The 57,671-nt window shown below is 70.0% G+C and carries 53 protein-coding genes (1 of these 53 cut by a window edge); 13 read left to right on the top strand and 40 right to left on the bottom strand.

The features are described 5' to 3' along the window. The 4 genes from RWS82_RS01255 to RWS82_RS01240 form a co-directional block, all read right to left on the bottom strand. Positions 1-2,298 carry the 5' portion of a UvrD-helicase domain-containing protein gene (locus RWS82_RS01255; RefSeq protein ID WP_314646045.1) on the bottom strand. 159 nt of this gene lie to the left of the window's left edge, so the window shows 2,298 of its 2,457 coding nt (coding positions 1-2,298); its start codon is at positions 2,296-2,298; the stop codon falls past the left edge of the window. A gap of 93 nt (positions 2,299-2,391) precedes the next feature. Continuing rightward, positions 2,392-3,405, bottom strand: a complete 1,014-nt coding sequence (locus RWS82_RS01250; protein WP_314646043.1) for an ABC transporter permease — start codon at positions 3,403-3,405, stop codon at positions 2,392-2,394. Continuing rightward, on the bottom strand, positions 3,402-4,364 hold the full coding sequence (locus RWS82_RS01245) for an ABC transporter ATP-binding protein (RefSeq protein WP_314646041.1): 963 nt from the start codon (positions 4,362-4,364) through the stop codon (positions 3,402-3,404). Before RWS82_RS01245 ends, RWS82_RS01250 begins: the two co-directional genes overlap by 4 nt. 13 nt (positions 4,365-4,377) lie before the next feature. Next, positions 4,378-5,376 (bottom strand): glycerophosphodiester phosphodiesterase family protein, encoded by a 999-nt coding sequence (locus tag RWS82_RS01240; protein ID WP_314646038.1) that lies wholly within the window; start codon positions 5,374-5,376, stop codon positions 4,378-4,380. A 90-nt stretch (positions 5,377-5,466) separates the two neighbouring features. On the opposite strand from RWS82_RS01240, the gene RWS82_RS01235 reads away from it, so the two are divergent. Both RWS82_RS01235 and RWS82_RS01230 read left to right on the top strand, forming a co-directional pair. After that, positions 5,467-6,378: a Bax inhibitor-1/YccA family protein gene (locus RWS82_RS01235; protein ID WP_314646036.1), complete on the top strand. Its 912-nt coding sequence runs from the start codon at positions 5,467-5,469 to the stop codon at positions 6,376-6,378. Between the two features lie 154 nt (positions 6,379-6,532). After that, positions 6,533-6,805, top strand: a complete 273-nt coding sequence (locus RWS82_RS01230; protein ID WP_314646034.1) for a GlsB/YeaQ/YmgE family stress response membrane protein — start codon at positions 6,533-6,535, stop codon at positions 6,803-6,805. Positions 6,806-7,022: 217 nt separating this feature from the next. Here the strand turns inward: RWS82_RS01230 and RWS82_RS01225 are convergent, their stop codons facing one another. The 6 genes from RWS82_RS01225 to RWS82_RS01200 all read right to left on the bottom strand — a co-directional run bounded on the left by RWS82_RS01225 (position 7,023) and on the right by RWS82_RS01200 (position 17,009). Beyond that, the gene (locus RWS82_RS01225) at positions 7,023-8,414 is read right to left on the bottom strand and encodes a glycosyltransferase (protein WP_314646033.1); all 1,392 of its coding nucleotides are present in this window, start codon (positions 8,412-8,414) and stop codon (positions 7,023-7,025) included. Positions 8,415-8,425: 11 nt separating this feature from the next. Further along, positions 8,426-10,012 (bottom strand): glutamine-hydrolyzing GMP synthase, encoded by a 1,587-nt coding sequence (guaA, locus tag RWS82_RS01220; RefSeq protein WP_314646030.1) that lies wholly within the window; start codon positions 10,010-10,012, stop codon positions 8,426-8,428. Further along, the gene (locus RWS82_RS01215) at positions 10,009-10,521 is read right to left on the bottom strand and encodes a DUF3817 domain-containing protein (RefSeq protein ID WP_314646029.1); all 513 of its coding nucleotides are present in this window, start codon (positions 10,519-10,521) and stop codon (positions 10,009-10,011) included. Before RWS82_RS01215 ends, guaA begins: the two co-directional genes overlap by 4 nt. A gap of 121 nt (positions 10,522-10,642) precedes the next feature. Then, positions 10,643-14,896, bottom strand: a complete 4,254-nt coding sequence (locus RWS82_RS01210; RefSeq protein ID WP_314646027.1) for an ExeM/NucH family extracellular endonuclease — start codon at positions 14,894-14,896, stop codon at positions 10,643-10,645. 191 nt (positions 14,897-15,087) lie between these two features. Further along, positions 15,088-15,834, bottom strand: a complete 747-nt coding sequence (locus tag RWS82_RS01205) for an SURF1 family cytochrome oxidase biogenesis protein (protein ID WP_314648142.1) — start codon at positions 15,832-15,834, stop codon at positions 15,088-15,090. A gap of 59 nt (positions 15,835-15,893) precedes the next feature. Continuing rightward, entirely contained in the window at positions 15,894-17,009 is a 1,116-nt protein-coding gene (locus RWS82_RS01200) for a GuaB3 family IMP dehydrogenase-related protein (RefSeq protein ID WP_314648140.1), read from the bottom strand. Positions 17,010-17,083: 74 nt separating this feature from the next. On the opposite strand from RWS82_RS01200, the gene RWS82_RS01195 reads away from it, so the two are divergent. After that, on the top strand, positions 17,084-18,181 hold the full coding sequence (locus tag RWS82_RS01195) for an FAD-dependent oxidoreductase (protein WP_314646026.1): 1,098 nt from the start codon (positions 17,084-17,086) through the stop codon (positions 18,179-18,181). Between the two features lie 60 nt (positions 18,182-18,241). Here the strand turns inward: RWS82_RS01195 and RWS82_RS01190 are convergent, their stop codons facing one another. The 9 genes from RWS82_RS01190 to guaB all read right to left on the bottom strand — a co-directional run bounded on the left by RWS82_RS01190 (position 18,242) and on the right by guaB (position 28,193). Further along, positions 18,242-19,930: an ATP-binding cassette domain-containing protein gene (locus RWS82_RS01190; RefSeq protein ID WP_314646023.1), complete on the bottom strand. Its 1,689-nt coding sequence runs from the start codon at positions 19,928-19,930 to the stop codon at positions 18,242-18,244. A 45-nt stretch (positions 19,931-19,975) separates the two neighbouring features. Further along, on the bottom strand, positions 19,976-21,760 hold the full coding sequence (locus tag RWS82_RS01185) for a PAS domain-containing sensor histidine kinase (protein WP_314646021.1): 1,785 nt from the start codon (positions 21,758-21,760) through the stop codon (positions 19,976-19,978). After that, positions 21,757-22,104, bottom strand: coding sequence for a response regulator (locus tag RWS82_RS01180; protein WP_314646019.1), 348 nt, complete (start codon positions 22,102-22,104; stop codon positions 21,757-21,759). The genes RWS82_RS01185 and RWS82_RS01180 overlap by 4 nt, the downstream gene beginning before the upstream one ends. Then, a complete protein-coding gene (locus RWS82_RS01175) occupies positions 22,101-22,244 on the bottom strand; it encodes a hypothetical protein (RefSeq protein WP_314646016.1) in 144 nt (47 codons plus the stop codon). Before RWS82_RS01175 ends, RWS82_RS01180 begins: the two co-directional genes overlap by 4 nt. Beyond that, positions 22,241-23,731, bottom strand: a complete 1,491-nt coding sequence (locus RWS82_RS01170) for a glycosyltransferase family 2 protein (RefSeq protein ID WP_314646012.1) — start codon at positions 23,729-23,731, stop codon at positions 22,241-22,243. Before RWS82_RS01170 ends, RWS82_RS01175 begins: the two co-directional genes overlap by 4 nt. Further along, positions 23,728-24,441, bottom strand: a complete 714-nt coding sequence (locus RWS82_RS01165) for a PHP domain-containing protein (protein WP_314646010.1) — start codon at positions 24,439-24,441, stop codon at positions 23,728-23,730. The genes RWS82_RS01170 and RWS82_RS01165 overlap by 4 nt, the downstream gene beginning before the upstream one ends. Further along, entirely contained in the window at positions 24,438-25,424 is a 987-nt protein-coding gene (locus tag RWS82_RS01160) for an ATP-grasp domain-containing protein (RefSeq protein ID WP_314646007.1), read from the bottom strand. Before RWS82_RS01160 ends, RWS82_RS01165 begins: the two co-directional genes overlap by 4 nt. Position 25,425: 1 nt before the next feature. Continuing rightward, entirely contained in the window at positions 25,426-26,469 is a 1,044-nt protein-coding gene (locus RWS82_RS01155; protein WP_314646005.1) for a response regulator, read from the bottom strand. 221 nt (positions 26,470-26,690) lie between these two features. Then, positions 26,691-28,193, bottom strand: a complete 1,503-nt coding sequence (gene guaB / locus RWS82_RS01150) for an IMP dehydrogenase (protein ID WP_314646003.1) — start codon at positions 28,191-28,193, stop codon at positions 26,691-26,693. Positions 28,194-28,474: 281 nt separating this feature from the next. Here guaB and RWS82_RS01145 point away from each other — a divergent pair, with 281 nt between their 5' ends. The 4 genes from RWS82_RS01145 to RWS82_RS01130 are packed head-to-tail and all read left to right on the top strand — an operon-like array spanning position 28,475 to position 32,540. After that, positions 28,475-29,824, top strand: coding sequence for a branched-chain amino acid ABC transporter permease (locus RWS82_RS01145; RefSeq protein WP_314646000.1), 1,350 nt, complete (start codon positions 28,475-28,477; stop codon positions 29,822-29,824). A gap of 4 nt (positions 29,825-29,828) precedes the next feature. Further along, positions 29,829-30,806 carry a branched-chain amino acid ABC transporter permease gene (locus RWS82_RS01140; protein ID WP_314645997.1) on the top strand — a complete coding sequence of 326 codons (978 nt, stop codon included), beginning with the start codon at positions 29,829-29,831 and terminating at the stop codon, positions 30,804-30,806. Between the two features lie 37 nt (positions 30,807-30,843). Beyond that, positions 30,844-31,806, top strand: coding sequence for an ABC transporter ATP-binding protein (locus tag RWS82_RS01135; RefSeq protein ID WP_314648139.1), 963 nt, complete (start codon positions 30,844-30,846; stop codon positions 31,804-31,806). Continuing rightward, positions 31,803-32,540, top strand: coding sequence for an ABC transporter ATP-binding protein (locus tag RWS82_RS01130; RefSeq protein ID WP_314645995.1), 738 nt, complete (start codon positions 31,803-31,805; stop codon positions 32,538-32,540). Before RWS82_RS01135 ends, RWS82_RS01130 begins: the two co-directional genes overlap by 4 nt. Before the next feature lie 178 nt (positions 32,541-32,718). Here RWS82_RS01130 and RWS82_RS01125 read toward each other — a convergent pair whose 3' ends face one another. From RWS82_RS01125 to groES, 3 genes are all read right to left on the bottom strand, one after another. After that, positions 32,719-33,978: an ABC transporter substrate-binding protein gene (locus tag RWS82_RS01125; RefSeq protein WP_314645992.1), complete on the bottom strand. Its 1,260-nt coding sequence runs from the start codon at positions 33,976-33,978 to the stop codon at positions 32,719-32,721. Between the two features lie 131 nt (positions 33,979-34,109). Continuing rightward, positions 34,110-35,045, bottom strand: a complete 936-nt coding sequence (rarD, locus tag RWS82_RS01120) for an EamA family transporter RarD (RefSeq protein ID WP_314645988.1) — start codon at positions 35,043-35,045, stop codon at positions 34,110-34,112. A 135-nt stretch (positions 35,046-35,180) separates the two neighbouring features. Continuing rightward, entirely contained in the window at positions 35,181-35,477 is a 297-nt protein-coding gene (groES, locus tag RWS82_RS01115; protein WP_017203655.1) for a co-chaperone GroES, read from the bottom strand. A 144-nt stretch (positions 35,478-35,621) separates the two neighbouring features. Between groES and RWS82_RS01110 the strand changes: the two genes are divergently transcribed. After that, a complete protein-coding gene (locus tag RWS82_RS01110) occupies positions 35,622-36,815 on the top strand; it encodes a THUMP-like domain-containing protein (protein ID WP_400190064.1) in 1,194 nt (397 codons plus the stop codon). 40 nt (positions 36,816-36,855) lie between these two features. On the opposite strand, the gene RWS82_RS01105 is transcribed toward RWS82_RS01110, so the two are convergent. The 10 genes from RWS82_RS01105 to coaA all read right to left on the bottom strand — a co-directional run bounded on the left by RWS82_RS01105 (position 36,856) and on the right by coaA (position 45,812). Next, the gene (locus tag RWS82_RS01105; protein WP_314645983.1) at positions 36,856-38,157 is read right to left on the bottom strand and encodes a hypothetical protein; all 1,302 of its coding nucleotides are present in this window, start codon (positions 38,155-38,157) and stop codon (positions 36,856-36,858) included. A 3-nt stretch (positions 38,158-38,160) separates the two neighbouring features. Then, positions 38,161-38,640: a hypothetical protein gene (locus tag RWS82_RS01100; RefSeq protein WP_314645980.1), complete on the bottom strand. Its 480-nt coding sequence runs from the start codon at positions 38,638-38,640 to the stop codon at positions 38,161-38,163. Then, positions 38,637-39,704, bottom strand: coding sequence for a tRNA (adenosine(37)-N6)-threonylcarbamoyltransferase complex transferase subunit TsaD (gene tsaD / locus RWS82_RS01095; protein ID WP_314645979.1), 1,068 nt, complete (start codon positions 39,702-39,704; stop codon positions 38,637-38,639). The genes RWS82_RS01100 and tsaD overlap by 4 nt, the downstream gene beginning before the upstream one ends. Next, positions 39,701-40,192, bottom strand: coding sequence for a ribosomal protein S18-alanine N-acetyltransferase (rimI, locus tag RWS82_RS01090; RefSeq protein ID WP_314645978.1), 492 nt, complete (start codon positions 40,190-40,192; stop codon positions 39,701-39,703). The genes tsaD and rimI overlap by 4 nt, the downstream gene beginning before the upstream one ends. Next, entirely contained in the window at positions 40,189-40,812 is a 624-nt protein-coding gene (tsaB, locus tag RWS82_RS01085; RefSeq protein WP_314645976.1) for a tRNA (adenosine(37)-N6)-threonylcarbamoyltransferase complex dimerization subunit type 1 TsaB, read from the bottom strand. The genes rimI and tsaB overlap by 4 nt, the downstream gene beginning before the upstream one ends. Before the next feature lie 153 nt (positions 40,813-40,965). Continuing rightward, positions 40,966-41,451, bottom strand: coding sequence for a tRNA (adenosine(37)-N6)-threonylcarbamoyltransferase complex ATPase subunit type 1 TsaE (tsaE, locus tag RWS82_RS01080; protein WP_314645973.1), 486 nt, complete (start codon positions 41,449-41,451; stop codon positions 40,966-40,968). Then, complete coding sequence (gene alr / locus RWS82_RS01075) at positions 41,448-42,554, bottom strand: alanine racemase (RefSeq protein ID WP_314645971.1); 1,107 nt, start codon at positions 42,552-42,554, stop codon at positions 41,448-41,450. Before alr ends, tsaE begins: the two co-directional genes overlap by 4 nt. Beyond that, a complete protein-coding gene (locus RWS82_RS01070) occupies positions 42,551-42,910 on the bottom strand; it encodes a holo-ACP synthase (RefSeq protein ID WP_314645968.1) in 360 nt (119 codons plus the stop codon). Before RWS82_RS01070 ends, alr begins: the two co-directional genes overlap by 4 nt. Positions 42,911-42,962: 52 nt before the next feature. Then, entirely contained in the window at positions 42,963-44,810 is a 1,848-nt protein-coding gene (gene glmS / locus RWS82_RS01065; RefSeq protein WP_314645967.1) for a glutamine--fructose-6-phosphate transaminase (isomerizing), read from the bottom strand. A 57-nt stretch (positions 44,811-44,867) separates the two neighbouring features. Next, the gene (gene coaA, locus RWS82_RS01060) at positions 44,868-45,812 is read right to left on the bottom strand and encodes a type I pantothenate kinase (RefSeq protein WP_314645966.1); all 945 of its coding nucleotides are present in this window, start codon (positions 45,810-45,812) and stop codon (positions 44,868-44,870) included. A gap of 36 nt (positions 45,813-45,848) precedes the next feature. Here coaA and RWS82_RS01055 point away from each other — a divergent pair, with 36 nt between their 5' ends. Next, positions 45,849-46,787 carry a Ppx/GppA family phosphatase gene (locus RWS82_RS01055; protein ID WP_314645965.1) on the top strand — a complete coding sequence of 313 codons (939 nt, stop codon included), beginning with the start codon at positions 45,849-45,851 and terminating at the stop codon, positions 46,785-46,787. 92 nt (positions 46,788-46,879) lie between these two features. Here the strand turns inward: RWS82_RS01055 and glmM are convergent, their stop codons facing one another. The 8 genes from glmM to RWS82_RS01015 form a co-directional block, all read right to left on the bottom strand. Continuing rightward, the gene (gene glmM / locus RWS82_RS01050; RefSeq protein ID WP_314645964.1) at positions 46,880-48,238 is read right to left on the bottom strand and encodes a phosphoglucosamine mutase; all 1,359 of its coding nucleotides are present in this window, start codon (positions 48,236-48,238) and stop codon (positions 46,880-46,882) included. 14 nt (positions 48,239-48,252) lie between these two features. Beyond that, on the bottom strand, positions 48,253-48,732 hold the full coding sequence (rpsI, locus tag RWS82_RS01045; protein WP_314645961.1) for a 30S ribosomal protein S9: 480 nt from the start codon (positions 48,730-48,732) through the stop codon (positions 48,253-48,255). Positions 48,733-48,759: 27 nt separating this feature from the next. Further along, a complete protein-coding gene (gene rplM, locus RWS82_RS01040) occupies positions 48,760-49,206 on the bottom strand; it encodes a 50S ribosomal protein L13 (protein ID WP_102194388.1) in 447 nt (148 codons plus the stop codon). Positions 49,207-49,416: 210 nt separating this feature from the next. Next, on the bottom strand, positions 49,417-50,085 hold the full coding sequence (locus RWS82_RS01035; protein WP_314645958.1) for an endonuclease/exonuclease/phosphatase family protein: 669 nt from the start codon (positions 50,083-50,085) through the stop codon (positions 49,417-49,419). A gap of 67 nt (positions 50,086-50,152) precedes the next feature. Beyond that, positions 50,153-51,442 carry a hypothetical protein gene (locus RWS82_RS01030; protein ID WP_314645953.1) on the bottom strand — a complete coding sequence of 430 codons (1,290 nt, stop codon included), beginning with the start codon at positions 51,440-51,442 and terminating at the stop codon, positions 50,153-50,155. Further along, a complete protein-coding gene (truA, locus tag RWS82_RS01025) occupies positions 51,439-52,293 on the bottom strand; it encodes a tRNA pseudouridine(38-40) synthase TruA (RefSeq protein ID WP_314645952.1) in 855 nt (284 codons plus the stop codon). Before truA ends, RWS82_RS01030 begins: the two co-directional genes overlap by 4 nt. A gap of 40 nt (positions 52,294-52,333) precedes the next feature. After that, positions 52,334-53,875: an APC family permease gene (locus RWS82_RS01020; RefSeq protein ID WP_314645950.1), complete on the bottom strand. Its 1,542-nt coding sequence runs from the start codon at positions 53,873-53,875 to the stop codon at positions 52,334-52,336. A 99-nt stretch (positions 53,876-53,974) separates the two neighbouring features. Then, a complete protein-coding gene (locus tag RWS82_RS01015) occupies positions 53,975-54,340 on the bottom strand; it encodes a helix-turn-helix domain-containing protein (protein ID WP_314645948.1) in 366 nt (121 codons plus the stop codon). 94 nt (positions 54,341-54,434) lie between these two features. On the opposite strand from RWS82_RS01015, the gene RWS82_RS01010 reads away from it, so the two are divergent. From RWS82_RS01010 to RWS82_RS00995, 4 genes are all read left to right on the top strand, one after another. Then, positions 54,435-55,286, top strand: coding sequence for an SDR family oxidoreductase (locus RWS82_RS01010; RefSeq protein WP_314645947.1), 852 nt, complete (start codon positions 54,435-54,437; stop codon positions 55,284-55,286). A 95-nt stretch (positions 55,287-55,381) separates the two neighbouring features. Further along, a complete protein-coding gene (locus tag RWS82_RS01005) occupies positions 55,382-55,819 on the top strand; it encodes an SRPBCC family protein (protein WP_314645946.1) in 438 nt (145 codons plus the stop codon). A gap of 43 nt (positions 55,820-55,862) precedes the next feature. Beyond that, positions 55,863-56,996 carry an aromatic acid exporter family protein gene (locus RWS82_RS01000; protein ID WP_314645944.1) on the top strand — a complete coding sequence of 378 codons (1,134 nt, stop codon included), beginning with the start codon at positions 55,863-55,865 and terminating at the stop codon, positions 56,994-56,996. A gap of 59 nt (positions 56,997-57,055) precedes the next feature. Beyond that, the gene (locus tag RWS82_RS00995; protein ID WP_314645941.1) at positions 57,056-57,592 is read left to right on the top strand and encodes a hypothetical protein; all 537 of its coding nucleotides are present in this window, start codon (positions 57,056-57,058) and stop codon (positions 57,590-57,592) included. Positions 57,593-57,671 lie beyond the last annotated feature (79 nt).

The following is a 57,671-nucleotide window of genomic DNA, read 5'->3' as shown; positions in this document are numbered from 1 at the left end:
GAGATCGCCGTTGTCGCGCACCTTCGCGGTGACCCGGTTGGGGAAGCGGTCCATCGCGGTCGAGAGCGGCTTGAGCGACTCGCGGCCGGGGAGCGGCTTGACGCCGAAGCGATCACCGCCGCCCGAGCCGCCGCCCGGCCGGCGCGCGTTGAGGGCGCGGGACTGCATGCCGCCGCGCGAGTTGACGTCGCCCGGCGACTGACGCCAGTCGATGAGCGCGGCCGGGATCTCCTGCAGGAAGCGGCTCGGCATCGCGACCGTCACCTCGCCGAACTGCGCACGGGTCATCGCGAGCGACAGGTGCAGGCGCTTGCGGGCGCGGGTGATGCCGACGTAGAACAGCCGCCGCTCCTCCTGCGGCCCGCCGGGCTCGCCCGCCGAGATGCGATGCGGAATGAGGTCCTCTTCGACACCCGTGACGAACACGGCGTCGTACTCGAGGCCCTTGGCGGTGTGCATGGTCATCAACGAGACCGACCCCGACTCGTCGTCGAGATCGTCGGCATCGGCGACGAGCGCGACATCGGTGAGGAAGTCGACGATCGTCCCCTCGGGGTTGTTCCGAGCGAAGTCGCGGGCCACGGCGACGAACTCGTCGAGGTTCTCGACGCGCGCCTCGTCTTGCGGGTCGCGGCTGGCGCGCAGCGCGTCAAGGTAGCCGCTCTTCGACAGCAGCAGACCCAGCCCCTCGGCGACCGAGGTCGGCGGCGGCACCTCGCCCGAGGCGGGCAGCATGATCGCGGTGGCCTCGTCGAGCACGGCGTCGAGCTGCGTGATCGCGGCCTGGATCTTGGGTCCGACGCCGAGCTGCGCCGGCACCGACAGAGCGGCACGGAACGAAATGCCGTGCTCGTCGGCGAAACGGGCGATGGCCGTCTCGGTAACGTCCCCGATGCCGCGGCGCGGCTTGTTGAGGATGCGCCGCACCGCCATCTCGTCGGCCGGGTTCGCGACGGCGACGAGGTACGCCAAGGCGTCTTTGATCTCGGCGCGCTCGTAGAACTTCGTGCCGCCCATGATCTTGTACGGCACCGCCGACCGGATGAAGATCTCCTCCAGCGCCCGCGACTGCGAGTTGGTGCGGTAGAAGACGGCCATCTCGGAGTAGGGCGTACCGGCCCGGTGCAACGCCTCGATCTCGTCGGCGACGAACTGCGCCTCGTCGTGCTGCGAGTAGCCGGTGAAGCCGATGATGCGGTCGCCGTCGCCGCGGTCGCTCCAGAGCTTCTTCTCTTTGCGGTCGAAGTTGTTGCCGATCACGGCGTTCGCCGCCGAGAGGATGTTCTGGGTCGAGCGGTAGTTCTGCTCGAGCAGCACCACGCGCGCGCCGGGGAAGTCGCGCTCGAACTCGCTGATGTTGCGGATGTCGGCACCGCGGAACGCGTAGATCGACTGGTCGGAGTCGCCCACCACCGTCAGCGAGGCCCCGGCGGTCGCCGGATCGTCGGCGTCGGCTTCGGGCTCGAAGATCATCATGCCGCCGGAGGCATACGGCTCGGGCGAGGCCGTCGAGACCGGACGGGTGAGCTCGTGGATGAGCGCATACTGGGCGTGGTTCGTGTCTTGGTACTCGTCGACGAGGATGTGCCGGAAGCGGCGACGGTACGTGTCGGCGACCTCGGGGAAGGCGCGGAAGAGGTAGACGGTCTGCCCGATCAGGTCGTCGAAGTCGAAGGCGTTCGCCTTCTGCAGCTGCCGCTGGTAGTCGGTGAACAGCTCGACGAAGATGCGCTCCGCGGGGTCGGACATGTTCGCCTGACGCGCGTACGCCTCAGCGTCCGACAGCTCGTTCTTGAGCTTCGAGATGCGCGACTGCACCGACGCGGGGGTGAGACCGTAGGCATCCGCCTCGTGCTCCTTGACCAGACGCTTGATGAGGGCGCGGGAGTCGCCCGAGTCGTAGATGGTGAACGACTTGGTGAAGCCGAACTGCTGAGCCTCGCGACGCAGGATGCGCACGCAGGCCGAGTGGAAGGTCGAGATCCACATGCCGCGAGCGGCCTCGCCGACCAGTCCCTCGACGCGCTCGCGCATCTCGCCGGCGGCCTTGTTCGTGAAGGTGATGGCGAGGATCTGGCTGGGCCAGGCCTCACGATTCCGCAGCAGCGAGGCGATCCGGCGGGTGAGCACACTGGTCTTGCCCGACCCTGCACCCGCGACGATGAGCAGCGCGGGGCCGCGGTACGTCACGGCGTCGAGCTGCTGGGGGTTGAGGCCGGCGAGGAGGTCGTCGGTCGCGGTGGTCCCGGACGAGCGGGGTCCGGCGGTTCCGGGGACGATGAGGGGAGCTTCGGTCATGGCCTTACGAGTCTAGGCCGGGCATCCGACACTGCGGGGCCGGGCGGAGACCTCCGCCCGGCCCCGCCGCTCGACACTCACCGAAGGGAACGGTCAGGCGATCCGGGTGCCGGGCGGCAGACGCCGAGCCGGGGTTCCCGTGCGCGCCCACGCACCGGCGAAGAGCGATCCGGCCACCACGAGCTGCACGCCCAGCCCGACGAACCAGCTGGGCACCGTCGACTCGACGATCTCGCGGGGGGTGGGGGTCGGTGAATCGGCGCACGCGTCCCACCGCTGCTCGAGCGGCGAGAGCTGCGCGCTGCGCACCCCGAGCTTGATCTGACCGAACAGGTCGACCGGATACCCGCCGGCACCGTACTCGGTCGGCGTCGCATCGGCCAGCACGACGAACGGGTTCGCAGCGAGCGCCCACCAGACGAGGTCGAAACGCGGAACCTCGGTGGGGTACTCGTCCCACTCGTCGCAGATCGGCGTGCCGTTCGCGGTGTAGGGCCGGCTGTAGCTCGTCGCTTCGGTGCGCACGGCCATACCACCGAGCGCGAAGACGATGAGCGAGCCGATCACGAGTGCCGCGACCACCAGGTACGTGGTGGCCACCGAGAAGAGCGGGCGGGCGATGAGACCGCTGAGCCCGACCCCGATCGCGGCGACGATGACGATCTCGGCGGCGAGCACCAGCAGCGAGACGAGGAGCACGACGGGGTCGGCCCCGCCCCCGAGCAGTGAGAGCGCGAGGAACGGCAGCGCCACGAGCAGGAACGCCCCTCCCGACGCGACCGCGGCGAGCAGCTTGCCCAGCATGATGTCGCCGGTCGAGGCGGCCGTCACCTGCACGGCCGCCAACGTCGCGGCCTCGCGGTCCCCGTTTATCGCGTTCCCGCTGAGTGTGGGAGAGATGAGCACCACGAGCAGCAGCACCATATTCACGACGACCGAGTAGACGCCGGCCCCGATGGCCTCGCCGTACCCGAACACCGCGAACGCGAGCATGGTCACCCCGATGAGCACCACCGCGAAGACGCCGAGGAGCACGTACCAGCCGACGCTGCGCAGCCGCTGCGTCAGCTCGAGGCGCGCGATGGTGCCGATGTGCGAGAGACTCATGCGCCCGCCTCCGTTCCGGTGGGCGCAGACGGATGCCCGCCGGCGCTGTCGAGGTGCAGGAAGGTGTGCTCCAGCGCACTCTGCGCCGGGGCGAACTCGACGACGGGCAGGCCCGCACCCACGAGCGTGCGCAGGGCGTGCGCCGCCGACTCCTCGTCGACGAAGCCGAGCAGCACCGAGCCGCGGTCGGCCCCGAGGTTCTCCGCGGGCAGGCCGAGGGCGGATGCGACCTGCCACGCGTCGGCGTTCCACCGCTCGGTCGACGAGCCCGCGAGACGCAGCCGCCACGTGCGCGCGGTGGCCTGGGCGGGTGCGGCATCCACCACGGTGCCGCGCACGAGGAAGACCGCGTCGTCGATGACCTCCTCCAGCTCCGACAGCACGTGGCTCGAGATGAGCACGGTGCGCCCCTCGGCCGCCAGGTCGCGCAGCAGCGTGCGCAGATGCACACGCGCCTCCGGGTCGAGTCCCGAGGCGGGTTCGTCGAGCAGGAGCACCTGCGGGTCGTTCACGAGCGCCCGCGCCAGGCCGAGCTTCTGCTTCTGACCTCGCGACAGCACCTTCGCCGGCGCATCGCCCAGCTCGGTGAGCCCGACGACACCGAGGAGTTCGACGGCACGACGCGCCGCGTCATCGCGGGTCCTGCCGTAGAGGCGTCCCGTCGTGACGAGCGTCTCGCGCGCCGTGAGCGACGGCCAGGCCCCGAGGGCATCCGGCATCCACCCGAGCAACCGGCGGGCGGCCAGCGGGTCTTCGAGCGGGTCGACGCCCGCGAGGCGGATCGAGCCCGCGTCGGGCGCGAGCAACGACGCGAGCATCAGCAGCAGCGTGGTCTTGCCCGCCCCGTTGGGGCCGACGAGGCCGGTCACCCGCCCCGGTCGCGCCTGCAGGGTGGCGGATCGCACCGCCTGCACCTGTCCGAACGCGCGGCTGACGTCCTGCACAACGATTCCGGTCATGCGCGACAGTCTGTCAGTAGTGCCGCTCCGCGGCGAAGATCGCCACCCCGAGGTCCGGGTGGTCGACGAAGACCCCGTCCACCCCCTGCGCGGCGATCGCCGCCCACTCCCCCGCGTAGTCGCCGAAGGCCGCCTTCCCTCCGGCACCGCGGAACCGCCGGGACAGGAAAGAGTTCTCGGGGCGGCACGTCCAGGTGAAGACCGTCAGCCCGCGCTCGTGCGCATCCTGCACGAGGGAGTTCCCCGGTGCGAGCAGCAGCTTCTTGCTCACGCTGATGCCGTCGACGGTCTCCGCGAGGGCATCCAGCCCGTCGGGCGCGACCATCTCGGCGTACGACGCCGCCCTCGCGCCGTGCAGGGCGACCTGATCGTACGGCTGCCCGGACGCTTCGACGAGGAAGACGTACGACCCCCGGATGCCCCGTTCGCGCAGTCGCCCCAGCACGGTCGACTCGAAGCACTCGACGATGAGGGGTCGCGTGCCGTCCGCCCATCCGGCGGCACGCAGGTCGCGCTCGATCAGCGGCACGAGGTCGATTCCGACCGACGCGAAGAACGTCGGATGCTTCACCTCCAGCACGACGCCGATCTCGCGGCCCTGCTCCTCGGAGGCCGCGTCGACCAGAGCGAGGAGGTCGCTGAGGCGGAGCATCCCCTCGGTGTCGTCGTGGCGCGCACTGTCGGGGCGCAGGTGCGGCAGCCGCTCCCGCACCCGCAGGCGCGACAGTTCCTCCCAGGTGAAGTCCTCGGTGAACCACCCGGTGAGCGACTCCCCGTCGACCCTCTTGGTGGTGCGTCGCCCGGCGAACTCCGGATGATCGGCGACATCGGTCGTGCCGGAGATCTCGTTCTCGTGGCGCACGACCAGCACGCCGTCCTCCGTGGCGACGACGTCCGGCTCGACGGCATCCACCCCCATGGCGAAGGCGAGCTCGTACGACGACCGGCTGTGCTCGGGCCGGTACCCGGGTGCGCCCCGATGGCCGATGACGAGCGGCGTTTTCCTGGGCACGCTCACAGCGTAAGCCACCCCATCCCGGCACCCGCCCGGGTATCGTGGAGGAAAGCGACCTACGACCCCCTTTTGGAGTGAGGCCCACCGATGAGCAATTTCGCTTTCAACAATCCGGCGTTCCAGCAGCAGGACCCGCGGAACGTCGCGACCTACCCCGGCGCGCCGCAGGCTGCTCAGGGAGCCCAGACCGCGTCGTTCCAGCACGCGGGCATGGATGCCGCCGCCAACGCGCAGCTCGAGGGCATGTACGCGGCTCCGTCCGCAGGCTCGCTCGAGACCGACCGTATGTCGGTCGAAGACACGGTCTGGAAGACCGCCGGCCTGTTCGGCATCCTCCTCGTCGCCGCCGTGGTCGGCTGGGTCTGGACCCTCGGCGGCATCGACCTGAACTCCCTCGCGAGCGTCTCGCTCGTGCCGTGGATGCTCGGTGCGCTGGGCGGCTTCGTGCTCGCCATGGTCATCACCTTCACGTCGCGCAAGAAGGTCCGCCCCGCGCTGATCTTCGCCTACGCGGCCTTCGAGGGTCTGTTCATCGGCGGCATCTCCGCGTTCTTCGAGGTCATGTGGCCCGGCATCGTCCTGCAGGCCACGCTCGCGACGGTGGCCGTCGTCGGCGTCACGCTCGCCCTCTTCGCGAGCGGCAAGGTGCGCGCGTCGAAGAAGATGACCAAGATCGTGATGATCGCGATGCTCGGCTACCTCGTCTTCTCGGTGCTGAACCTCATCCTCATGTGGACGGGCGTGCTGCCCCAGGGCCAGGCGTTCGGCCTCTACAGCATGGAGATCGCCGGCATCCCGCTCGGCCTCATCATCGGTGTGCTCGTCGTCTTCATGGCGGCGTACTCGCTGGTGCTCGACTTCGACCAGATCCAGCAGGGCGTGCGCAACGGCGCTCCCCGTCAGTTCGGGTGGCTCGGCGCCTTCGGCATCATGGTCACGGTCGTCTGGCTCTACGTCGAGATCCTGCGCATCATCGCGATCGTCCGCGGCAACAACTGACCCGCGGTCTGCTCATCCGCACGAAGGCCCGTCTCCTCGGAGGCGGGCCTTCTGCCATGTTGGGGCGCCTCGGCGCAAGGGGTTAGCTGAAAAATCCCTGAGAGGCGAGACTGGAGGAATCAGGCGAACGTCGTCTGAGTACTAGGAGGTCACCATGAGCTTTCTCGGCTTTCTTCTTCTCGGTCTGATCGCGGGAGCCCTCGCGAAGCTGATCCTGCCCGGCAAGCAGGGCGGCGGATGGTTCGTCACCCTGATCCTGGGCGTCGTGGGCGCGCTCCTGGGCGGCTGGCTCGGCTCGCTGCTCCTCAACCGCCCGCTCACCGAGTTCTGGGATCTGGGCACTTGGCTGCTCGCCATCGGCGGCTCGATCATCGTGCTGCTGATCTACGGCCTCATCGTGGGTCGCAACAGCAAGGCGCGGAGCTGACCTCAGCCCCCGCGTCACCGGGCCCGTCTCCTTCCGGAGGCGGGCCCTTCTGCGTCCCGCCCCTCTCCCCGGCTCTCCCCCTCCGACCTTTCTCCGCTCCCGTCGCATTTTCTGTCGCGGGGACGGCGCCCCGGCGACAGAAAATGCGACGGGAGCGAGCCCGCTGGGCGTCAGCGGCGACGGGAGCGGGCGGCGACGGGAGCGGGTGGGCTGGACGTCAGCGGCGACGGGGCGGACGGGCGGTGACGTCGGCGAGGACCTCGGTGAGCGCGGCGAGCGACTTCTCCGGGCTCCAGGCGGCGGCGACCGTCGGGGCTTCGGCGCTCAACCGGGCGTGCAGCTCTGGGTCCGAGAGCACGTCACGCAGGGCCGCGGCCAACGCATCGACGTCGCCGCTCGGAGCGAGTACTCCCCCGCCCCTCCCGAGCACGTCACGGATGCCGTACCGCACGTCGTACGACACCACCGGGGCCCCGTGGAGTAGCGCCTCGACGATCGACAGCGGCTGTCCCTCGAACGCGGTGGCGGTGAGCACGACGGATGCCCGATCGAGAACACGGCCGGGGTCGTCGGTGTACCCGGCGAGAACCACGCGGTCCTCGGCGTCGAGCTCGGCGATGAGCGCCGCGAGGCGTTCCTGCTCCGGCCCGCCTCCCCAGATCTCGAGCCGTGAGTCCGGCACGTCGGCGGCGAGGAATGCTCGGATCGCCTGATCGACGCGCTTGCCCGGAGCGAGACGTCCCAGGACCACCACCAGTCCGGCCTCCCGCAGGTCCTCCCGGCGGTCGACGGGGGCGATCGGGTTGGGCACGGTCGCGTTCCACGCACCGTCGCCGAACCGCGCCACGACGTCATCGCGCTGCGTCGCGGTGGGCCAGATCACGGCATCGAATCGGTCGGAAATCGCGAACCATCGCGTCCACAGCCCGTTGATGGGGGCATCCGCCGTGTAGGGCGCCTCCAGGTGGATCGTGTGGATGGTGTGCACGATGCGCACGCGCGGATCCGCCCAGCCGACGATGAGCTCGCCGAGCTGCCGTGACTCGCAGATCACGATGATCGGTCGATCGTCGTGCTGTGCCACGAGGTGCGCCAGCCAGGCGCGGTAGAGCCCCCCGAACCCGGCGAGGCCGCCGAGCACGCGGCCGCTTCCATCGAAAACCTGCACGGGTTCGACACTCAGGTGCCAGTCGGGGTTGCCGGGGATCACCGGCAGCGCCAGGAACGGCCGCCCCTCGGCATCCTCGATCGTGCGGTACTCGACCTCGCCACGCGCGACGAGCGCCCGATCGGCGGCCGCGCGCAGCCAGTCGGCCGCTCCGCCCCGCGCATCGACGGCCTCGTCGAACAGGTTGCGCAGCCGCGAGGCATCGGTGAGCGCCCCCCGCGCGACGAACGTGTCACGATGCGACGCGTGATCGGCGGCGGTACCCGGATCGAAGGTCAGCAGCTGCGGGCCGCGCCCCTCGGCCACGCCCGCTCCCGCGAGCTGTCGCGCGCGCGCGAGCGTCGCGATGGTGTATCCGCCGTCCAGGCCCGGAATGAGCCGGGACGACAGCACCAGGTACTCGGCGTCCGGCAGGACCGGGCCGAGCTCGGACGAGGGCATGCCCTCGCCCGTCACTCCCACTCGATCGTCCCCGGGGGCTTCGACGTGACGTCGAGCACCACGCGATTGACGTCGCGGACGCCGTTGGTGATGCGGTTCGAGATCTTCGAGAGCACGTCGTACGGCAGACGCGTCCAGTCGGCGGTCATGGCGTCTTCGCTCGACACCGGACGCAGCACGATCGGGTGCCCGTACGTGCGACCGTCGCCCTGCACGCCCACCGAGCGCACGTCGGCGAGCAGCACGACGGGGCACTGCCAGATGTCCTGGTCGAGGCCCGCCTTCGTGAGCTCCTCGCGCGCGATGGCGTCGGCCTCGCGCAGGATCTCGAGGCGCTCCGCCGTGACCTCGCCGATGATGCGGATGCCGAGACCCGGACCAGGGAACGGCTGGCGTCCGACGATCGCCTCGGGGATGCCGAGCTCGCGGCCGATCGCCCGCACCTCGTCCTTGAAGAGGGCGCGCAGCGGCTCGATCAGCTCGAAGTCGAGGTCGTCGGGAAGTCCGCCGACGTTGTGGTGCGACTTGATGTTCGCCGTGCCCGCGCCGCCGCCCGACTCGACCACGTCGGGGTAGAGCGTGCCCTGCACGAGGAACTTCACGGGAGCACCGCCGTCGGCCTTCGCCTCTTCGACGAGGTCGAGCTGCACCTTCTCGAACGCGCGGATGAACTCGCGCCCGATGATCTTGCGCTTCTCCTCGGGGTCGGTCACGCCCTCGAGGTGACCGAGGAACGTCTCGGCCGCGTCGACGGTGATCAGGCGGACACCGGTCGACTCGACGTAGTCCTTCTCGACCTGCTCGCGCTCGCCCTTGCGGAGAAGCCCGTGGTCGACGAACACCGCCGTCAGCTGATCGCCGATCGCCTTGTGCACCAGCGCGGTCGACACCGCGGAGTCGACGCCGCCGGACAGCGCAGAGATGACGCGGGCGTCGCCCACCTGCTGGCGGATGCGCTCGACCTGCTCGGCGATCACGTTGTCGCTGTTCCAGTCGGAGGCGAGCCCGGCACCCTTGTGCAGGAAGTTCTCGAGCACGCGCTGACCGTGGTCGGAGTGCTTGACCTCCGGGTGCCACTGCACGCCGTAGAAGCCGCGGTCCTCGTTCGCGAAGGCCGCCACCTGAGTGGCTTCGGTGGTAGCCAGCACGTCGAAACCCTCCGGCGCGCGCGACACCTGGTCGCCGTGGCTCATCCACACGTTCTGCTCGGCGGGCTGACCGGCGAGGAGCGTGCCCCCGTCGCCGGTGACGACGGCATCCGTCGCGCCGTACTCGCGCAGCCCCGTGTGGGCGACCTCGCCGCCGAGGGTCTGCGCCATGTACTGGAAGCCGTAGCAGATGCCGAGGGTCGGGACGCCGAGGTCGAACACCTCGGGGTCGAGGCGCGGCGCCCCCTCTTCGTACACCGACGACGGCCCGCCGGACAGGATGATCGCCACGGGGTTCTTCGCGGCGATCTCGGCGGCGGTCGCGGTGTGCGGCACGATCTCGCTGTAGACGCCGGCCTCACGCACCCGTCGGGCGATCAGCTGCGCGTACTGCGCGCCGAAGTCGACGACGAGCGCCGGGCGCTGCTGGGTCTCGGACTGTTCGGTCAACGGGCACCTTCCGGGGCGGGGGTGGAGGCCGCAGCGGCCTCCCGGGTGGCGAGGTAGGTCTTCACCTCTCGGGCGACGACCGACTCCATGAAGAACGAGAGCAGGGGCACGACGCCGCCGAGGGCGAGCAGGATGAAGCGCTTGAAGGGCCAGCGCATGAGGCTCCAGACGCGGAAGCACGCGAACAGGTAGACGACATAGAACCATCCGTGCGCGACGAGGATGCCGAGCGAGAGGTTGAAGCCGTCGCCGAGCGAGGTCATCTCGCACGCGTTCGTCATGGGCAGGAAGAGCGACCACCACTGGCAGTCGGGCCCGGCGATGACGCCGGCGAACCACAGCGGCCCTCCCGAGCCGCCGAGGAAGAGCTCGAGGTGGATCGGCGTGTACTTCAGCACCATCTCGGCGAGCAGCAGGAGCAGCATGACTCCCGTGATGATCGACGCGATCTGGTAGAACTTCAGCGCACCGCGGATCGCCGGAAAGCTGGCGACTTTCGGTTCGGGCATGCGACCAGTCTAGTCGGCGCTGCGCCGCCTCCGATCCGGCCGAGCGAGGCCGTGCACCGGTACGACGGAGGCCGCCGGGATGTTCCCCGACGGCCTCCGCCTCACCGCATCGCGATGCGGGTCACCACCATCCGGAGATGAGGTCGATGATCCAGTCGATGATGCCCCCGATGATCCCGCCGACTCCGCCCGCGCGGTTGACGGTGACGGTGGCCGTGGCCTCGTCTCCGTCGGCCTGCGCGACCGCGACGGTGTACTTGCCGGGTTGCGTGCCCTTCGGCACGGTGACGGATGCCTGGAAGGCACCGTCTGCGCCCACCTTCACGGTGCCCGCCTCGATCGGCGCGCCCTTCTTCGGACGCAGCTGCACCGTCACCGTCTCGCCCGGGGTGTATCCCTCGCCAGTGATGGCGAGCTTCTTCCCGGCCGCGACCTTCGAGGAACCGAGCTCGATCGATCCGGCGAACTCCGGCTCACCGGTGATGGTGAAGGGCACCTGCGCCGAGGTACCGGTCGACGGCACCGAGATGGTGAGCTGCTGCTCGCCGGTGACGCCCTCGGGAACCGTGAAGACGAGCGTCGCGCGCCCGGCCTCGTCGGTGGTGTCCACGATCGTCGGATCGACCGTGCCCGTCACGAGCGGGATGTCGCCGAGCGACAGCGCGACCTCGCCGGGCGCTGGCTCTCCGGCGCTGAAGGCCAGCGACGAGAGTGCGACGGTGACCTGGTCGCCGGCGCTGTACCCGTCGGCATCCGCCGGGCTGACTGTCACACCGATCGCGCGCTGGGCGTAATCGGGCTCGGCCGTGCCGTTGGCGTCGAACCAGTCCACCATCGACTGCAGGTCGATCTTGCCCGTGTCGCGCTTGTCGTCACCCTCCTTGAACGTGGAGAAGTTGTCTCCGCCGCCCGCGAGGAACGAGTTCGCGGCGACCGTGTACTCCGCCGCCGGATCGATCGGCGCCCCGTCGAGCGTGATGCCGGTGATGTGCGCTCCGCGTGCCGCGGTCGGGTCGTAGGTGTAGACCAGACCCTCCGAGACGCCGAGCTTCAGGAACGGACGCGCCGACCCCGTCGGCTGCCACTGCTCCTCGAGCACCCGCCGGATCTCGTCACCGGTCATGGTGAGGGTGACCAGCGTGTTGGCGAACGGCTGCACGGTGGCGGCCTCGCGGTACGTGACGTTGCCCGCGGGGTCGGATGCCCCCGACGACGCGTACGTCAGGTTCGCGCGGATACCGCCCGGGTTCATGAGCGCGATGTCGGCACCCGTGGACCACTTCTGCACGTCGGCGACGAAGTTGCCGATGGTGGACTCGCCACCGCGGTTCTCCGACCCGTTCGTCTGGCGCGCCCGGTTGAAGTCGGCGGTGATGTCGCCGACCTTGATGGCTCCGAGCACGTCGGCCTCGGCCTTCGCCTTCGCGACGATCTCGGCGACGCCCGGATCGGCCGGGTACAGCGGCTGACCGTTGGCGGTGAGGGGCTTGATCTCGTTGGTGATCGAGATCAGCTCCTTCGTCTGCGGGTCGACCTGCAGGTTCATCTTGCCGAGGTTCTCGCCGTACTGCCCCGCTGAGACGACCGGGCGGCCGTCGATCACGTGGTTGTACGCGAGGTGGGTGTGCGCCGACACGATCGCGTCGACGTCGTCGTCCACCCCGTAGACGATCTCGCCCAGCGGGGACTCCGGCGTGATGCTGGCGAGCTCCGTGCTCTCGGCGCCCTCGTGCACCAGGAGGATGATGACGTCGGCCTCGCCGTTCGATGCGTCGCCGTCGCGGAGGTCGTCTGCGACCGCGTTCACCGAGTCGGCGATGCTGCGCACCTCCAGGTCGGCGATACCCTCGGGCGAGACCAGGGAGTCGAGGTCTTCGGTGACGGCCCCGATGAAGCCGACCTTCACCCCGTCGAGCTCCTTCACCCAGGCGGGTGCGAGCGCGGGCTCGCCCGTCTCGGTGAGGAAGACGTTCGACGAGATGTACTCGAAGTCGGCGCGGTCCTGCACGCGGTCGCGCAGGTCCTCCCAGCCCTGGTCGAACTCGTGGTTGCCGGCCGCGCTCACGTCGAGGCCGGCCGCGTTGAGCGCGTCGATGGTGGGGTTGTCATCGTTGATGAACGACGTGAAGGTCGAGGCGCCGATCAGATCTCCCGCTCCCGCGAAGATCGTGTTCGGGTTCTCGGCGCGGAACTGCTGCACGGCGCCCGCCAGGACCGCCGCGCCCGCGGCGGCGCCGTCGGCCTCGATGCGCCCGTGGAAGTCGTTGATCGTGACGACGTCGATGCTCACCGGGGGCACGTCGGCCGAGACGCCGACGATGATCGGGTCGTGGTCGCTCGACCGGTACGGCGTGCCCGCCTCGGTCGCGCCGAACGCGTAGCTGCGGTCGCTCCACTCCGGGGAGTTGATGCCCCAGACGCCCGCCCCGGTGATCGACGACGTCAGCGACGGCGACGCGATCACGTGGTCGAGCGAGCCGAGCTCACCGTCGAACGAATAGGTGTACTGGCCGTCGGTCGTGTCGGCGACCAGGTCGCTCCAGCCGGCCGAGGTGAAGACGTCGATCGGGTCTTCCTGCCCGTAGGCGTTGAAGTCGCCGATGAGCAGCAGGTCGCTGCTGCCGGTCGATTCCTCGAGTTCACCGGCGAAGTCGAGCACGGCCTCGGCCTGCGCGACGCGGTCGGCGTTGAAGAAGCCCTGCCCGTCGGCGGGCTCCGCGCCCGCGCCCGAAGGCGGGGACTTCGACTTGAAGTGGTTCGCGACCACGGTGACGATGCGACCGTCGATGTCGAACGCCTGCGCGATGGGTTCGCGCGCGTTGCCCCACACCGTCTCGTCGGTGATCGTCGCGCTGTCGCCCACCGGGGAGACGGCGTCCTTCTTGTAGATGATCGCGTTGGTGATGTAGTCGGTCGTCGACGCGTCGTTCAGCGCGTCCGGCGTGGGCACGTACGCCCACACCTCGCTGCCGGCCGCCGCGTTGAGACCGTCGACGAGGTCGGCCAGCGCCGTGTCGATCGGCTTGCCGAGCTTGACCGAGTTCTCGATCTCCATGAGCGAGACGATCTCGGCGTCGAGGCCGTTGATCGCGGCGACGATCTTCGACTTCTGGATCGCGAACTCCTCGGCGTTCGCCGCGCCGCGGGCGTCCGCGTCCTCGGTCTTCAGCGTCGTGAAGTAGTTGAAGACGTTGAAGGACGCGACCTGCACGTCTCCGCCGACCTCGGGCGCCGCGGTCGGGCGCGGGTTGGTCGACTCGAATCCGACCTTCAGATCGGCGGGCGAGGAGTCGTCGATCGGGACCGTCGGCTGCAGGCGCCAGTCGTCGAAGCCCCACTGCAGGATGTAGCCCTCGTCGCTGAATTCGACGACGTCGCCGTTGCGCACGACCTGCTCGGTCGTGAAGTAGGGCTGCTCGCCGGGGTGGTTCTTGTTGTTCACCTGGAGCGACCAGGCGTCGTCGAGCAGGATGCGGTTCGCGCGGTTGGCCGCCGTGATCGCGGCCGCCTCATCGCCCGGGCGCGTGGTCTCGGTGCTCTTGACGTTCAGGTCGTCGCCGGCGTTCAGCCAGAGCGTCCCGTAGTTGTACAGCTGGTGGCTGGAGGCCAGTCGATAGGTGCCGCTCGGCGCGACGAGCATGTTCTCGTACTGCTCACGGTCGGCTCCGAGCACCGTGTCGGGGAGGGGCGTCGCGGCGGGGACGCCGGCGCCGGCCGTCACGACCTCGATGTCGCTGAGCGCGGTCGGGTTGATCTGCGTCTGGCCGAAGTACTCGCTCACGGTGCCGGTGACCGAGACGAGGTCACCGCGGTCGAGGGTCGGAGCGAGGGCGTTCAGGTACACGAAGACGCCATCGGATGCTCCGGGCGTGGCGTCGTCGGCACCGCCGGAGCCCTGCGTCTGGATGACGATGCCCTTGTACCCGCCCGTGCGGTAGTCGGCGGTGACCACTCCTTCGACGGTCACGGTCTGCCCGGTGAGGGGCGACGCGCCGCCGGTGCCCTGCACCTGGGCGATCGTGTGCGTCGCCGGCGTGCTCGCCGCCGCGGCCTCGGCGGGGGCCGACTCGGCGGGCGCGGTCTCGACGGGCGCAGCCGGTGCGGCCGCCTCGTCGTCTGCGGCATCCGTCGCGGGCACGGCGGGCGGGGTATCCGTCGCGGGCGCGGAAGGAGCGGGGGTCTGCGGCGCACCGGTCTCGGTGGCGGTCGGCGCGGGCGTCTCGCCCGAGTCGTCGACGGCGAAAGCCGGGGCGGCGCCGATCGAACCGAACGCAAGAGCGACGGCGGTGGTCAGAGCGAGAGCGCCGGTGCGCCCCCGCTTCCGGAATTCTGACGGATCGACTCCCGTGCGGGCGTCGTCGTGGGGGGCTGACATGCGAACGGTCTCCTCGACATTGTGGATTTCGGTGACGTCGGGCCCTCGTGGGGCCGGTCGTGCGCCCACCCGGGTCGTCGCCGGGACGCGCGCATGTCAGCGAGCCTACGGAGGGGCTCCGACATCCTCAACGGTGTTCGCCGTTTCGTCACCGAGTGCTCACCCGATGCGCGCGAGCCCCCGCGCGCGCCTCAGGCCGCTTCCGCGTCCTCGAACTCCTCGACCTCGCGCTCCCAGGCGTCTTTCGCGAGCCGGTACCAGAGATAGAAGGCGAAGCCCGCGAAGATGACCCACTCCGCGGCGTAGAAGACGTTGAGCCAGTTCACCGGTGACTGTTCGGCCGGCGCCGGGGAGGCGATGTCGTCGAGCCCGCCGAGCGCCGTCGTCGACGCGAGGTACGGGCGGTACACGTCGAGCTGCTCGGTGTCGTGCCAGAAGCCGAGCAGAGCGGCCGTCGACATCCGCTCCATGCGCGTCGGATCGTCGTGGGGCGGCACCGCCGGGCCTTCATCCGAGATGATGCGGCCCGAGAGCTCGACGACCGATCCGTCGTCGTCGTTCATGCGATCGACCGCGGCGTCCGCGCTCTCCCGGTCGGGGGCCCACCCGATGGCGACCGCGATCGACGCGCGTTCCGCGACCCGCAGCTGGCCGGTGACCCAGTAGCCCTCGGCACCGTCGTTGAACCGCTTCGCCACCACGAGGAAATCGCCGGGCACCCACGTCCCGGTCGTTTCGACCCGCTGTCCGACGAGCGGTTCTGCCAGGTACTCCCCCGGCTCGACGACGGCGGTGAGGGGCTGCACCTGCTCGGTCGCGCCCGGAGCAGGGGGGTCGGTCTCGATCGCGCGCTCCAGCTGCCACTGCCCGAGCCAGGCGAAGACGCCGGCGACGAGCAGGCAGAACAGGAGCATGCCGATCCACCGCCCGCGCAGCATGACCTCGCGCAGGGTCGGCGGGAACAGCGGAGCGGAGGACACGGCGGGATGCGGGGCGATCAGTTCTCGTACGGCGCGAGCACGACCTCGACCCGCTGGAACTCCTTCAGGTCGGAGTAGCCGGTGGTGGCCATCGACTTGCGAAGGGCACCGATGAGGTTCGCCGTGCCGTCGGCGACCGGAGCCGGGCCGTAGAGGATCTCCTCCAGCGTGCCGATGCCGCCGACCTGCACGCGGCGTCCGCGCGGGAGCTTCGGGTGATGGGCCTCGGGGCCCCAGTGGAATCCGCGGCCGGGCGCGTCGGTCGCCCGAGCCAGCGCGACGCCGAGCATGACGGCATCCGCGCCCATGGCGAGAGCCTTCACGATGTCACCCGAGGTGCCGACGCCGCCGTCGGCGATCACGTGCACGTAGCGTCCGCCCGACTCGTCCAGGTAGTCGCGGCGCGCGGCTGCGACGTCCGACACCGCGGTCGCCATCGGCGCGTGGATGCCGAGGGTCGCGCGCGTCGTCGACGCCGCACCCCCGCCGAAGCCCACGAGCACGCCCGCCGCACCGGTGCGCATGAGGTGGAGGGCGGCGGTGTAGGTCGCCGCGCCCCCGACGATCACGGGCACGTCGAGGTCGTAGATGAACTTCTTGAGGTTCAGGGGCTCGTCGACGCTCGACACGTGCTCGGCCGACACCGTGGTGCCGCGGATCACGAACAGGTCGACCCCCGCCGCAGCGACGGTGTCGTAGAACTCCTGGGTGCGCTGCGGGGTCAGCGATCCGGCGACCGTGACGCCCGCCTCGCGGATCTCGGCCAGGCGCTGCGTGATGAGCGCCGGCTTGATCGGCTCCGAGTACAGCTGCTGCATGCGCACGGTGGCATCGGCATCGCTGAGGCCGGCGATCTCGGCGAGCAGGGGCTCGGGGTCGTCGTACCGCGTCCACAGGCCCTCGAGGTCGAGCACGCCCAGGCCGCCGAGCTGCCCCAGCATGATGGCCGTCTGGGGGCTCACGACGGAGTCCATCGGGGCGCCCAGCACGGGGATGCCGAAGCCGAACGCATCGATCGTCCACGCGGTCGACACGTCTTCCGGGTTGCGCGTGCGCCGCGAGGGCACCACCGCGATGTCGTCGAACGTGTACGCGCGACGCGCGCGCTTTCCTCGGCCGAGCTCGATCTCCATGGTCACCACCCCAGCCTACCGGGCACGCGAGGCGGCGACGGCTGGGAGACTGGGAGGCGACGTCGGGAGGACGCATGGGAACGGATGCAGTGGAGGTCGTCGTCGTGGGCGGCGGCGCGATGGGGCTCACCACCGGGTGGGAGCTCGCCCGCCGCGGAGTGCGGCCGCTGGTGCTCGAGCGGTTCGCGCGCGGACATCACGAAGGGGCGTCGCACGGCGCCACCCGCAACTTCAACAACGCCTACACCGAGGAGCACTACCTCGACCTGTTGCAGCGGGCTCGGGAGGGGTGGGATGCCCTCGGACTCGTCGACGGCGAACCGCTGCTGCGCCTGCACGGGCTCGTCACGCACGGCGATGTCGACCTCGACGGCATCCGGGATCGACTGCACGAACGGGGCATCCCCGCGGAGATGCTCTCGTCGGCCGGAGCCCGGGCCCGCTGGACCGGCATGCGCTTCGATGGCGACGTGCTCTGGTCGGCGGACGCCGGCGTGGTGCGGGCATCCGCCGCGCTCCTCGAACTCGAACGCCGCATCGTCAGGGCCGGGGGCGAGGTGCGCTGGCGCACGCCGGTGACCGGACTCCACGATGACGGCGACGGCGTGGAGGTCGCTCTCGCCGACGGCACCCGGCTGCGGGCCGACACGGCGGTCGTGACCGCCGGCGCCTGGAGCGCCGCCCTACTCCCCGACCTCGGACTGCCGCGGCTCACGGTCACCGAGGAGACTCCGGCGCACTTCGCGCCGCGCGAGGCGGCGGCGCAGTGGCCCTCGTTCAACCACTACGTGGACCCGGGGGCATTCCCCGCGACGGTGTACGGCATGCCGACGCCCGGCGAGGGCGTGAAGGTCGGCTTCCATCTGGTGGGTGACGTGGTCGACCCCGATGATCGACCGCACCTGCCGACCCGGCAGGCCGAGCTCGCCGCCTACGTGCGCACCTGGATGCCCGGCCTCGACCCCGACTCGGCCGCCCCCATCAGCTGCACGTACACCTCGACCGATGACGGCACCTTCGTGCTCGACCGCCGCGGGCGCATCGTCGTGGGGGCCGGGTTCTCGGGGCACGGCTTCAAGTTCGTGCCGGGGGTGGGCGCCACGCTCGCCGACCTTGCGCTCGACCATTCGGCTGCCGCCGCCGCGCCGTTCCGGCTGCCCGCGCGCACCTGAGGGGTCGAAACACGCCGCGTCCGCCCCCGGGGATGCGGCGTGTCATGACCCCTCACGCCCTCAGCGCGCCCGCACCACCCGCGACTCATCCCACACGGCGACGTCCGACTCGTACACTGCGCCGTCCGCGCCGAACACGAGGAACCGATCGAACGATCGCGCGAACCACCGGTCGTGCGTGACCGCGAGCACGGTCCCGTCAAAGCGCGTGAGCGCATTCTCCAGCGCCTCGGCGGACTCGATATCGAGGTTGTCGGTCGGCTCGTCGAGCAGCAGCAGCGTCGCACCGCTCAGTTCGAGGAGCAGCACCTGGAACCGCGCCTGCTGGCCGCCCGAGAGCGAATCGAACGATTGCTGCGCCTGCCGCACCAGACCGTATCGGTCGAGCGCTGAACTCGCCGCATCTCGCGGAAGCCCGTCTCGGCGCTCGTCGCCGCGGTGCAGGATGTCGAGCAGAGTGCGCCCCGCGAACTCCGGGTGGACGTGGGTCTGAGCGAACAGGCCGGGAACGACCCGCGCGCCGAGGGTGACGCGTCCGGTGTGCGGCACGGATGCGACCTGTTCCACGGCCGAGGTGATGTGTCCGAGGGTCGGGTCCGGCTCGGTCCCGCCGCGGGCGAGGAGCCGCAGGAAGTGCGATTTACCGGAGCCGTTGGAGCCGAGCACCGCCACTCGGTCGCCGTACCAGACCTCGGCGTCGAACGGCTTCATGAGTCCGGTCAGTTCGAGGCGGCCGGCCACCACCGCGCGCTTCCCGGTACGTGCGCCGCGCAGCCTCATGTCGAAGTCCTGGGTGCGGGGGCGCTCTTCTGGCGGCCCGGCGTCTTCGAATCGACGTAGTCTCGTCTGCGCCGCCTGATAGCGCGAGGCGAACCCGTCGTTCGCCGACGCCTTGACCTTGAGCGTCGCCACGAGAGCGCGCAGCTTCGCGTGCTGTTCGTCCCAGCGGCGGCGCAGTTCGTCGAGGCGGTCCAGCCGGTCTTCGCGCGCGCGGTGGTAGGTGGCGAACCCGCCGCCGTGGACCCAGGCGGTCGCGCCCGCCCCGCCGGGTTCGAGAGTGATGATGCGGTCTGCGGCGCGAGCCAGCAGCTCGCGGTCGTGCGAGACGAGCAGGACGGTCTTGGACGTCTGCTGCAGGCGCTCCTCGAGCCACCTCTTCCCCGGCACGTCGAGGTAGTTGTCCGGCTCGTCGAGCAACAGCACCTCGTCCGGTCCGCGCAGCAACGCCTCCAGGGCCAGTCGCTTCTGCTCGCCCCCGGAGAGGGTGGACAGGTCGCGCCATCTCGCGCGCTCGAACGGGATGCCCAGGGCGGCCACGGTGCACTGATCCCAGACCGTCTCGTGCTCGTACCCTCCTGCGTCTGCATACTCCGCGATGGCGCTCGCGTAGGCCATCTGCGAGTCGTGGTGGTCGTGCGCGATCAGGGCGTTCTCGGCGGTGTCGAGCGCTTCGGCCGCCGCGCGAATGCGGCGGGGTGCGACGCGCACGAGCAAGTCGCGCACCGTCTCGTCGGACGAGCCGTGCCCGACGAACTGATCCATCACGCCCAGGCCCCCGTCGATGGTGACGACCCCGTCGTCCGGTTGCTGGTCGGCGCGGATGATGCGCAACAGCGTCGTCTTGCCGGCGCCGTTGGGCCCGATGAGCGCGCTCGTCGACCCCTGTCCCACGCGGAAGCTCACCTCGTCGAGCAACGGCCTGCCGTCGGGAAGCGTCAACGAGACGCCAGAAACATCGATATACCCCACCGTGCGGACGTCCTTCCGCCCGCCGACGGCGAGCCGATCAGACTATCAGCCCAGCCGCATGTCGCCGAGTCGCATCGCCTCGGTGCGCAGCGGCACTGGCAGCGTGAAGCAGAACTCCGTCCCCACGCCCTCCTCGCTGTCCACGTCCATGGTTCCGCCGTGGGCGAGCACGATCGCTCGCGTGATGGTGAGCCCGAGGCCGACCCCCGGCACCGCGTTGCGCGTGGCGGTGGAGGCGCGGAAGAAGCGCGTGAAGAGCATCCCCTGCTCGTCGGCGGGGATGCCCACACCGGTGTCACGCACCGAGACGCGCACCTGGCCGTCGACCGGCTCGACCTTCGCCGTGACGCGACCGCCGCGCGGGGTGAACTTGATGGCGTTCGAGAGGAGGTTGTCGAGTGCTTGACCGATCCGGGTCGTGTCGACCTGCACCCGCACCGGAACCTCGGGGAGCTGCACGTCGAGCGTAATCCCCTCCTTCTCGGCGTGCGGGCCGGCCGAAGTGGTCGCCGAACGCACGAGGGCGCCGATGTCGGCCTCCTCCCGCTCGAGCGGGAACCGCCCCGACTCGACCTGCGCCGTGAACAGCAGGTCGCCGACGAGTTTGAGCAGACGGTTGGCATTGCGCTCGATGACGCTGACGAACTGCTGCTGGTCGTCGGTCAGCGGCTGCGCCGGGTCGTTCTGGAGCAGGTCGAGGAAGCCGAGGATCGCGCTGAGCGGAGTGCGGAGCTCGTGCGAGATCATGCCGATGAACTCGTCCTTCATGCGTGCCAGCTCCACCGCCCGCGTCTCATCGGTGAGCACGAGCAGGTATCCGCGTCGAGCACCATCCGCACCCTGGTAGGGGCTCACGGTCACGCGGGCGGGCACCGTCGAGCCTCCGGCCGTCGTCACGTCGACATCGACCTCGACGAACTTGCCGGCATCCGCCTCGTCGAACAGGGTGCGCATCCCGGCCGGCAGGCCGCCGGGCTCGGCGACGACCTCGGGGTCGGCGAAGGGGGCGAGGGTCGCGGGCGGGAAGAAGCGATCGACCCGCACGCCCGCCAGCGCCTCGTCGACCGAGAGGCCGAGCAGACGCACGGACCCGGGGTTCCAGGCCAGGATCGTGCCGTCGTGGTCTGTCGCGATCACGGCCTGCGCGGTGATCGACGCCCAGAGGCTGCTGAACGACTCGAGAAGGAAGCGGTATTGCTTCTCGCTGGTGCGCAGCTGCTCGACCATCGAGAGGTTCTCGGCGAGCGCGGCCGTGCGGTCCGACACGAGCTGCTCGGCCTGCGAGGTGCGCAGGCGCTGCAGTCGCGACAGCTCGTTGATGATCGCTCCGACGGTCGCGAACACGAGCGGGCTCACGACGCCGCGGAACCACGCGAGGTCGTCGGTCGCGGGGTCGAGCAGCAGCGGCATGAGGAAGGCGATCGACGTCAGTGCGCCGATCAGGAATACCGGCTTGAGCCCTCGCGCGGCCGCCAGCCAGATCACCGGCAGCAGCACGAACGACGAGAAGAGCGACGACGTGCCTCCCGTGCCGACGCGGAGCGCGCCGATCGCGAGGATGTCGACGGCCGGGATCAGCAGCACGATCCAGCCCTCGTGCACGCGACGCGCGGCGAGAACGGCCGCGAGCGCCGTGGTCAATCCGACCAGCGCGATGCCCGCGACGGCCGCGCCGACGTTCGTGACGGCGATCCCCGGCACGGCCACCACGAGCAGCCCCGCGATGCCGACCGCGATGGCCGTCGGTGCCTGCTTCATCAGCGGCGTCGGGTCGTTGAAGTAGTTCCGCCACCCGCGCTCGACCGCGGCGCGCCCCGAGTAGGGACTCACCGCGCCACGTCCTTCACCAGCGCGCGCAGCTCGGCGCCGCGCACCGGCTTCGGCAACGCCGCATCCGATACCGGATAGTCGACCCGGTCGAGGACCGAGCTGATCACGAGGAAGCAATCCGGGAACGCCTCCCGCACGCGCGTCGCGCACTCCCGCCCCGAGATACCCGGCAACAGCAGGTCGAGCACGGCGAGCGACGGGTGAATGTGCGGGAACGCCGAGATCGCCGACTCGGCGTCGTTCGCGGAATACACGTCGAAGCCCTCGCGGTCGAGGTGGCGGCGCAGCAGCGCCATCTGGTCGAGGTCGTCCTCCACCACGAGTGCCAGGGGTCGCGCGCTCATCGGAGCAGCAGCTCCCGCACGACGACGATCACGGCCACGACCGCGAAGGCGGCGAGCGCCTGCCACACCAGCTTCTTCTCCGACCTGGCGTCGTGCGCGATCTCCTCGGTCTCCTGCTCGCGCGTGGGAATGTCGCTCATGAATCGACCCGTCCGACCTTCTCGGTCTTGATCCAGACGGCGTCGGCGCGACGCCACTCCTTGATGTAGGAATCCACGGTGATCGCGCAGAGCAGCGAACCATATCCGCAGATGTAGAGCAGGAGGCCGGCGAAGAACCGCCCCGCAGGAAGACGCTCGACGGCGCGGGCCAGCCACACGCCGAGCATCGACACCGGGCCCCAGAGATAGAAGAACAGCGCCCAGCCGAGCCGCGTCTGATCATCGACGGTGCCGCCGACCGCGCGGATCACGTCGTCGAGCACCCCGGGGAACAGGGCGACGGCCATGAGGATCAACGCCCCCAGCCCGGGGAACATGATCGCCTCCCGCCACGACTGCCGGCCGATCCGACCGTCGAGCTGCACGGAGAACAGGATCGAGAACAGGTAGATGCACGCCGCCGCGATCCACATCGTGCGGAACACCCATTCCGCGATCTCGCTGTGGAAGACGAGCAGGGCGATCAGCGCGGCGGCGGCGAGCAGCATGAAGGCGGGCAGCAGCAGGATGGTGAACCACCCCAGCCCGAACGCGAAGCTGCCGAGCTTGTGGTCGGGGCTCGGACGGAACCACAGGTGCTTGTAGATGGAGGTGAGCTGCACGTTGCCGCGCGCCCACCGCAGACGCTGCTTCCAGAGCGCGTCGATCGTCCGCGGCTCTTCGGCGAGCACGACGGCATGCGGCTCGAAGACCGCCCGCCGACCGTGCAGCTGACCCTCGAACGTGGTCATGGTGTCTTCCGCGAGCGTGCCGGTGGGGATGCGTCCGCCGATGGCCTCGAGGTTGGCGCGCGAGTGCAGCTGCGCTCCCCCGGCCAGGCAGGCCATCGCTCCGAGCACGTTCTGCGTGCGACGGGCCGAGAGCTGTCCGATCACGTACTCGACGGCGATGAAGCGCGTGAGGTAGTTGCGGTCGCGGCTGCCCTCGGCGATGTACGCGGTGACCGCGCCGACCTCGTCGTCGGCCAGGTGGCGGGTGAGCTTGCGCAACGAGTCACGCGAGAAGATCACGTCGGCGTCCATGATGAGCACGGCCTCGGTCCAGGCATCCGCCAGCACGATGTCGAGCCCGTGGTTGAGCGTGTGCGCTTTGCCCTCGCCGCCGACCTCGCGGCGCAGGTGGTGCACGCGCCCGGGGTGGGCGAGGCCTTTCGCGCGCACGATGTCCGGGGTGTCATCGGTGGAGGCGTCGTCGACGACGTACACGCGCAGCCGGTCGACCGGGTACTCGAGTTGCAGCAGACGCTCGATCGCCGGGCCGATCACGAGACCCTCGTTCCATGCCGGGATGATCACCGCGACGTTCGGGTGGTACGGCTCGGCGCGGTCGTAGTGGTTACGGAACGCGTGCATCGGGAGTGAGAGGAACTGCAGGCCCGTGTTGATCACCGGGAGGGTTCCGACCAGGATGCAGAGCACGAGGACCACGACGATCGCCGTCTGCCACCATTCGAGGTCGCCGATCATCTCGCGCCCTCCTCGTCGAGCAGGCGGCGCACGCGCTCGTACCGGCCGACGTCCGTCGCGACATGACTGTCGGTCGAGGCGACGATCTCGGCCCCGGCGGCTCGCAGGGCCGCGAGCGACGCGGGCTCGGGGCATCCCCACTTCTCGTTGACCTCGACGAGCGTGCCGGTGCGGGCGGCCGTCTCCGCCCAGGCGCGCAGACGCTCGGGACCGAGGTCGTGCTCGGTGAGACCGATCTTGGGCAGGAGCGAGAAGCAGTGCGCGAGCTGGTTGCCCGGATGCTTCTCCATGGCCCCGATCACACCGGCGACGAAGTCGTCGAGCACATCCGCCGGCGCCCAGCCGTCGGCCATGCGCTCGCGGACGGCCGTGGGACCGAGCGGGCCATCCGCCCCGGGGAACTGGTGGTCGGCGATGAGGATGCGGTCGATGCCCTCGGGGAGCGTCGGGATGTCGAGGGTTCCCCGCCGGTCGAGGACCTTGGCTTCGACGCCGGTCAGCACGGTGAGGCCGTCGGGCACGCGGAGCCCGCGGATCGCGGCGACGTACTCGGGCACCCACGCCGTGTCGCGGCGCACGTGGTCGACGATGCGCAGCGTGTCGAGTCCCGCGGCGACCGCGGCGTCGACGTTCTCCTGAGGAGTCGAGACCGCATCGTCGGAGAACGTCGAGTGCACGTGATGGTCACCGCGGAGGATGCCGTCGTTCACAACTCCTCCTGGTGACCGGCGTGCTCCGAGACGAGCACATCGTCGATCTCGACGACCACGTCTTCGAGGAAGCGCACGGCGGCCACCTCGCGGAACGGCAGCCGCTCCGGGAGAGGCTGGCCCAGGAAGAGGTCGACGACGAGCGAGGGGATGTCGACGCCCGCGGAGATCGTGAGGGGCAGCGCCCCGGGGAACCGCGGATTCACCTCGAGCAGCTTCGGCACGCCCGCGCGGTCGCGGCGCAACTGCACGTTCGCGACACCCACCAGACCGATCGCGCGCGCAACGTCCGCGGCCGTCTCCTCGAGCGCCGGGTCGTGCACGGTGCGTCCGGCGATCGCGACGCCCGAGTCCACGCGGGCGCGGGTGCGCGGAACGGCGGCCACGATCCGCCCGTCGGCGTCGGCGAGCACGTCGACCGAGTACTCCTCGCCCGGCAGCAGGTCCTGAACGATGAGCCCCTCGTCGAGCGGCAGCGCGTCGAGTTCGGCCCGGTCGGCGACCAGGCGGATGCCGCGGCTTCCCGCTCCCTGTCGGGGCTTGGCGAAGGCGGGGAACTCCCAGTCGACGGCCTGAGCGTCCGGGCCGGCGAGCACGGTCCGGGGCGCGTGGCCGGTGGAGGCGCAGCGGTCGGCGAGGAGCAGCTTGTCGAGGGCGACCGCCAGGGTGTCGGCCGACGGCGCGGCGAGCACGGCCGGCGACAGCTCGTCGCGGCGATCGGACAGCGCGGCGAGCTCGACGTCGACGGTCGAGATCACGAGGTCGAGGGCGTCGTCGGCGACTAGGCGGGCGAGGGCGGGGACGAAGTCGTCGTCGCGCCCCGGGGGGACGAGCCGCCGCTGCGCCGCCGGGACGAGGTAGAGGCCGGATGCCCAGCCGTCCATGTCGGCCGCGAACACGGTGAGATCGTCGCGGCGCAGGAGCGAGCGGATCACGGCGACGCCGGCGGGACCGCCGGCACCGGTGACGAGGACGCGGGACATATCAGCTCTCCTGTGTAGCGAGTTCGTGGGCGCCGACGAAGGCCGCCGTCTCACGGACGATCTCCAACGGCTCGACGGCCTCGCCGCCCCCGAAGCGCGACCAGTACCGCGCGGTGGCCCGCACGAACTCCGGGTCCAGGTAGCTGCGGCTCGCGGTCTGCGAGTCGAAGCAGGCGAGCAGACGCAGCTTCTGCTCGACGTAGCCGTCGATGCGCATGAAGCGCGTGGGGCGGAAGTCGATCGTCGACGAGGGGCTCTGGTAGCAGGCGACGGTCCCGACGTTGCGGGTCGCGACGGTGGTGGCCTCGTTGATCGCCCGATGGTCCTGGTGGCGATCGTGCGGGGAGTGCGTGTAGACCACCGTCGGTTGCACCTGCTGCACGACCTCCTCGATCAGGCGCACGGTCGACCCGCCCCCGGAGATCTCGGTGTCGACCAGGTCCTTGAGGAAGAGACGGGCGCCCAGCATCTCGGCGGCGGCCAGAGACTCGTTCTGCCGGCTGTCGGCATCGCCGCCGCGGGAACCGCGCGACAGCGTGAGGATGGTGATGTCGTCGCCGGCGGCCGCATGGGCGGACAACGCCCCGCCCACGCCGATCTCGACGTCATCGGGGTGCGCGCCGACCGCGAGCACGACCTCCTTGCGGCGCCCGTCGTCGCGACGGCGGCGCCCCTCGGCGGCCAGACGCTGCACCACCTCGACGAGTCGGGCGGTGTCGAGGGGCTTCGTGAGGAATTCGTCGGCCTGCGCCCGGAGGGCCTGCACCGCGTACTCCACCGACACGTGCGCGGTCATGACGACCACCGGCACCGCCGGCACCTGTCGATGCAGCTCGGCCAGCAGCTCGAGGCCGGTGAGGCCCGGCATCTCGATGTCGGTGACGACGACGTCCGGGCGCACCGTGATCGCCTTCTCGATGGCGTCGTGGCCGTCGACCGCGAGTTCGACGATGCACCCCGCCCGACGTTCGAGCACGGTCTTCACCAGCAGGGACACGTCGGGGTCGTCGTCGACGACGAGGGCGCGGATGGCGTCAGCGGACAAGTGGCTCTCCTTGGGGAGATCCCCGGCCGTGTGGGGGCGGCGGCTCCCCCGTCGCCTTCATCGGCGGGAGAGCTCGGGGAAGGGCGAGCAGGTTCCCCCCGATTCTGGCACACCGCCTTCTCGCGGGCTCGTCGCCGCGTTCGCCTCGAGGACGCCGCACGACGAGGGAGGGGACGGATGCCGCAGCATCCGTCCCCTCCCTCGTCACCGCGCGATGCGCGTCACTTCTTGTAGTTCGGCGCCTCGACGACGATCTGCACGTCGTGGGGGTGCGACTCCTTGAGGCCCGCCGAGGTGATGCGCACGAACTTGCCGCGCTGCTTCAGCTCCTCGATGGTGCGTGCGCCGACGTAGAACATCGACTGACGCAGGCCGCCGACGAGCTGGTAGGCCACAGCCGAGAGCGGGCCGCGGTACGGCACCTGCCCCTCGATGCCCTCGGGGATGAGCTTGTCGTCGCTCGGGACGTCGGCCTGGAAGTAGCGGTCCTTCGAGTACGAGGTCTGCTTGCCGCGGGTCTGCATCGCACCCAGCGAACCCATGCCCCGGTACTGCTTGAACTGCTTGCCCGACTGGAAGACGATCTCGCCCGGAGACTCGTCGGTTCCCGCGAGGAGCGAGCCCAGCATGACGGCGTCGGCACCGGCGACGAGCGCCTTGGCGATGTCGCCCGAGTACTGCAGTCCACCGTCGGCGATCACCGGAACGCCCGCGGGGCGTGCCGCCAGCGAGGCCTCGTAGACTGCGGTCACCTGGGGCACGCCGACACCCGCGACCACGCGCGTGGTGCAGATGGATCCGGGGCCGACACCGACCTTGACGGCATCCACGCCCGCGTCGACCAGCGCCTGCGCGCCCTCGCGGGTCGCGACGTTGCCGCCGATCACGTCGATGTGCGCGAACGACTCGTCGGCCTTGATCCGGGTGACCAGGTCGATCACGCCCTGCGACTGGCCGTTGGCCGTGTCGACCACGAGCACGTCGACACCGGCGTCGCGGAGGGCCTCCGCGCGCTCCCATGCGTCGCCGAAGAATCCGATCGCCGCGCCGACGCGCAGACGACCCTGGTCGTCCTTCGTCGCCAGGGGGTACTTCTCGCTCTTGTCGAAGTCCTTGATGGTGATGAGGCCGGCGAGCGTGCCGTCGTCGTCGATCAGGGGCAGCTTCTCGACGCGGTGCTTCGCGAACAGCGCGATGACCTCTCCAGCGGCGACGCCGACGGGAGCGGTCACCAGGCCCTCCGAGGTCATGACGTCTTTCACGAGCGTCGACTGGCGCTCGAAGCCCGACACGAAACGCATGTCGCGGTTGGTGATGATGCCGACGAGGCGCCCCTCGTCGTCGACGACGGGAAGGCCCGAGATGCGGTACTGGGCGCAGAGCGCGTCGACCTCCTCGACCGTGGCGTCGGGGGTGGTGGTGATCGGGTCGGTGATCATGCCCGACTCGCTGCGCTTGACGCGGTCGACCTGCGACGCCTGGTCGGCGATCGACAGGTTGCGGTGCAGGATGCCGAGGCCGCCCTCGCGGGCCATCGCGATCGCCATCCGCGCCTCGGTGACGGTGTCCATGGCGCTCGACAGCAGCGGCGTGGCGACCGAGATGCGGCGCGTGACGCGAGAGGAGGTGTCCGCCTCGCTCGGGATGACGTCGGTGTGCCCCGGCAGGAGCAGCACATCGTCATACGTCAATCCGACGAAACCGAACGGATCGTGCTGTTCCATGGATGCTCCTCCTGCGCCTGTCGCGCGACGTGCGAGTTCGAATGTCCGGCCGGATCCGACCGGGAAACCGTATGAAGATTCTAAGCGAGACGCGCCCGGGAACATTCCCGCGTGCTCGACGACGACCCCGCGCCGGACGGCCCATCGGAGTATTGGTACCGCTCACATTTCGATCGTGTGAAACGTGTAGGCGTTTGGCCGAACGCACACTACAGTCAAGTGCGTCGTCCAACCCGAGACGGTCGAAGTCTGTGCGAAGGTGCACTCACACTGGAGGTTGCGTGGGATCCACAACAATCGCCGTCCCCCGGAAGAGCCCGTGGCTGATCGCGTTCATCGGAGTGCTCCTCGCACTCGCCGCGGTTCTCATCCAGCCTCCGCTCCCCGCATCGGCGGAGACGACCGACGACGGCCAGGAGGTCACCGACTTCTACTTCGGCGGAGTCATCACCAATGAAGACCAGCCGGTCGAGGGCGTCGAGCTCTCGGTCGAAGGCAACGGCTTCGAGGGCGAGACCGAGACGGATGCCGAGGGCAAGTGGCGCCTGTACGTGCCCGAGAAGGACACCTACACGATCACGGTCGACGAGGACACCCTCCCCGACGGCGTGATCGTCGATGCCAGCCTGCTGCCCGAGGGCACGCAGCCCGTGTCTGGCACGACGGCGTCGTTCGAGGTGGAGTTCGGTCTGACCGGCACCAAGATCCTCAACCTCTTCCTCGGCGAGGGCGAGCGCGTCACGGTGACCTTCATCGACCAGCTCGCCTCGCGCCTGGTCAACGGCCTCAACTTCGGCCTGCTCCTCGCACTCGCCTCGATGGGCGCGGCGCTCATCTACGGCACCACGCGCCTGTCGAACTTCGCGCACGCCGAGATGGTGACCTGGGGCGGCCTGGTCGCCCTCGTCACGACCACGTTCTGGCAGCTGCCCCTGTGGGTCGGCATCGCCGCGGCCGTGATCGGCGGCGGCCTGTTCGGCTGGGCCCTCGACGCGGGAATCTGGCGGCCGCTGCGCCGTCGCGGCCTCGGCGTCGTGCAGCTCATGATCGTCAGCATCGGACTCTCGCTCGCGCTGCGGTACGTTTTCCAGTACTTCATCGGCGGCGGCACGCGTCAGCTTCCCGGCGCGAGCCCCGAGCCGATCCAGTTCGGTCCGGTCTCGCTGTCGTACATCGACCTCATCGCGATGGGCGTGAGCATCGTCGTGATCCTCGGCGTGGCCTGGTTCCTCACCCGCACCCGCATCGGCAAGGCGACGCGCGCCATCTCCGACAACCCGCAGCTCGCCGCGGCATCCGGCATCGACGTCGACCGGGTCATCCGCTACGTGTGGATCCTCGCCGGCACCCTCGCCGCCATCTCGGGCGTGCTGTGGGGATACTTCCGCCCCGGCGTGAAGTGGGACATGGGCATGCAGATGCTGCTGCTCATCTTCGCCGCCATCACCCTCGGCGGACTCGGCACCGCATTCGGAGCCCTGGTCGGTTCGCTCATCGTCGGCATCGCCGTCGAGATCTCGACGCTCTGGATCCCGTCCGACCTCAAGTACGCGAGCGCGCTGGTCGTGCTCATCGTGATCCTCCTCGTGAGACCGCAGGGCCTGCTCGGCCGCAAGGAAAGGTTGGGCTGACGACATGAACTTCGAGAGCATCTTCTCCAACACGGCCGTCTACCTGTTCAGCCCGGTCACGATCGCCTACGCGCTGGCCGCCACCGGTCTCGCCGTGCACTTCGGGTACGCCGGCCTGCTCAACTTCGGTATGGCCGCGTTCATGGCCATCGGCGGCTACGGCTACGCCATCTCCGTGCTCAGCTTCGGCCTCCCCTGGTTCGTCGGCATGCTCATCGGCCTGCTCGGCGGCGCGTTGTTCGCCGTCCTGCTCGGCATCCCGACCCTGCGGCTGCGCGCGGACTACCTCGCCATCGCGACCATCGCAGCGGGCGAGATCGTGCGTCTGCTCTTCACGACGCAGGTGTTCGACGAGTTCACGAACTCCGCCGACGGACTTGCGCAGTACAACGGTGGCTTCCGGGACGCCAACCCGTTCCCCGACGGCACCTACGGGTTCGGCCCGTGGACCTACACCGCGAACGACCTGTGGAACCGCGTGTTCGGAATCCTCGTGCTGGCGCTCGCCGTGCTGCTCGTCTGGGCACTGATGCGCAGCCCGTGGGGCCGCGTGCTCAAGGGCATCCGCGAAGACGAAGACGCGGTGCGTTCGCTGGGCAAGAACGTCTTCGCCTACAAGATGCAGGCGCTCGTGGTCGGCGGCGTGATCGGCGCCGCCGGTGGCATCGTCTTCGTCCTGCCGTCCGCCGTCGTCCCCGGTAACTACACGACGTCGCTGACGTTCTTCCTGTGGACGATCCTGCTGCTCGGCGGCGCGGCCACGGTGTTCGGCCCGACGCTGGGCGCCGTGCTCTTCTGGGTCGTGTTCGCGTTCATGGCCAACCTGTTCCCGCAGATGGCGAAGGCCGGGCTCCTGCCCATGTCCGACACGCAGGCGGCGACGCTGGTCTACATCTTCGTCGGCCTCGCGCTCATGCTGCTCGTGATCTTCCGCCCGCAGGGCATCCTCGGAGACAAGAGGGAGATGACCTTTGTCAAGTGAACTGACCCCCGAGCCCGTCGCACCCGCCACGGGCAGTGTGCGACGACCGAAGACGATCGGCCTCACTGCCGGCCCCGTCAAGCCCGGTGTCGCCAAGGTCGACCCGATCCTCACGGTCGACGCCGTGCAACGACGCTTCGGCGGCATGACCGCCGTCGACGTCGACCACCTCGAGATCCCCCGCGGGGCGATCACCGCGCTCATCGGTCCGAACGGTGCCGGCAAGACCACCCTGTTCAACCTGCTGTGCGGTTTCGACAAGCCCAACAGCGGCACGTGGTCGTTCGACGGGAAGAACCTCTCGGGCATCCCGTCGTTCAAGGTCGCGCGCATGGGGCAGGTGCGCACCTTCCAGCTGACGAAGTCGCTCTCGCTGCTCACCGTGCTCGAGAACATGAAGCTCGGTGCCACCGGCCAGCGCGGCGAGGGCTTCTGGTCGAGCCTGTTCCCCTTCCTCTGGCGCAAGCAGGATGCCGAGATCGAGGTGAGGGCGCGTGAGCTGCTCACCCGCTTCAAGCTCGACGCCAAGGAGAAGGACTTCGCCGCGGCGCTCTCGGGCGGCCAGCGCAAGCTGCTCGAGATGGCACGCGCTCTCATGAGCAAACCGACCCTGGTCATGCTCGACGAGCCCATGGCCGGCGTCAACCCGGCCCTGACCCAGTCGCTGCTCGACCACATCCTCGACCTCAAGGACGAGGGCATGACCGTGCTGTTCGTCGAGCACGACATGCACATGGTGCGTCACATCGCCGACTGGGTGGTCGTGATGGCCGAGGGTCGCGTCGTGGCTGAGGGCCCGCCCGACCAGGTCATGGACGACCCCGCCGTGATCGACGCCTACCTCGGCGCCCACCAGGACGTCGACCTCGGTGCCGTCACCGGTCGCATCGCCGTGGTCGACGCCGAGGCGGAGCTGATCCGTCAGCAGATCGAGGCGGAGGCCGAAGCCGAGATCGAGGCCACCGATCCGATCGACACCGACGAGGAGCGCCAGTCATGAGCGAAGAGAAGGCCGTCGTCGAGCTGACGAACGTGCACGCCGGCTACCTGCCCGGAGTGAACATCCTGAACGGCGCGAACCTCGTCGCCCGTCAGGGCGAGTTGATCGGCATCATCGGGCCGAACGGTGCGGGCAAGTCGACGCTGCTCAAGGCCATCTTCGGCCTGGTGAACGTGCGCGACGGAGACGTCACCGTCAACGGCGAGAGCATCGTCGGGCTCAAGGCCGACAAGCTCGTCAAGCGCGGGGTCGCGTTCGTTCCGCAGACCAACAACGTCTTCCCCTCGCTGTCGATCGAGGAGAACCTTCAGATGGGGCTCTACCAGAACCCCAAGATCTACGCCGAGCGGCTGGAGTTCGTCACGGGCATCTTCGCCGAGCTCGGCAAGCGCCTCAAGCAGCGCGCCGGATCGCTGTCGGGCGGCGAGCGGCAGATGGTCGCGATGTCGCGCGCGCTCATGATGGACCCGTCGGTGCTGCTGCTCGACGAGCCGTCAGCGGGTCTCTCCCCCGTCCGCCAGGACGACGCCTTCATCCGTGTCTCCGACATCAACAAGGCCGGCGTGACGACGATCATGGTCGAGCAGAACGCCCGTCGCTGCCTGCAGATCTGCGACCGCGGCTACGTGCTCGACCAGGGCAAGGATGCCTACGAAGGCACCGGACGAGACCTGCTGAACGACCCCAAGGTCATCGGCCTCTACCTCGGGACGCTGGGCACCGACGCGGCCTGAACCGTCTTTCGAGAAGGGGTGGGATGCACACGCATCCCACCTTCTTCCTGCCCGTACCACGCCCCGCCCCGCGCGCCGCACCTCGCCCCGCGCGCCACGTCCCGCTCCACGACGAAGGCCCCGGATGCGCGCATCCGGGGCCTTCGTGTGCGATCGAGTGATCAGCCGATCATGTCGATCAGTTGGTGCGCTCGATGGTGTTCTCGGCGTTGTACTTGTAGATGCCGATCGTGGCGCCCTGCGGGTCGCCGGCCTCGTCGAAGGTGACCTCGCCGGAGTAGCCGTCGTAGTCGGCGGTGCCTCCGTCGTTGATGATCTTCGCGCAGTCGGCGAAGCTGGTGCACTTCTCGCCGTCGCCCGAACCGCCCGAGATCTCCTGCATCTTCGCCGCGATGTCGGCGCCGTCGGTCGAACCGGCGGCCAGCGAGGCGAGAGCCACGAGCACGACGGCGTCGTACGCCTCGGCCGCGTAGGTGAAGTCCTTCACCTCGGTGTTGCCCTCACCGGTCCAGTACGTCTGCAGACGCTCGGTGAAGTCGTCTTCCAGAGCCGGGCCGGCCTTGGTGCCCTGGGCACCCTCGAGCGGCACGGAGACCTCGTCACCGTAGTCGGACAGGTTGCCGTCGACCATGTAGAACTTGTCGGCCGAGATGCCGGCGTTCACCAGCAGCGGGGCGATGGTCTTGAACTGGTCGAACGACACGATCGCGACCGCGTCGGGGTTCTGCGCCTTGATCGACTCGACCTGCGCGTCGAACTGCGCATCGCCGACGTTGAACGAGACGCTCTCGACGACCTCGCCACCGGTGCCCTCGAAGGTCTCGGTGATCGCGTCGTTCAGACCCGTGCCGTAAGCGTCGTTCTGGTAGATGATGCCGAGGGTCTTGGCGCCGTCCTCGGCGATGAGGTTTCCGAGCACCTCACCCTGCAGCAGGTCGCTGGGGGCGGTGCGGAAGTAGAGTCCGTCGTCTTCCCAGCTCGTGAAGTCGGGCGACGTGTTCGAGGCGGAGATCTGCAGGATGCCGGCGCTGACGTTGCCGTCGAGCACGAGCTTCGAGACACCGGAGGCGGCCGCGCCGATGATGGCGGACACCTTGGCACCGCGCAGCTTCTCGATCGAGGTCTCGTAGGCCTTGGTGTCGGTGTCGCCCTCGTCCTCGGCGGTGAGGTCGATGGTGATTCCGGCATCCGCCTCGTTGATCTCCTGGACCGCGAGGCCCACGCCCGACTCCATGGGCGGGCCGAGGAAGGCCAGCGAACCCGTCTGGGGAAGCAGCGAGCCGAGCTGCAGGGTGAGGTCCTCACCGGACGAGGATCCTCCGCCGGAGGAGTCCTCTGCTGGAGTGTTGCTGCAACCGGCGATGACCAGGGCGGACGCGCTGACCAGCGCGATACCGGCGAAGACCTTCGCGGTGCGCGAACGCTTCAGTGCTTTCATAATGCTCCCTTGCGTAACTGAAAGTGGACGTGACCACGATCGAGTGCTCTAACACTAGGGCGAGAAGCCTCTCCGCAGGGGTCGCGGATGTTTCGGTGCGTTAACGATCCGCACGCCGTCGATTCCGGGTTTCAGAGGGCGGGTGTGGGAGCGGTCCTACGCCCGCGTCGCGCGGCGAGGACGAGGTCGACGATGAACACCGCGATCGCGATCCAGACGAGCACGAAACCCACCCACCTCTCCACCGGCATGGGCTCGTGCAGAAGGAGAACCCCGATGAGGAACTGCATGACGGGGGTGATGAACTGGATCATGCCGATGACGGTGAGGTCGACGCGCCGAGTGCCGGCGGCGAACAGCAGCAACGGGACGGCCGTGACGATGCCCGCGCAGGCGAGCAGCACGGCGTGCCAGCCGCCCTGCGTGCCGAGGGTGAGTCCCGCGGGCGTCGAGGCCACGAGTGCCAGCTGGACGACGGCGATCGGGAGGAGCCAGAACGACTCGAGCGTGAGGCCGCTCACGGCGTCGACCGCCGGTCCGATGCGCTTCTTGATGAGGCCGTAGACGCCGAACGAGGCAGTCAGAGACAGCGCGATCCAGGGGAACCTGCCGTACACCGCCACGATGACGATCACGGCGACCGCCGCGATCCCGATGGCGGCCCACTGCAGGCGGCGGATGCGCTCGCGCAGGACGAACACTCCGAGCAGCACCGTGGTGATGGGGTTGATGAAGTAGCCGAGGCTCGTCTCGACGACGTGACCGGTGAGCGTGCCGATGAGGAACACCTGCCAGTTGACGTAGATGAGCACGCCGGCGAGAGCCGTCCAGGCCAACAGCTTCGACTGCTTCACGATCGCGAGGAACGCGGACCACCCGCGCATCGCGGTGAGCAGCACGAGGCAGAAGACGAACGACAGGATCACCCGCCAGGCGACGACCTCCCACGGCCCGGTCGGAACCAGCAGGAGGAAGTAGAGCGGCAGCACTCCCCAGAGCAGATACGCGCCCCCGGCGTATGCGACCCCCGCGGTCGAGACGGACGACGGGGCGGGGGCGGAGCTCACCGCACCACACTACGCCCGTCACGGCAGGCCACTCCCCCGGCTGGTCCACCTCCCGCCGGAGGACGGCGAGCGGCGCCGGACGCGAAGAAGGGCCCGGATGCCGAAGCATCCGGGCCCTTCTGCAGAGACGCGGGGTCAGCGGACGACGACCGCCAGGACGTCGCGGGCCGACAGCACGAGGAACTCGTCTGCGCCGAACTTCACCTCGGTGCCGCCGTACTTGCTGTAGAGCACGCGGTCGCCGACGGCGACGTCGAGCGGAACACGGTTGCCGTTGTCGTCGATGCGACCGGGGCCGACCGCCACGACCTCGCCCTCCTGGGGCTTCTCCTTGGCGGTGTCGGGGATGACCAGGCCACTCGCAGTGGTCTGCTCGGCCTCGACCTGCTTGATGACGATGCGGTCCTCGAGCGGCTTGATGGAAACCGACACGGTCTACCTCTTCTTTCTTGACGCTGACACGAAAGACTTGTTCGCACTCTCAACCCGAGAGTGCTAACGCCAGTCTAGGCGCTCCGCTGGCACTCATGCAATGCGAGTGCCAATGGCGCGCCCGCGTAGGCTGAGCGGGTGGAGATGTCCGAGCTGCGCGCCCTGCTGACCCCCGCCGGCCTGGAGCTGCTCGACGGCCTCGGTCCGATCGACACGACCGCCGAGGTCGCCCGCGCCGTGTCACGGCTGCGCGCCGACGGCCACTCCCCCGATCTCGTCTCGGCCGTCGTGGGTCAGGCGCACCTCCGGGCGAAGGCCACAGCGAAGTTCGGCCCGTTCGCCGCGCGCATGCTGTTCACCCGTGCGGGGCTCGAGCAGGCGACCCGGCTCGGCGTGGCCGCGCGCCATGCCGGTCGCATGCGTCAGGCCGGGCTGACCCGCGTGGCCGACCTGGGCTGCGGCATCGGCGGCGATGCGCTCGCCTTCGCCGGGGCGGGGCTGCACGTGCGCGCCGTCGACGCCGACGAGGTGACCGCCGCGATCGCCGCCTACAACCTCGCTCCCTTCGGTGACGCGGCGACCGTCGCCCACGGCACCGCGGAGGACGCGGTGCTCGACGGGTGCGACGCGGTCTGGATGGACCCGGCCCGCCGCACGGCCGGGCACAGCGAGACGCGCCGCGTGTCGGCCGACGACTACTCCCCTTCGCTCGACTGGGCGTTCGACGTGGCATCGCGCATCCCCACCGGCATCAAACTCGGCCCCGCCCACGACCGCGATGCGTTGCCCGTCGATGCCGAGGCGCAGTGGGTCAGCGCCGACGGGAGCGTCGTGGAGCTCGTCGTATGGACGGGGGCACTGGCCCGGCCCGGGGTGCGGCGCGCGGCGCTGGTCGTGCGCGGAGACGCCTCGCACGAGCTCACCGGGCCCGCTGATGCCGCCGACGCCGAGGCGCGCCCGCTCGGTGCTTTCCTGCACGAGCCCGACGGCGCCGTGATCCGTGCACGGCTCATCGGCGACGTGGCGCGCAGCCTCGACGCCGGCATGCTCGACCCGAAGATCGCCTACCTGACGTCGGATGCGGCCCTCACCAGCCCGTTCGTGCAGTCCTTCCGGGTGCGCGAGACGATGGCGGCGAATCCGAAGGCCATCAACGCGGTGCTCGCGGCCAACGACATCGGCACGCTCGAGATCAAGAAGCGCGGTGTCGACATCGACCCCGCGGCCTTCCGCAAGAAGCTCTCCCTGCGCGGATCGCAGACGGCGACGCTGTTCCTCGTGCGCGTCGGCGACCGGCGCCACGCGATCCTCGCCGACCGGGTGCACGCCGCCGCCTGAGGCCGCCGCACCGCGAGCGATCCCGCGGGCGCCCACCGACTCAGGAGTCGGGATCGTCCGAGGAGATGCCGATCTCGATCGGGTCTCCGCGCTCGCCTCCGACCTCCGCCCGAGTGCCGTCGACGACCGTGGTGCTGGTGACCTCGACGTTGCGCTCGATGGTGAGGTACGGCACCCCGGACGACGTGCGGGCCAGGGTCACGGTGTCGGCGCGGCTCGCGCCCTCGTCGGCGATCACGACCGAGAGGCCGTCGGATCCGAGCGCGTCAGTGGGACCGCAGGAGGTCTGCGCCTGCGCTCCGTCGACGATGAGGCAGGTCTCCTGCTCGACCCGGTCGGTGTAGGTGTCGGCCGTCCACACCGGTTCGTCGCGGAACGACCCGACGATCGACAGGTTCAGGGTGTACCCCTCGTCGTAGAGCTCCTGCGCACGCGTCCGCTCGTCGCCCGAGAACTGGTCGAGGACGGCGCTGGTCGACGACCAGAACTCGATCGACACCATCGGCTCGCCGCTCGTCGAGAGCTGCAGCGAGGCGACCACGTTCTCCTGCTCCGTCGATCCGCGCTCCTCGAAGGCCACGGGCTGCGTCCAGACGAAGGCCTGCAGAAACGGGGCGCCGTCGTCGACCGGCTGACACTGCGTATCGGTCAGGTCACCGGCATCGAGCGTAAGGCACCGCAGCTCGCCGTCGTCCTTCGTGCCGTACCAGGCGAGCGCATCGTCCTTCTTCCCGACGGCGCGCACGCTCCCCGGGTCGTAGTCGCCGTCGTCGACGAGTTCGCGCTGGCGCTCCTGCTGGGCCGCGGTGAGGGCGATGTCGTCGGACGGCGGGGAGAAGACGGCCCACCCCACCCCGAGGCCCACGGCGAGCGCGGCACCGGTGAGGATCGCCGCCGCTCGGCCGTGGGCGCGGAGAGTCGACAGCGCCCGCCGAGCGGGCGACGTTTCCGCACCGGTGGCCTCGGTTGCGGTGTCGGGAACCCCACCGGCATCGGTCCCCGTCGGGTGAGCGGCCGCGTCCGGTTCCTCGCCCGCACCCTCGGGCTCCGACGGGGAGACCGCCGACGAGGCGGATGCCGTGCCGGCGACGGATGCTTCATCGCGCCCGGACGCGATCTCGACGGCGGGCGCCCCGGCCGAGGGAGGTGCCGCGTCGGATTCGGAGGCCCGGCCGGGCGAGGGCACCGCTCCCGCGGCCTCGGACGCGTGCACGGCCGCGGATCTCGCGGCGTCCTGCAGCTGCTGCAGTCGTGCGGCCTCAGCCGCGCTCAGTGCGCCCCCGCGACCGTAGGCGCGCGCCTGCAGCGCGCGGAGTTCGACGGCGTCGTCGGCGTCGGGCATCCGCTATCCCCATCTCTCGAACTGCATGCCGGCCCACGCGAGCCACCCGAGGCTGTACACCGTGGCGCAGATACCGAGCGCGAGCGCCCAGCGCGCGATGGCCCGACTCTCGATCGGTCGACGCAGCGACATCACGGCGGCGATCACGGCGACCACCGCGACCGGCAGCCCCCACCCCACGAAGAACGAGGCGACCAGGGCGACGACGGCCGCGAGGAGCGCCCAGGGCGCGAGGCGGGTGTCGTCGACCGGCACGGGCTCCGTCGACGCCGGGGTCCAGGATGCGGGGGCGCCCAGCGCGTCGGCATCGGGTCCGCTCGCCACCACGGGCTCGACGTCGACGGGGCCGGTCGGCATCCGCGTGTAGCCGTCGCGGAGCGCGCCGGGCAGGCGAGCGGCCCCCGCGGGGTTCTCCACCTCTCCACTCGGACGATCGATGCGGGTCGGCGGCAGTGGCGGCAGGGAGTCCCGCGCGTCGCTCATGCCCGCACCGCCTCCGCGACCTGGATCTCGGTCACGGGCAGGGTCGAATCGGCCCCGAAGGCCAGGGTCGACGGCGGGCGTCCGGACGAGATCAGCTCGGCGGCGAGCGCGGCGATCATCGCGCCGTTGTCGGTGCAGAGCGAGAGCGGAGGGATACGAACGGTCACACCCGCCGCCGCCGCACGCTCCAGCGCCACCTCGCGCAGACGCCGGTTGGCGATCACCCCTCCGCCCAACAGCAGACGCGGCACGCCCAGGTCCGCGCAGGCGGCGAGCGCTTTGGTCACCAGCACATCGACGACGGCCTCGCGGAAGCTGGCGGCGACATCGGCGACGGGCACATCGGTGCCCTCCGCCTCGCAGCGCTCCACCCAGCGCGCCACGGCGGTCTTGAGCCCGGAGAAGGAGAAGTCGTACCGATGCTTCGCGAGGTCCGAGGCCTTGGAGAGCCCTCGGGGGAAGCGGATCGCGCCCGGGTCGCCGTCGGCCGCGGCGCGGTCGATCTCGGGGCCGCCGGGGTACGGCAGCGACAGCAGCCGCGCCACCTTGTCGAACGCCTCGCCCGCCGCGTCGTCCATGGTCTCGCCGAGCAGGTCGACGTCGGTGGTGAGGTCGCGCACGTGCAGCAACGAGGTGTGACCGCCGGAGACCAGCAGCGCGATCGTCGGGTACTCGAGCGGCTCGGAATCGGGGGTGAGGATGTCGGCGGCGATATGGCCGACGAGGTGGTTCACCGCGTAGAGCGGCTTGTCGAGCGAGACCGCGAGACCCTTGGCGGCACCCACGCCCACCATGAGCGCGCCCGCCAGCCCGGGGCCGCTCGTCACGGCCACGGCGTCGATGTCGGCGAGGCCGATCCCCGCCTCCCGCAGCGCGGCGTCGATCGAGGGCTGGAGCGCCTCGAGGTGCGCCCGCGCCGCGACCTCCGGCACGACGCCGCCGTAGCGGGCGTGCTCGTCCATGCTCGAGGCGATCGTGTTCGACAGCAGGGTGCGACCGCGGACGATGCCGATGCCGGTCTCGTCACAGCTCGTCTCGATGCCGAGCACCACGGGCTCCGTCATGCGCTCGCCTCCTCCGCGGTTCCGGTGTCGGCGCGCGTCGTCTCGCGCAGGGCGAGGCGCATCACGATCGCGTCGACGTCGTCTGGCTGATAGTAGCGGGGGCGGCGGCCGATCTCGACGAAGCCCTCCGACAGGTAGAGCCCCTCCGCCGAGGGGTTGTCGGCACGCACCTCGAGGAACACCTCGCGCGCCCCGCGCTGCCGTGCAGCGTCGAGCAGCGCGCGCAGGAGCGCGCGCCCGCGGCCGCCCCCACGGTACGGTGCGTCGTACGCGATGGTCTGGATGTCGGCGTCGGCGCTGCCGCGCAGGGCCCGCACGCCCCCGTAGCCGATCACCGCTCCATCGACCTCGTCGACGAGGTAGCGACCATAGGGCCCGGCGAGCTCCGACGCCATGGCTTCGCGGCTCCACGCGTCGGTGGGGAACGACCGCGTCTCGATCGCCATGATCGCGTCGAGGTCGGCCGGCGTCGCGTCGCGGAGGGTCACAGCCCGACCCGCTTGGGCGCACCGGGCAGCTTCACATCAGGGCTGCGCAGATACAGGGGTTCACGGGTGGCGAGAGTGCGTCCGGTGGCGAGGGCGCGGGCGCCGACGCGCGCCAGGTCGACCGCCGACAGCGTCGACACGTCGATGCGCCGGATGCCGTCGAGATGGGCGTCGGCGTCGGCGGCGGGCACCAGCGTCGTCTCCTGCACGACCTGCGGGATGCCGTCGGCATCCACGCCGTCGAACACCGTGATCGCGACCTCGCGTCGACGGGCGTCGGTGACGACCGCGAAGGGGCCCTGGACGCCGTCCGTCTCGATCGCTGTGAGCGCGGGGGCCAGGTGGCTCGGTACCGGGATCACCGGGAGGTCGCGTCCCTGCGCGAAGGCCGTGGCCGCGGCGATGCCGATGCGCAGGCCTGTGAACGGACCAGGGCCCATCCCGGCGACGACATGGGTGATCGCCCCGGGGCCCGCTGCCGAGACGGCGTCGACCAGGAGATCGCCGATGACCTCCGCGTGTCCGAGGGCATCGGCACGGGCCGCGTCGGAGCGTCGCGCACCGTCGTCGTCGACGAGCGCGACGGCGGTGCCCAGGGAGGTGTCGACGGCGAGGATCACCCCTCCAGGGTAGTCGGCGCGCCCTCAGGTGGATGCATGCCGCCGCCGGTCGCCGTGGCGCAGCTCGTTGAACGTGGCGGTGTCGCACCGGGGCGCCGTTCCCGATGTCCGACCCGCTCCCCCGCGCGCGCGCCCAGTTCGGTGGCCGGGGAGTCAGCGCTCGATGCGGGACATCGTGAAGAACCGCGGGGCGTCGGCGTCGAGTTCCGACGCGTCGAGGTCATCGCCGTCGCGGCCCACCGGGCGCTCCAGCTCGATGTCCCACCACGCGTCCGCGAGGTCCTCGGCCATCCCCCGACCCCACTCGATCACGACGACCGATCGGGCGAGGTCGAGATCGAGGTCGTCGAGTTCGGCGCTCGACCCCAGGCGGTAGGCATCCACGTGCACCAGCGGGGCGCGGCCGACGAGGGAAGGATGCGTGCGCGCGATCACGAAGGTCGGGCTCTGCACCGGCCCCCGCACGCCCAGCCCTTCGGCGAGGCCCCGCGTGAACGTCGTCTTCCCCGCTCCGAGCGGGCCCGTGAGGATCAACAGATCACCCGCCTCGAGCTGCTCGCCGATGCGGACGCCGAGGCGTTCCATCTCCTCCGACGTGGCGACCTCGCGGCGACCGAGGAAGGCGGGGTCGATGCTCATGTCGTCCTCCGGGGAACGCGGTGACCGATGCGAGTGACGATCTCGTAGTCGATCGTGCCGGCGGCATCCGCCCAGTCGCGCGCCGACGGCACGCCCAGCGTCGGATCGCCGAACAGCACCACCTCGTCGCCGACCGAGACGGGGGCGTCGCCGACATCGACCACGAACTGATCCATGGCGATGCGTCCCACGTTCGTGAAGCGACGACCGCCGATCGAGACCGGAAGTCGGCCGGAGGCGTGCCGCGGCACCCCGTCGGCGTACCCCAGCGGCACGAGGGCCAGAGTCGTGTCGCGCTCGGTGCGGTGCGCGTACCCGTACGAGACGCCCGTGCCGGCGGGAACGCGGCGGACCGCCGCGACGGCCCCGCGCAGCGTCATCGCGGGGCGCAGCCCGAGCTCGGCCGAGCTGCGGTCGTCGAACGGCGACAACCCGTAGATGCCGATGCCGATGCGCACGGCGTCGAGACGCGCCTCCGGCAGGTCGATCGCGGCGGCGGTCGCGGCGATGTGACGGATCTCCGGGCGGATGCCCAGCCCCGCCGCCATCGCCACACCGTCGTCGAACCGGGCCAGCGCCTCGCGGTCGTCGTCGGGCGAGGTGTTGGAGAGGTGGCTGAAGAGACCCGCGACCCGCAGCCGGCCAATGCGCTCCAGACGCGCGGCCTCGGCGAGCACGCGACTCCACTCGGAGGGCGCGATGCCGTTGCGCGACAGACCGGTCTCGAGCTTGAGGTGCACGGCGACCGGGCGGTCGACGTGCGCCGCGGCGGCTGCGGCGGCGAGTTGATCGAACGAGGAGATGCCGAGTTCGATGCCCTCGGCCGCGGCCTGCTCGAAACGCTCGTCCGGTGCGTGCAACCACGCCATGATGGGGGCACGTACGCCCTGGCGTCGCAGGTCGAGCGCCTCGGCGATCTCGGCCACACCGAGACGCGTCGCACCGCCGGCGAGCGCCGCGACCGCGGCCGCCGCCGCGCCGTGCCCGTACGCGTTCGCCTTCACCACGGCGATCACCTCGACGCCGGTCAGGCGGCGGAAGTGACGGACGTTGTCGGCGATCGCGTCGATCTCGACGGTCGCCTCACGGAACGGCGCGGTCACCGCGGCTCCCCCTCCGCCACGACGAAGGCCGTCGCCAACCCCGCATCGTGACTCATGGTGAGGTGGAGGGTCGCGATGCCGCGCTCCACGATCACGTCGGCGGTCGATCCGGCGAGCACGAAGTAGGGCCGGCCCGACTCCTCGGAAGCGACCTCGATCTCGGTCCAGTGCACGCCGTCCGAACCGCCGAGGGCTTTGATCAGCGCTTCCTTCGCGGCGTACCGAGCGGCGAGCGACGGCAGGCGCAACGACCGCTCGGATGGCGCGAACAGACGCTCGAGCAGCCGCGGCGTACGCTCCAGGGTCCGTTCGAACCGCGGGATGTCCACGAGGTCGATGCCGGTCCCGATGATCACCGTTCCAGCCTAGTCGCGGCGCGCCGGTGCACCCGAGCGCGCCGCGACCGCATCACTCGACCGTGACGGACTTGGCGAGGTTGCGCGGCTGGTCGACGTCGAGACCCTTCGCGGTGGCGAGAGCCATGGCGAAGATCTGCAGCGGCACGACGGCCAGCAGCGGCTCGAACATCGGCCCCGCGAGCGGGATGTGGATCACCTCGTCGGCGAAGGGCAGCACGGCGGCGTCGCCCTCTTCCGCGATCACGATTACCCGGGCGCCGCGGGCGCGGATCTCCTGGATGTTCGAGACGACCTTGGAGTGCACGAGCGCGGAGTGACGCGGCGACGGCACCAGCACGAAGACGGGCTGCCCCGGCTCGATCAGCGCGATCGGGCCGTGCTTGAGCTCGCCCGCGGCGAAGCCCTCCGCGTGGATGTACGAGATCTCCTTGAGCTTGAGCGCACCCTCGAGCGCGATCGGGTAGCCCACGTGGCGACCGAGGAACAGCACCGAACGGGTGTCGGCCATCCAGCTGGCGAGCTGGCTGACGTGGTCGTTCTCCTCGGCGAGCACCTGGGCGATCTTCTCGGGAAGGGCAGCCAGCTCGGCCACGTCGACCGAGGCGTCGGCGACCGCGCCGCGGACACGACCCATGTGCAGGCCGAGCAGCAGCAAAGCGGTGATCTGGGCCGAGAAGGCCTTGGTCGACGCGACGGCGACCTCGGGGCCGGCGTGCGTGTAGACGACCGCATCCGACTCGCGCGGGATGGTGGCGCCCTGGGTGTTGCAGATCGACAGCGTGCGCGCTCCGCGCTCGCGCGCGTACTTGACCGCCATGAGCGTGTCCATGGTCTCGCCGGACTGGCTGATCGACACGACGAGGGTGTCGGCGCCGATCACCGGGTCGCGGTAGCGGAACTCGTGGGCGAGCTCGACGTCGACCGCGACGCGGGCCCACTGCTCGATAGCGTACTTGCCCACGAGCGCCGCGTACGAGGCGGTGCCGCAGGCGGTGATGATGACGCGGTTGATGCCGAGGAAGAGCTCGTCGAGACCGTCGAGTTCCGGGATGACGACGCTGCCCTCGTGGATGCGTCCGCGAATGGTGTTCGCGACGGCCTCGGGCTGCTCGGCGACCTCCTTCGCCATGAAGCTGGGCCATCCGCCCTTCTCGGCTGCGGCCGCATCCCACGACACCTCGAACGGCTCGGGCTGCACGGCGGTTCCGGCGAAGTCGACGACGGTGACGGCATCCGGGGTGATCGAGACGATCTGGTCCTGGCCGATGGCGAGGGCCTTGCGGGTGTGCTCGACGAAGGCCGCCACGTCGGAGCCGAGGAAGTTCTCGCCCTCGCCGAGCCCGATAACGAGCGGCGAGTTGCGGCGGGCACCCACGACGAGATTCGGGTGGTCCTGGTGAACGGCGAGGAGCGTGAACGCACCCTCGAGGCGGTTGACGACGCTGCGGAACGCCAGTTCGAGGTCTCCCCCGTTGCCGGCGTACTCGCGGCCCAGCAGGGCCGCCGCGACCTCGGTGTCCGTCTCGCTGCGGAAGGCGACGCCCTCGGCGGCGAGCTCGGCACGCAGGGCCGCGAAGTTCTCGATGATGCCGTTGTGGATCACGGCGAGCTTGTCGTCGTCGGCGAGGTGGGGGTGGGCGTTGACGTCGGTGGGGCCACCGTGCGTGGCCCACCGCGTGTGGCCGATGCCCGTCCTGCCGTCGGCGAGCGAGGCGTCGGCGAGCGAGTCGCGCAGAGCGTTCAGCTTCCCGGCCTTCTTGCGCATGCCCAGCGCGCCGTCCTCATCGATGACGGCGATGCCCGCGGAATCGTATCCGCGGTACTCGAGACGGGCGAGCCCGGCGAGAAGGATGTCCTGGCTGGGGCGCGGCCCCACGTATCCGACGATTCCACACATGGGATCAAGAGTAAGCGTCGTTATTTGCAAGCGGTCCAAACAATCCGCCACCGCATCTCACAGCTTGCGCAGCATCACACTCTCGACGGCGTGGTCCGGTCCCTTGCGCAGCACCAGCCGGGCGCGATGCCGCGTGGGCATGACGTTCTCGACCAGGTTGGGCATGTTGATCTCGTTCCAGTACCCGAGCGCCGTGGCCACCGCCTCCTCGTCGGTGAGGTGCGCGAACACGTTGAAGTACGACGACGGGTTGCTGAACGCCCCCTGACGCAGGGCGAGGAAGCGCTCGACGTACCAGTTCGCGATGTGGTCGGCGTCTGCATCGACGAAGATCGAGAAGTCGAAGAGGTCGCTCACGGCCACGTCGTTGGGCGCCGGCGGCGGCTGCAGCACGTTGAGGCCCTCGACGATGACGACGTCGGGCCGCCGCACCACGACGTGCGCGTCCGGCACGATGTCGTATCGCATGTGCGAGTAGAACGGCGCGCGCACCTCAGGGGCGCCGCTCTTCACCTCCGTGAGGAACTGCAGCAGCGCCCTCCGGTCGTACGACTCGGGGAAGCCTTTGCGCTCCATGAGCCCGCGCCGCTCGAGTTCAGCGTTGGGGTAGAGGAAGCCGTCCGTCGTCACCAGCTCGACCCGGGGCGTGCCCGGCCAGCGGCTCATCAGCTCGCGCAGCAGACGCGCGATGGTCGACTTGCCCACCGCGACCGACCCGGCCACGCCCACCACGAACGGGGTGGTGCTGTCGTCCTCCTGCAGGAACGAACTGGTGGCCGCACCCAGCTGCTTGGTCGACGTCGCATAGAGGCTGAGCAGGCGGCTGAGGGGCAGGTAGACCTCGCGCACCTCGTCGAGACTGAGTCGATCGCCGATCCCACGGATCTCGACCACCTCGGTCTCACTGAGCGGCTGGTCGAGGTCGGCGGCGAGCCTCGCCCACTCGGAGCGGCCGATCTCCCGATACGGCGACAGCGGCTTCGTGGGGTCGACGGTGGTCACCCCACCATGCTAGTGGCGCGGGAGTAGTCTCGACCCGTGCGCCTGGGAGTCCTCGACATCGGTTCGAACACCGTCCATATGCTCGCCGCCGACGTGCGCCCCGGCGGACGCCCGCTCGCCACGACGAGCGACCGGACGGTGCTCCGCCTCATGCGCTACCTCACCCCCGACGGGACGATCGCCGAAGACGGTGTGCGGGCCCTTGAAGCGGCGGTCGCGCACGCGCGTCGCGTCGCCGAGGAGCAGCGGGTCGATGCACTGCTCGCGACCGCCACCAGCGCCGTCCGGGAAGCGACCAACGGCCCCGAGGTGATCCGGCGGATCGAGCAGGCGCTCGGCCGACCGCTGCAGGTGCTCTCCGGGGAGACCGAGGCGGAGCTGACCTTCCTGGCCGTCCGACGGTGGCTGGGATGGTCGGCCGGGCAGATCCTGCTGCTCGACATCGGCGGCGGCTCGCTCGAGATCGCGGCCGGCGGCGAGGAGCTCCCGGATGCCGCAGCATCCGTCCCTCTCGGTGCCGGGCGCATGACCGTCGAGTTCCTGCCGAACGACCCGCCCGGCGAGGACGATGTCGAGCGCCTGCGCGCTCATGCCATGACCACCCTCGAACCGGTCCTCCCGCAGTTCGCCGCGCTACGGCGCCCCGACCACGTGGCGGGGTCGTCCAAGGCCATCCGCTCCCTCGCGCGACTGGTCGGGTATCCGGCCCCTGGGTGGTCCGGATCGGAGCGGATGCTCCTCCCCCGGGCCGAGCTCGGGTCGTGGATCCCCCGACTCGCCCGCCTGCCCGCGTCAGCGCGCCAGGAGCTCCCCGGGATCACCCCCGACCGCACGTTCCAGATCGTCGCCGCCGCGGTGGCATTGCACGCCGCCATGACGGCGCTGCGCGTCGACGAGCTCGAAGTGTCGCCGTGGGCGCTCCGTGAGGGCGTGCTGCTGCGGTACATCGAGCAGCTCGCCGCCGAGCGCGGCTGAGACCCGCCCACTCCGGATACGCGGAATCCCGCCGTCCGCCGCTTCTCCGAAGACGGGAGCGGTGGACGACGGGATCCGTGACGACGTATCGGTCAGAGCGCGAGGCGGTCGCGCACCACGTCGGACAGCCGGTCGGCGTATGCCTGGGCCGACTCCGCGTCGGCGGCCTCGACCATCACGCGGACGAGCGGTTCGGTCCCCGACTTGCGCAAAAGCACCCGACCGGTGTCGCCGAGCTCGGTCTCGACCTCGCGCACCGCGGCCTGCACGGCCTCGTCCTCGGCCACGCGGTCCTTGTCGACGCCTCGCACGTTCACCAGGACCTGCGGGTACACCGTCATGATCGACGCGAGCTCGGCGAGCGACTTCTTCTGCCGCGCCATCTCGGCCACCAGGTGGAGTCCGGTCAGCAGACCGTCACCGGTGGTCGCATACTCGCTCATGATGACGTGCCCCGACTGTTCGCCGCCCAGCGCGAAACCGCCGGCGTTCATGTCTTCGAGCACGTAACGGTCGCCCACCGCGGTCTGGCGCACGGTGATGCCGTGCTCGCGCATCGCGACGTGCAGACCGAGGTTGCTCATCACCGTCGCCACCAGGGTGTCGTCGGTGAGTCGGCCGCGCTCCTTCATCGAGACGGCGAGGATCGCCATGATCTGATCGCCGTCGATGACGTTGCCGTCGGCGTCGACCGCGAGGCAGCGGTCGGCGTCACCGTCGTGTGCGATGCCGATGTCGGCGCCGAGGCGCACCACGGCCTCCGCGAGGTTGTCGAGGTGCGTCGAGCCGACGCCGTCGTTGATGTTCAAGCCGTCGGGCTCGGCACCGATCACCGTCACCTCGGCGCCCGCGTCGCGGAACGTCTCGGGCGAGACGCCCGAAGCCGCGCCGTGGGCGCAGTCGAGCACGACCTTGATGCCGTCGAGACGATGCGGGAGCGAACCGAGCAGGTGCACGACGTAGCGGTCCTCGGCATCCGAGAACCGGTCGATGCGACCGACGCCCTCGCCGGTCGGACGCAGCTTGTCGCCATCCATCGCTGCTTCGATGCGCTGCTCGACGACGTCGGGCAGCTTCACACCGCCGCGCGCGAAGATCTTGATGCCGTTGTCGGGCGCCGCGTTGTGCGACGCGGAGATCATCACGCCGAAATCGGCGTCGCGATCACCGACGAGGAATGCGAGCGCGGGAGTCGGGATGACCCCGGCCTCGAGCACATCGACTCCCGAGGAGGCGAGACCTGCCGCGACAGCGGCCGTGAGGAAGTGGCCGGAGACCCGAGGGTCTCGTGCCACGACTGCGGTGAGACGCTTGCCCTCGGCTTTGCGTGTCTCCGCAGTACGGCCCTGGCCCAGGACGACAGCAGTCGCCTGGGCCAGGGTGAGCGCCAGGTCGGCGGTGAGGATGCCATTGGCAAGCCCTCGCACGCCGTCCGTGCCAAAGATCGGCATCGGAGCAGTGGACCTTAACGCTTCGAGTACTGAGGCGCCTTACGGGCCTTCTTGAGACCGGCCTTCTTGCGCTCCTTGACGCGAGCGTCACGGGAGAGGAAGCCGGCCTTCTTCAGGGTCGGACGGTTGTTCTCCGCGTCGATGCCGTTGAGGGCACGAGCGATGCCGAGACGCAGCGCGCCGGCCTGGCCCGAGGGGCCACCACCCGAGATGCGCGCGATGACGTCGTAGCCGCCGGCGAGGTTGAGCACCGTGAACGGGTCGTTGATCAGCTGCTGGTGCAGCTTGTTCGGGAAGTAGTCCTCGATCGTGCGGCCGTTGACCGTGATCGTGCCGGAGCCGGGGACCAGACGCACGCGGGCGATGGCCTGCTTGCGACGGCCGACAGCGGCACCCGGGACGCTGAGCACGGGGCGGGGAGCCGCCTCGGCCGCGTCGGTCTCGGGGGTCGACGTCGAGTAGTTCTGGGAAGTGGTGTCCTGGATGTCAGCCACGAGTATGTCCTTAAGTCTGTACGGCGCTTACTGGGCGACCTGGTCGAGGGTGTACGGCTGGGGCTGCTGCGCGGCGTGCGGGTGCTCGGCACCGACGTACACCTTCAGCTTCGACAGCTGCTGGCGGCCGAGGCTGTTCTTCGGGAGCATGCCACGGATGGCCTTCTCCACAGCGCGGACCGGGTTCTTCTCGAGGAGCTCGGCGTAGGTGACCGACTTGAGGCCGCCCGGGTAGCCCGAGTGGCGGTAGGCCAGCTTCTTCTGGAGCTTCTGACCGGTGAGCGCCACCTTCTCGGCGTTCACGATGATGACGAAGTCACCCGAGTCGATGTGGTTGGCGAAGGTGGGCTTGTGCTTGCCACGCAGGAGCGTTGCCGCGTGCGAGGCGAGACGGCCGAGAACGACGTCGGTGGCGTCGATGACGACCCAGTCACGCTGGACCTCGCCGGCCTTCGGGGTGTAAGTGCGCGTCACGATAGTGCTGCTTTCTTGTGTCGAACGGAGGAGTTCGTGAATCCCACTCCGGGGTGGTTCTTCCCGAGAGGGAGGAACACGCCAGTGGAGGGCTCACGTTCGGACGGCGCCGCCACGTCGGAACGGACAGGCACCAAAGAGACAGCATACGCCACTCTCACCCCGACGCCAAACCCCGCCTCGACGCGCGCCGGGTCGTCGTCGCGCCGGTCAGTTCGGGCGCACCGACACCAGGATCGGTCGGTGATCGCTGCTGCGCTGCGGAAGCGTGGTGATGCGGTCGATCTCGAACCCGACCGATGTGGCGAAGTCGTAGTGCCCGCGGAAGACGCGATAGCGCGTGTAGGTGTGGTCGTCGCTGAGCGTGAGCGCGTACCCCTGCTCGCGCACGGCCTGCCCGAGGTTCTCCTTGAACACCGGGTAGTTGTAGTCGCCCACCATCAACTGCGGCAGTCCATCGCCGAGCTCGGCGAGGGCCGTCAACGCGGCGCGGATCTGGTGTCGGCGCAGCGAGTTGAGGGCGGTGAGCGGGGCCGCGTGGAACGAGGCGACGATGAAGTCGCGCCCCTCGTCGATGTCGGTGAGGCGCGCTCCGAGGACGCGCTCGTGCGCGGGCTTGAGCATGCGGTCGTGCAGGGATTTCTTCAGTCCGATCGCGCGCATCTCCTGCACGCGGAAGCTGCTCGCCCGGTAGTAGAGGGCGAGCCCGAGACGATTGCCCTGCGTCGCGTCGGCGAGGGCGAGCCCGTCGATGCGGTCGGGCAGGTGAACCACGTCGCACTCCTGCAGGCACAGGATGTCGGGATCGTGCTCGGCGACGAGCTCGGCGAGCTCGCCCGCGGCGCGGTGCTTCCGGAGGTTGTACGAGATGACCTTCATGACTCCCGACACGCTACTCCGCCGCGCTGTGGGCGGGCTCCGGGTTGCGCCGCGGACCGCGAGTGGACTAGGCCCTACGGCCCGACCGGGCCTTCTTCGTTCGGGCTGATCCGCCGTGCCCCACCGGGTGCGGGACGTCGCCGGGCGCGCACGCGTCTCTCACACCCTGCCGCTCGCGACGCCGTGACGCCGCATCCGCTGCCCCGACCGCGAGCCCCAGCGGGATGATGACGCCGGCCGTGAGCGCGAGGACGTCGGCGTCGAGCAGGCTCGACTCCGCCGTGCGCGACGCGAGCGCCAGCACCAGCATCGCCGCGCCCGCGGCCGCGGCGGCTCGCTGCACCCGGACGAGCGCCCTGGCACCGGTGACGACCGAGGTAACGACCTCGACGTCGACCCGACGGACCCCGCCGTCTCGCGACCAGCGCGCCAACGAACGCTCTCGGAGCCGTCGCAGCATCACTGCGCTGGTCCAGAGCACCACGCCGACCAACGCGCAGCAGGCGAGAGCGATGCCGCTCGCCAGACTCAGGACGTCGATGCCGCGCTCGATCGGCTCGACGTACGAGATCGGGTCGCAGTACCGGCACTGCTGCCGGATGTAGACCGAGACGATGAACGCCCCCAGCGAGACGACCAGGGCGACGACGGCGAAGAAGACGATGCGGGCGCTCACGCGGGCGCTCGGCACGGTCAGCACGCGGGGGAGGTCCGCCGCGGGGGCCGCATCGCGCCGCCGGGCATCCGCCTCGTCGACGAGCGGGGCGAGCCGCTTCCAGCGTTCGTGCTGCGACGTCGCCCGTTCCTCGCTCCGACGACGGAGGCGGTGACCGAGCGAACTCAGCGCCACCTGCACGACGGTCAGGGCGACGATCACGCCGAACGCGGACCAGGCCACCGCGTCGTCACGCAGATCGGTCACGAGAAGTGCGATGAGGAAGAGGGCACCGAGACCGCCGAGACACCACGACGTGATCGCCCCCATCGACTCGAGCTGCGCCGCCGGCGCCTTGGCGAGCGCCTGGCGGAGTTCTTTCGGCGGGATGCCGTCGGGGTCGGCGAGCGCAGCGCGCTCGACGGCGCGGAACGCTGCGAAGCGCTCCGCCACGAAGATCGGTGGCACGACGAGGGCGAGCGTCGCCCAGACGACCACGATCACCCCCATGCCCGCGCGGAAGACCGGGTCGAGGTCGACCTCCCGATACAGCGCCCCGAGCGCCTCCTCCCCCACGATCGCGATGATCAGGATGCCGATGAACGCGTACAGCGAGCCGACGATCAGACCGATCCCGGTGTCGAGGCACGCGCGCCAGAACGTCCACCCCGGAGACGACACCTCGACGATGCGCGCGTTCATGCGTCGGAGCCCTCGCGGTCGCGGCGAGCGCGGGTCTGCTCCGCGCGGGTGGCGAGCAGGTCGTCGGCGGGGTACCCGACTTCCGTCAGAGTGAGCCCGCGGGCGGCGAGCACCTTGAATTCGCTCGTGCGGGTGAGCGCGTCGCGCAGCACGACGAGGTCATCGACGTCGAGGCGCCCCTCGCCGACCGCGGCGCACGCCCCCACCAGGGCCCGCACCATGCTGTGGCAGAAGGCGTCGGCCTTCACCTCGGCCACGAGCACGCCGTCGTGGTCGCGCGTCCACCGGTAGTCGAGGAGCGTGCGGATGGTCGTGGCCTCTTCACGGGGCTTGCAGTAGGCGGCGAAGTCGTGGAGGCCGATGAGGGTGCGGGCCGCGGCATCCATCGCGTCGACGTCGAGCCGCCCGCGAATCGTGGTGGTGTCGAGCCGTCGGAGGGGATCGAACCCGGCGACATCGTCGGCGAGGCGGTAGCGGTAGCGTCGCCACACCGCCGAGAAGCGGGCGTCGAACCCCTCGGCGGCGCGCGCACTGCGGTGCACCGTCACATCGGGATAGGCGCCGAGCACCCCGCGGATGCGCCCCGCGAGAGAGGCCGCGGGGTCGGCGGTGACGCGACCGTGCCGTGAGGCGAGGCGTTCCCACTGGGCCTCGTCGAGGTCGACATGGGCGACCTGGCCGGAGGCGTGGACGCCGGCGTCGGTGCGGCCGGCGACCACGAGCCGCGTCTCGGATCCGACGATGCGCGCCAGGGCATCCTCGATCGTGCCCTGCACGGTGCGCAGCGCGGGCTGCCGAGCCCAGCCGCGGAAATGCGTGCCGTCGTAGGCGATGTCGAGCCGGATGCGCACGACAGCCAGCCTAGGACACCGCTGCCGGCCGTCGTGCGCGTCAGATGCCGCCGTCGATCGATCGGATCGTCGCCGCCGGCTCGTCCGGCACCATCACCTGCGTGTCGCGGTTGAGGCTCTCGCCGCGGAAGAACCGCTTCGACCGCGGGAAGAGGTACCAGAGCACCATCAGCACGAGGCCGATCGCGAGCGACCCGATGCCGATCACGAACGTGCCGCCGATTCCGAAGAGCACCGTGTAGCCGTAGTCCACGTCCCACATGTCGATCGCCGACTGCACGAACGCGCCGGTCAGCAGCAGACCGCCGACGAGGGGGAAGAGCCCCTTGAAGAAGAAGTCCCGCGCCGAGCGGAAGATGTCTGCGCGGAAGTACCAGACGCACGCGAAACCGGTGATGGCGTAGTAGAAGGCGATCGCGAGTCCGAGCGACAGGATCGAGTCCTGCAGGATGTTGTCGCTGATGAGCGTCATTCCGACGTAGTAGAGCGACGCGACGACCCCCATCACGATGGTCGAGAACGAGGGCGTGCGATAGACGGGGTGCACCTGCTTGAACCGGGCGGGCAGGGCCCGATACACGCCCATCGCGAGCGTGCCGCGGGCGGTCGGCAGGATGGTCGTCTGGGTCGACGAGATGGCGGAGATGATCACCGAGACCACCAGCACCCAGCCGAACGGACCGAGGAGGCCGTCTTTGATGGCGAGGAAGAAGTCGTCGGCGTTCGCCTCGTTGCCGAGGCCCGTGCCGTCTTCGCCGAGTCCCGCGTACATCATCGCGGCAATCGTCACCCCCACGTACGTGAAGAGGAGGATGACCGTGGTGAGCAGGGCGGCGCGGCCGGGGATGCGCTGCGGGTCCTTCGTCTCCTCGTTGAGCGCGAGACAGGTGTCCCAGCCCCAGTAGATGAACAGCGCCAGCAGGATGGCCTCGGTGAACCCGGACCAGTCGGAGAAACCGAACGGGTTGAGCCACTCGATGTCGAACGGCGTGGGGTTCGGGGCGGTGCCGGCGAAGAACTGCCAGAGCGCGGCGACAACGAAGATCGCCAGCGCCAGGTACTGGATCGCCAGCAGGATGTTCTGGATGCGTTCGCCGATCTCGACCCCGCGCCAGCTGACCCAGGTCATGGCGGCGATGAAGGCGACGGCGACCACGACGACGCGCCAGTCGTCGTTCGCGAGATCCTGGCCGATCAGCGACCAGAAGTAGACGGAGGCGATCTGCGCGAGGTTCGCGAGCACCACCATGCCGGCGACCGCGACGCCCCAGCCGCCCATCCACCCCACCCACGGGCCGAACGCCTTGGTGCCCCAGGTGAACGTCGTGCCGCAGTCGGGGACGGCGTTGTTCAGCTCGCGGTAGGCGAAGGCGATGAGCAGCATCGGCACGAAGGCGATGATGAACGCGATCGGGGCCTGCGCTCCCACCGCCAGCACGACGAAGCCGAGCGTCGCCACGAGCGAGTACACGGGCGCCGTGGATGCCAGACCGATGACGGTCGATCCCCAAAGCCCCAGTGTCCCCGCCGCCAGTCCTTTGCCCTCGGGTCGTTCCCAGTGGATGGGCGTCGTTGCTGCCATGCTCAGACAGTAGGGCTATCGCTGTTATCGCGTCAATGACTTTCTCTTCGCCACTGATTCCGCTTCCCTATCGGTCGCAGACGACGGATTCCGCAGGTCTCAGCGACGACCCAGCATATCGTCAGAGTGCTCGGCCACCCACGCCATGAGGGGGAGCATGCGCTCCATCAGATCGCGGCCGAGCGGGGTGAGACTGTATTCCACGTGCGGCGGCACCGACGGGTAGGCCTCCCGGTGCACCAGGCCGTCGTCCGCCAGGGTGCGCAGTGTCGACGCGAGCATCTTCTCGCTGATGCCGTCGACCTCACGGCGCAGCTCGCCCCACCGCCGTGTGCCGTCCGACAGCGAGGAGAGCACCAGCACGCCCCATTTGCTCATGATGTGGTCGAGCACGACGCGCGTGCTGCATCCCTGCTCGAAGATCGCGGGCACGCTCTCCCGGATCTGCGCATAACTGACCGTCATGTGGGTACCTTACTTCAAAGTGGGTACCCCCGAGGCGGAAGGTATGACGACGGCGGCCGGTTACGGATGCTGTCATCCCTACGAAAGGAACCCCATGACCATCCTCGTCACCGGCGCGACCGGACACCTCGGTCGCCTCGTCATCGACAGCCTCCTCGCTCGCGGCGCCACCCCCGACGACATCGTCGCCGGCGTGCGCGACCTCGACCGGGCATCCGATCTCACCGACCGAGGGGTGCGCGCGGTCGTCGTCGACTACGACCGACCCGACACGATCACGGACGCGCTGCACGGGGTCGACAGCGTGCTTCTCATCTCGGGGTCGGAGGTCGGTCGGCGCGTCGACCAGCACCGTGCGGTGATCGACGCGGCAGCCGCCGCCGGCGTGACCAAGCTCGTCTACACGAGCGCCCCGAAGGCGACGACCAGCGACCTGGTGCTCGCCCCCGAGCACAAGGCGACCGAAGAGCTCATCTCGGCGTCGGGAGTCCCCGCGGTGATCCTGCGCAACAACTGGTACACCGAGAACTACGCCGGCACCATCGAGCAGGCACGCGCCACGGGGACCTTCGCGGCCAGTGTGGGCGACGGTCGCGTCGCCTCCGCGAGCCGCCGCGACTTCGCCGAGGCCGCCGCCGTCGTACTGCTCGACGACGGGCACATCGGACAGGTCTACGAGCTGGGCGGCGACGTGGCGTGGGACTACGACGAGCTCGCCGCGGCGGTCTCCGAGGTGATCGGCGCTACGGTCGAGTACCGCCGCGTCACGCCCGACGAGCACCTCGCCGTGCTCGCCGAGGCAGGGCTCGACGAGGGCACGGCCGGCTTCGTCGTGGCCCTCGACGCCGGGATCGCCGCCGGAGCCCTCGCCGACAGCGACGGAACGCTCTCCCGCCTCATCGGGCGTCCGACCACGCCGCTCGCCGAGGGGCTGCGCGCGCTCTGATCCTTGGCACGGCGGGTCGGGGGCCTCCCTGACGCCCGACCCGCCGTTCGTCAAGCCCCTGGGGTGTGCGACCGCCTCCCCGCACGATGGGAGGCATGGCCAAGAACGTGCGAACCATGGACTGCCGCCCCGCCGACGTCTTCACGGTGCTCGAGAACGGATGGCTCTACCCCTCGTGGGTGGTGGGCGCGTCGCGCATGCGCGACGTCGACGCGACGTGGCCCCAGGTGGGCTCGAAGCTGCATCATTCGGTGGGCGTCTGGCCCGCGCTGCTCAACGACAGCACAGTCGTGGAGGAGTGGGACCCGCCGCGTCGCATGGTGATCCGCGCGAAGGGCTGGCCGATCGGCGAGGCGCGCGTCACGTTGCGCGTGCGGCCGTGGGGTGAGGGGTCGATGGTTCGTATCGACGAGGAACCGGTGAAGGGTCCGGCAACGCTGGTGCCGGGCTTCCTGACGGCGCCCATGCTGAAGTTCCGGAACGCGGAGACCCTCAACCGGCTCGCCTTCCTCGCCGAGGGGCATGCCCGATGAGGCTTGCGCCAGCGCCGCGCGAGCGCGGGTCCCGCCACCGCTGATGCGTCGAATCCTCCCCTCCTTCGCCTCGGGGGTGCGCGCGGCGGTGCAGCCCGCACGACTGCTGCTCGTCGCCAAGACCGCGATCGCCGTGGGACTCGCGTGGACCATCGCCCCGCACATGCCGGGGGTCGCCGACGAGTACCCGTACTACGCGCCCCTCGGGGCGCTCGTGAGCATGTACCCCACGCTGATGAGCTCGGCGAAGTCGAGCCTCCAGACGGTTCTGGGGTTGGCGGCCGGAATCGGTCTCGCCAGCGTCATCGTGCTCACCGTCGGTCCGACCTGGTGGTCGATACCCCTCGTCGTGGGGCTCGGAGTACTCGTCTCGGGAACGGGATGGTTCGGCGTCGGTCAGGAGTACGTCCCGATGGCGGCGCTGTTCGTGCTGATCATCGGCGGGCAGAACGCCGACGATTACTCCCTCGGCTACCTGTCGCAGATGTCGGTCGGCGTCGTTATCGGCCTCATCGTGAACCTCGCGATCGCCCCGGCACCGCTGACCGCGCAGGCAGCGGCCCAGTTGGACAGCTTCCGCGCGCGCCTCTCGTCGCACCTGCACGACATCGGAGAGGCCGTGACCGACTCGTGGCCACCGGAGAGGCAGCAGTGGGCCGATGACGCCGTCTCTCTCGCCGAGACCTCGCGCTCGGTGCGCGCCGCGCTCGTCGAGGCTGACGAGAGTCTGCGGGGGAATCCGAGAGCGTGGCGCCGGCGCCCCTCCACCGACGACGCGCACGCGCAGCTCGAGGCGCTCGACCGGATCTCGCAGCAGATCCGCGACATCTCCGAGACGATCGCCGACACGATCTGGGATCGCCCCGGCGCAATCGACCTCGATCCGGCACTCCCCCACCCGCTCGCGGCCGCGTGCCATGCGGTGGCGGATGCTCTGGCCATCGACGATCGGGAATCCCCCGAGGCGCATCGTGCGCGCGGTCACGCGGCCCGCGCCGTGCGCAAGCTCGTGGAGGCCGTCGACGAGACGACCCGAGCCGCGGGTCGCACGATGGGCCCCGGCGTCCTGGCCGCCATGCACCTCCGGCGCATCCTGATCCTCAGCCGTCCGCGCACGGGCGAGAGCCCGGCGGATGCCCCGGAGACGGAGGAGCCCCGGGCCGACGAGCGGGAGTGATGGTCGGCGGCCCTGCGCCCGCCGATGAACACGTCAGATGCCCGGCGTACGGTGAACTCGTGACCTTCCGCCCCGCTGACCGCGTCTTCGTCGACGAGTCGAAAGCACGGGGATACTTCGTCGTGGCGACTGCGGTGGGGGCGGGGGAGCTCCAGCCAGCCGAGCGAGTGCTTCGGGGTCTGCTCAAGCCCGGCCAACGACGGCTCCACTTCAAGAGCGAGAGCGATAGTCGGCGCCGACAGATCCTCTCGCGTATCTGCACTCTCGACGTGCGGGTATCCGCGTGGGTCGTCACGCAGCGTCCGGACCGAGAGGCGCGGCCGCTCTCACTCGGCGCTCTCTCCGAGGAGGCTGTCCGCGCCGGCGTGGCGCAGCTGATCATCGAACGAGATGAGTCTCTCGAGCGCGCGGACCGCCGGCTGATCGCAGACGCGATCCGCCGGGCGGGCTCGTCTGAGATGCAATACCGACACGTCGCTCCGCATGAGCATCCGTTGCTGTGGGTGAGCGACGCCGTCGCGTGGTGCTTCACCAATGGCGGAGATTGGGTTCGTCGCGTGGAACCCGTCGTCGCATCTCGGATCACCCGCCTGTAGAGACACGTGAGCCTGGCTCGTCATACCGTCCGGAAGACTGCCAGGCTCCGAGGGCTAGTGCCCGCCGCACCATCATTGT

Origin of the sequence: uncultured Microbacterium sp., assembly GCF_963528945.1 — a bacterium.
In the GTDB taxonomy this organism is placed as follows: domain Bacteria; phylum Actinomycetota; class Actinomycetes; order Actinomycetales; family Microbacteriaceae; genus Microbacterium.
This window is presented reverse-complemented; position numbering and strand designations above follow the sequence as displayed.

Bases quoted from the DNA above. Each gene is read 5' to 3' on its own strand.
- RWS82_RS01225 (WP_314646033.1), bottom strand. From the start codon at position 8,414: ATGCCCTCGTCCGAGCTCGGCCCGGTCCTGCCGGACGCCGAGTACCTG.
- RWS82_RS01230 (WP_314646034.1), top strand. From the start codon at position 6,533: ATGAGCTTTCTCGGCTTTCTTCTTCTCGGTCTGATCGCGGGAGCCCTC.
- RWS82_RS01210 (WP_314646027.1), bottom strand. From the start codon at position 14,896: ATGTCAGCCCCCCACGACGACGCCCGCACGGGAGTCGATCCGTCAGAA.
- RWS82_RS01170 (WP_314646012.1), bottom strand. From the start codon at position 23,731: ATGATCGGCGACCTCGAATGGTGGCAGACGGCGATCGTCGTGGTCCTC.
- RWS82_RS01000 (WP_314645944.1), top strand. From the start codon at position 55,863: ATGCGTCGAATCCTCCCCTCCTTCGCCTCGGGGGTGCGCGCGGCGGTG.
- tsaE (WP_314645973.1), bottom strand. From the start codon at position 41,451: ATGAGCATCGACCCCGCCTTCCTCGGTCGCCGCGAGGTCGCCACGTCG.
- RWS82_RS01010 (WP_314645947.1), top strand. From the start codon at position 54,435: ATGACCATCCTCGTCACCGGCGCGACCGGACACCTCGGTCGCCTCGTC.
- RWS82_RS01205 (WP_314648142.1), bottom strand. From the start codon at position 15,834: ATGCTGCGCGGGCGGTGGATCGGCATGCTCCTGTTCTGCCTGCTCGTC.
- RWS82_RS01250 (WP_314646043.1), bottom strand. From the start codon at position 3,405: ATGAGTCTCTCGCACATCGGCACCATCGCGCGCCTCGAGCTGACGCAG.
- RWS82_RS01245 (WP_314646041.1), bottom strand. From the start codon at position 4,364: ATGACCGGAATCGTTGTGCAGGACGTCAGCCGCGCGTTCGGACAGGTG.
- glmM (WP_314645964.1), bottom strand. From the start codon at position 48,238: ATGCCGATCTTTGGCACGGACGGCGTGCGAGGGCTTGCCAATGGCATC.
- RWS82_RS01020 (WP_314645950.1), bottom strand. From the start codon at position 53,875: ATGGCAGCAACGACGCCCATCCACTGGGAACGACCCGAGGGCAAAGGA.
- RWS82_RS01195 (WP_314646026.1), top strand. From the start codon at position 17,084: ATGGGAACGGATGCAGTGGAGGTCGTCGTCGTGGGCGGCGGCGCGATG.
- glmS (WP_314645967.1), bottom strand. From the start codon at position 44,810: ATGTGTGGAATCGTCGGATACGTGGGGCCGCGCCCCAGCCAGGACATC.
- RWS82_RS01130 (WP_314645995.1), top strand. From the start codon at position 31,803: ATGAGCGAAGAGAAGGCCGTCGTCGAGCTGACGAACGTGCACGCCGGC.
- RWS82_RS01005 (WP_314645946.1), top strand. From the start codon at position 55,382: ATGGCCAAGAACGTGCGAACCATGGACTGCCGCCCCGCCGACGTCTTC.
- RWS82_RS01175 (WP_314646016.1), bottom strand. From the start codon at position 22,244: ATGAGCGACATTCCCACGCGCGAGCAGGAGACCGAGGAGATCGCGCAC.
- RWS82_RS01035 (WP_314645958.1), bottom strand. From the start codon at position 50,085: ATGAAGGTCATCTCGTACAACCTCCGGAAGCACCGCGCCGCGGGCGAG.
- RWS82_RS01215 (WP_314646029.1), bottom strand. From the start codon at position 10,521: ATGCCCGAACCGAAAGTCGCCAGCTTTCCGGCGATCCGCGGTGCGCTG.
- RWS82_RS01180 (WP_314646019.1), bottom strand. From the start codon at position 22,104: ATGAGCGCGCGACCCCTGGCACTCGTGGTGGAGGACGACCTCGACCAG.
- guaB (WP_314646003.1), bottom strand. From the start codon at position 28,193: ATGGAACAGCACGATCCGTTCGGTTTCGTCGGATTGACGTATGACGAT.
- RWS82_RS01125 (WP_314645992.1), bottom strand. From the start codon at position 33,978: ATGAAAGCACTGAAGCGTTCGCGCACCGCGAAGGTCTTCGCCGGTATC.
- RWS82_RS01015 (WP_314645948.1), bottom strand. From the start codon at position 54,340: ATGACGGTCAGTTATGCGCAGATCCGGGAGAGCGTGCCCGCGATCTTC.
- RWS82_RS01030 (WP_314645953.1), bottom strand. From the start codon at position 51,442: ATGAACGCGCGCATCGTCGAGGTGTCGTCTCCGGGGTGGACGTTCTGG.
- RWS82_RS01100 (WP_314645980.1), bottom strand. From the start codon at position 38,640: ATGAGCGACGCGCGGGACTCCCTGCCGCCACTGCCGCCGACCCGCATC.
- RWS82_RS01200 (WP_314648140.1), bottom strand. From the start codon at position 17,009: ATGGAGATCGAGCTCGGCCGAGGAAAGCGCGCGCGTCGCGCGTACACG.
- RWS82_RS01235 (WP_314646036.1), top strand. From the start codon at position 5,467: ATGAGCAATTTCGCTTTCAACAATCCGGCGTTCCAGCAGCAGGACCCG.
- RWS82_RS01110 (WP_400190064.1), top strand. From the start codon at position 35,622: ATGTCCGAGCTGCGCGCCCTGCTGACCCCCGCCGGCCTGGAGCTGCTC.
- RWS82_RS01105 (WP_314645983.1), bottom strand. From the start codon at position 38,157: ATGCCCGACGCCGACGACGCCGTCGAACTCCGCGCGCTGCAGGCGCGC.
- tsaD (WP_314645979.1), bottom strand. From the start codon at position 39,704: ATGACGGAGCCCGTGGTGCTCGGCATCGAGACGAGCTGTGACGAGACC.
- RWS82_RS01160 (WP_314646007.1), bottom strand. From the start codon at position 25,424: ATGTCCCGCGTCCTCGTCACCGGTGCCGGCGGTCCCGCCGGCGTCGCC.
- RWS82_RS01140 (WP_314645997.1), top strand. From the start codon at position 29,829: ATGAACTTCGAGAGCATCTTCTCCAACACGGCCGTCTACCTGTTCAGC.